Source organism: Streptomyces albus subsp. chlorinus (genome assembly GCF_013302895.1).
Lineage (GTDB): Bacteria > Actinomycetota > Actinomycetes > Streptomycetales > Streptomycetaceae > Streptomyces > Streptomyces chlorinus.
Genome location: NZ_VJOK01000001.1, coordinates 4401153 through 4458679, shown reverse-complemented (window position 1 = coordinate 4458679; position 57527 = coordinate 4401153). Strand labels below are relative to the sequence as shown.

The window sequence follows — 57527 nt, the reverse complement described above, 5'->3', positions numbered from 1 at the left end:
GCCCCCGTCCCAGGCGCCGCACCGTCTTCGGCCACCGAGCGGCGGGCGCCCCAACTCCCCTCGGCGGGGCGCCCGTTGCAGATCGTGCGGGAGACGGTGCGGCTGATCGCGGAGCACGGGTTCCACGCGGTGCGGGTGGCCGACATCGCGTCCGCCTGCGACACCAGTACCGCCGCCATCCACTACCACTTCCCCGGCCGGGCCGAGCTGCTGGAGGCGGCCGTGCGGTGGTGCATGGACGAGGACACCGCCAGCCGCGCGGCCCGGATCGCCGCGTCCGGGGCCCGGGACGCGGCGGCCGAGCTGCGGGAACTCCTCGCTCTGCAGACTCCGCGCACCGAGCAGCAGCGGCGTCAGTGGCTGGTGTGGCTCGACCTGTGGGCGGAGGCCGCGCGCTCGACCGCCATCGGCCGGCTGCACGTGGACTACTACCGGCAGTGGCGCACCACCGTCGCCGATGTCATCCGGCGCGGAATCGCTCAGGGTGTCTTCCGGGAGGTGGACCCGGAATCCAGCGCCCTGCGGCTGACCGCCCTGATCGACGGCCTGGCCTCCCAGGTACTGGCCGGCGCCGCCGAACGGGAGGGCACCGGCGGGACCGGAGACACCAGAGGAACCGGCGGGACCGGAGATACCGGCAGGACCGGAGGCACCGGTGCCGTCACCGGAAGCGGCACCAGCCCCGACGACATGTACGCCGCGCTGCTCGCCCATGTCCGCGCCGAGTTGCTCCCGCACAGCGAGGACTGACCCCGGGACGGTCAGGTCCGGCCGCCCGCCCAGGCCACTCTGCTCGGCCCCACCACCGCCGCGCTCCGTCACAGCCGTACCCCGTCACAGCCGCGCCCCGGCAGCTCCGAACCCCGTCACAACCGAACCCCGCCACAGCCGCCCCTACACCGTCCTCCCCTCACCCCCTCGTCATCGTCACCGTCCCCACGGAGGTTTCGCCATGCCCTTCAACGACAGCGTCATCATCACCTGCGCCCTCACGGGTGCGGGCGACACCGTCGGGCGCAGCCCGCACGTTCCCGTCACCCCGGCCCAGATAGCGGCCTCGGCCGTGGAGGCCGCGGAGGCGGGTGCGGCCGTCGTCCACATCCATGTGCGCGACCCGGAGACCGGCGCGCCCTCGCGCGACAGGCGGCTCTACCGCGAGGTCGTGGAGCGCGTCAAGGAGACCGGTACGGACGTCGTCATCAATCTGACCGCCGGCATGGGCGGCGACCTGGTGCTCGACGCCGACCAGCCGCTGGAGAAGGGTGCGCTGGAGGGCACCGACCTGGTGGGCGGTCTCGACCGGCTCCCGCACGTCGAGGACCTGCTCCCCGACATCTGCACACTGGACTGCGGCTCCCTCAACTTCGGCGACCAGCTCTACATCTCCACCACCGAGATGCTGCGCAAGGGCGCCCGGCGCATCCAGGAGCTGGGCGTCCGGCCCGAGCTGGAGATCTTCGACACCGGCCAGCTGTGGTTCGCCAAGCAGCTGCTGGACGAGGGCCTGCTCGACCAGCCGACCCTCTTCCAGCTGTGCATGGGCATCCCGTGGGGCGCGCCCGCCGACCCGGGCGTGCTCCAGTCGATGGTCAACTTCCTGCCGCAGGGCGCGCAGTGGGCGTCGTTCGCGCTGGGCCGGATGCAGATGCCGTGGGTGGCGCAGTCGATCCTGCTGGGCGGCAACGTGCGGGTCGGTCTGGAGGACAACCTGTATCTGAGCCGGGGAGTGAAGGCGACCAACGGCCAGCTCGTCGAGCGTGCCGTGCGGATCACCGAGGCCCTCGGGGCGTCCGTCGCCTCGCCCGACGAGGCCCGCGCCCGCCTCGGCCTCAAGCCCCGCGCGTAACCGTCGCCCTGTTCACCCGGACCCCCGGGAACCCCGGACCCATGGGAACACCCGGACCACCGGACGCCCGGAACCCAAGACCCTCCAGCCCCCGGAAACCCCCGGGAAGCCCCCGGGAATCCCCCGGATCTCCGGGGCCTCCGGACCCCGCCCCGGACACCATCACCCCGAGGAGCCCCCATGCCCACCACACCCCCTGTCTCCCCCACCGACGTCCGCCGCGTCACCTGCGTCGGCGCGGGCGTGATCGGCGGCGGCTGGGTCGCCCACTTCCTGGCGCGCGGTTACGACGTGACCGCCTGGGACCCGGCGCCCGACGCGGCCGACAAGCTGCGCCGCCTCGTGGACGCGGCCTGGCCCGCGCTCACCCGGCTCGGACTGGACGCCGCCGCCTCCCGCGACCGGCTCACCGTCGCGTCCACGCTCGAAGAGGCGTGCGCCACGGCGCAGTTCGTGCAGGAGAGCGCCCCCGAGAAGCTGGAACTCAAGCGGAGCCTGCTCGCCGAGCTGGACGCCGCGACCCCGGCCGGCGTCGTCATCGCGTCGTCCACGTCCGGCTACCCCATGACCGAGATGCAGACGGAGGCGGCCGATCCGGGCCGGCTGCTGGTGGGGCATCCGTTCAATCCGCCGTACCTGATTCCGCTGGTGGAGGTCGTGGGCGGTGAGCGCACCGACCGTCAGGCCGTGGAGTGGGCCTCGCGGTTCTACGAGGTGGCGGGCAAGTCGGTGATCACCATGGAGCGCGAGCTGCCGGGGTTCATCGCCAACCGCCTCCAGGAGGCGCTGTGGCGGGAGGCCCTGCACATGGTGGCCAACGGCGAGGCGACGGTGAAGGAGATCGACGACTCGATCACCGAGGGGCCGGGCCTGCGCTGGGCGTTCATGGGGCCGTGCCTGACGTTCGCGCTGGCGGGCGGCGAGGGCGGAATGGGCCACATGCTGGACCACTTCGGCCCCTCCCTGAAGTCCCCGTGGACCCGGCTGGAGGCCCCGGAGCTGGACGGGGCGCTGCGGGACGCCATGGTGGCCGGCTGCGACGAGGCGGCAGCGGGGCGCTCCCTCGCGGACCTGGTCGCCGAGCGGGACCAGGGCGTCATCGACGTCCTCCGCGCCACGGGCCGCCTGCCGAAGAGCGCGGCGACGTCGAAGAGCGCGGAGGCGCCGAAGAGTACGGGTGTGCCGAAGAGCGCCGAGGTGCCGAAGAGCGCCGGGCCGCAAAAGGCGAGGGGTGCCGGGCCGCAGGAGGCGATGGATGCCGGGCTGCCGAAGGACGCCGGGTTGCGGAAGGGCGCGGCGGAATGACGTCCGGCCCCGCTCCGCTGCCCCTCTTCCACGAGACGGTCCGCCGGGAGTGGATCGACTACAACGGCCATATGAGCGAGGCGTTCTACGTGCTCGTCTTCGGCTACGCGACGGACGCCATGATGGATGCCGTCGGACTGGACCCGGCGTACCGGGAGCGCACCGGCTGCTCCCTCTACACCGTGGAAGCGCATGTGCGGTACCTGCACGAGGTCTCCGAGGGCACCGCCCTGAGCGTCCGCACCCGCGTCCTCGGTGTGGACGCCAAAAAGTTGCGCTTCGCCCACGAGATGCGGGACGAGGACGGCCGTACGGTGGCCACCACCGAGCTGTTCGCGCTCCACGTCGGCGCGGACGGCAGCGCACCGTTCCCGGACGCGGTGCGCGGGCGCCTGGCCGGGCTCGTCGAGGAGCCGCCCGAGTGGGCGGGCCGCGCCATCGCACCGGTGCCCCGCCGATGACCGCCGACGCCGCCCCCGCCGGTGACCGCCGACGGCACCCCCGCCGGTGACCGGCGGAGGCGGCGTTGACGAGGTGGGGGCTCGAATCCCACAATGAGCCCCATGGTCGCGCACTCCACTTCTCCGCTCGGACGCCACGGCGTCCCCTGGCGGGGTGGGTGCGAGCGATCCGGTCTCTAGCTGTGTCCCCGGCTCCGTGAGCGCGAGCCGGATGTCCGGCTCCGCGAGGAAGCGAAGGAACGACACGGCCCGCCGCTCCGCAGGCGGTGTGGCTCCCGACCGGATTCCGCTGGAGGACCTACATGACCACCGTCACCCCCACCACATCCACCGCCCCTGCCTCCGCCCCCGTCACGCTCCGGGACGCCCGGGTGCCTCAGGGCGGCATCTACGAGGGCGTACGCGTGCTGCGCCCCTTCCCCGAGGGCTGGGAGGAGCGGCCGTACGAGCTGATCGAGGTGGTGCCGCAGACCCGGGTGATCGGCGCGGAGATCCGGGGCGCCGATCTGTCCCGGCCGCTGAGCCCCGCGCTGCGCGAGGAGCTGAACCGGGCGCTGCTGGAGTGGAAGGTGCTCTTCTTCCGGGGCGCGAACCTCACCCCCGAGCAGCAGGCCGCCTTCGCCCGCCACTGGGGCGAGCTGGAGACCAACCCGCTGCTGGCGCGCGGCTCCAGCGACGAGATCGTCCGCTTCGAGAAGGACACCCGCACCCGGCCCACGTATGAGAACGTCTGGCACACCGACGTCACCTTCCGCGAGCGCCCCGCCATGGGCGCGGTGCTCCAGCTGCGCGAGGTGCCGCCGGTCGGCGGGCACACCATGTGGGCGGACATGGCCGCCGCGTACGACAACCTGCCGCCCCGGGTGCGGGAGCGGATCGACGGCGCGGTGGCGGTGCACGACTTCATCCCGGGCTTCGCGCGCTTCACCCCGGCCGAGCGGCTGGCCGAGTTGCAGGAGGAGTTCCCGCCGGTCGAGCACCCGGTGGTGCGCACCCATCCGGAGACGGGCCGCAAGATGCTGTTCGTCAACACCTCCTTCACCACCCACATCGTGGGGATGGACCGCGACGAGAGCGACCGGCTGCTGGCCGAACTGGTGCGCCAGGCACACGTGCCGGAGTACCAGGTCCGCTTCGCCTGGCAGCCCGGTGACATCGCCTTCTGGGACAACCGCGCCACCCAGCACTACGCCCTGTTCGACTACGCCGGGCACCGCCGCGTGGCCGAGCGCGTCGCCATCGTCGGCGACCGCCCGTTCTGACGGGACGCGACCGCCCACGGCACCCGTCCACCGCGACCGCCCACGCCGGTCGCCCCAGGACCGGACCGCCCGCCCCTTTTCCCCCGGAGGGGCGGGCGGTCCCTTTTCCGCCGGTGCTCCCGCGCAGCGCGCGCTCCGTACGCGGCAGGTTCGCGCCGGGTTTCTGCGGGTTCGCGCCGGACTCGCGCCGGGTTCCCGCCGGATCCGCGCCGGATTTCCGCCAAGTTCCCGCCGGGACCGCCCCATGGCGCCAAGCACCACGCCGTCAGTACGGTCGTACGGTCGGCCGGACATCCGGCACCCCGGAGAGTCGGGAGAGGCGCATGGAGTCGTTCCGTACGTCCCGTCAGCAGCGCGGAAAGCGCCGCTTAGGGCCTCACTCAGGACAGCGCGGAAGGGGCGCGGTCGTCACGGCGCTGGCGACCGTGGCGGCGACCGCGCTGGCCGGCGGCGCACAGGCGCAGGCGGACGGCGGTGCCGCCGGGCCCGCCCCACGGCACGGTGACCGCCCCGGTTCCATCCTCCACGCGGAGCCGACCACCTTCCAGTACTGGCCGGGCGTCCCCGGCAACGCCTCGGCGTGGAAAATCACCTACCGCTCGACGGACGCCAGCGGGAGGCGGAACGCCGTCTCCGGCACCGTCCTCGTCCCGCGCGACGGCGGAAGCGGCCCGCGGCCCCTGATCACCTACGCGGTCGGCACCGTCGGCATGGGTGACCAGTGCGCGCCCTCGGCCGGTTTTCCCAGCGGGACGACGGCCGAGGCGCCGCTCATCAACGCGGCCCTGGTACGCGGCTGGGCGGTGGCGGTCACCGACTACGAGGGGCTGGGCACCCCCGGGGACCACACCTACACCGTCGCCCGCGCCGAGGGCACCGCCGTGCTGGACGCCGCCCGCGCCGCCCAACGGCTGCCCGGCGCGCGGAAACTGGGGGTGGGCCCGCGCTCGCCGGTCGGCGTCATGGGCTACTCGCAGGGCGGGCAGGCCAGTGCGGCGGCGGCCGAACTCGCCGCCTCCTACGCGCCGGAGCTGAGGGTGAAGGGCACGGCCAGCGGCGGCGTGCCCGCCGATCTGGCGGAGGTCGCCGAGGCCGACGACGGCGGCGACCACGCGGGCTTCGTCCTGATGGCGGCGATCGGACACGACGCGGCGTTCCCCGGGCTGCGGCTGGGCGCGTACCTCAACGCCGAGGGGCGTCGGCTCACCGAACTGGCCCGCGGCGCCTGCGTGGAGGACATCCTGGCGGCGGGGAAGGGCAAGAAGATCGCGGACCTGACCGTCACCGATCCGCTGGAGCGGCCCGACTGGCGGCGCAGAATCGCCGCCGACACCCTCGGCACCCGGGCCCCGTCGGCGCCCACGTTCGTCTACCACGGCGAGTCGGACGAGATCATTCCGTACGCGCAGGGGCAGGGGCTGCGCGCCGGCTGGTGCGCCAGGGGCAACGCCGTGCGGTTCCGGTCGTTCCCCGGCCTCGGCCACACCGGCACGGCCATCGCCGGCAACGGCCCGGCCCTGGCCTGGCTCGGCGACCGCTTCGCGGGCAAGCCGGCCCCCAACGACTGCGCGGGGTGAGCCGGTTCCGGACGACCGCGCGGGGTGAGCCGATTCCGGACGACCGCGCGAGGTCGGCCCGCTCAGAGGCTGGGCAGGCCGTGACGCGTCATCCGTGCGCCGGCGGGACGCACTCACCCCACCGCTCAACCCAACCCCGCCCACCCCACCCACGCACTCCACCCCACTCACCCCACCCGGCTCGCCCCACATCCCCCTCACCCCACCGTCAGCAGCGTCTTGCCCAGGACCTCGCGGGCCTCGATGGCCGCGTGGGCCCGTGCCGCGTCCTCCAGGGGGAAGGTCTGGCCGACGACCGGACGCAGCCGCTCCGCGGCGACCTCGAACAGCGCCCGGTCCAGCAGCGGTTTGGCCTCGGCGGGGGCGAACTGGACCTGTTCGATGCCGGCGAGGGTCACCCCGCGGGCGGCGGCGGCCCCGGGGTCCGGCTCGGCGAAGCCGCCACCGGGTGCGCCGTGGGCGGAGAACCGCCCGCCACGGGCGACCACTTCGAAGGCCGCGCGGCCGATGTCCCCGCCCGCACCGTCGAAGACCACATCGGCCCCGCGCTCGCCGACGGCCGCGCGCACCCGGTCGGTCCACCCCGGCTCCCCGTAGTCGACGACCGCGTCGGCACCCAGTTCCTCCCGTGCCAGCGTCAGCTTCCGCTCGCCGCGTGCCGCCGCGACGACGCGTGCCCCGGCCGCCTTCGCCAGCCGCACCAGCAGGGCGCCCAGCCCGCCGGCCGCCGCCAGGACGAGCACCCAGGCGCCGGGCCGGAGAGCGCCCGCGGTGACGGCGTTGTCGAAGAGCCGCATGGCGGTGGGTCCGTCGTGCGCCAGGGCGGTGGCCTCCCGCAGGCCGACCCCGTGGGGCAGGACGCTCACCGTCTCGACGGCCACCAGGGTGCGCCGCGCGTATCCGCCGCCCGCCGCCGCGCCGTCGGCGGGCACCGTCCTGGCGACGACCTGCCGGCCCCGCCACGCGGCGCCCACGCCGGGACCGACCGCGGCGATCCGCCCGCCGACGGCGCCGCCCGGGACGTACGGCAGCGGTGGGGTGAAGAATGCCTCGCCGCGGCGCACCTGGGTCTCCAGGAAGATCACGTCGGCGTACGCCACCTCGACGACGGCCTGACCGGGCCCGGGCACCGGTTCGGGCAACTCGACGGGCCGGAGGACCTCAGGACCGCCGAACCGCTCCATCTGGATTCCCTGCATCACGACCACTCCCCTTCGTCGGACGGGCGAACGGGAAGCAGTCTTCAACTTCAACCGAAGGTGAAGTCAATCGCCGGCCGGGGTGCGCACCTCGTCCCGGATGCCGTCCACCCGGTCCGCCCACTTCTGCAGGTCCACGTCCTCGGGGTCGACGAAGTAGGTGTCCCGGCTGTCGTTGGCCACGTAGGCGGCGGTGCCCGGGTCGCTCCACGCGCACACGGGGATCGTCAGCTTGCGGCCCTGCTGCGTCTTGACGAGCACCTCGCAGGTCAGCGGATCGCCGGAGCCTGTGGGGGTGATGTCGCGGCGCTTGACGGCCACGTCCATGGTCGGGCCGGACTCCATGCCGTTCATCATCTGGTTCTTCGACAGCTCCGGGTTGCCGTAGTCCTCACCGGTGGCCGAGCCGTAGAGGAGGCGTGAGGTGTCGGAGGAGTTGGAGTAGGAGCCGAGGTGCGCCTCCTCGCCGGGGTTGTGGGTGTCCACCGAGTCGCTCAGGTCGTTGCGCAGCCGGTAGGCGCCGTTCTCCAGCGTCTTGGGGAAGGCCAGCTCGTAGCGGGTCTCGGACGGGCTCGGGACGGGCGTCGGCTCCTCGTCGTCGGAGGGCTCGCCCGTGGGGTCGTCGGCGGGCTGCCCGGATTTCGACGGCTTCGCGGTGTCCTTCCCGTCCTTGTCGTCGTCCCCGCCCGAGACCGCTATCAGGATCCCGGCGACGGCCAGCGCCACGACCAGCACGGCGGCCACGACGATGCCGACGACCTTGTTGGTCCTGTTCGGCGGCGTGGGGGGCGGGCTTCCGTACGGGCCGGGGAAGCCGGGCTGCCCGAAGCCGCCGGGGCCGCCCGGCGCCCCGGGACCACCGGGCGCACCCGGTCCGCCGGGGCCGCCCGGTCCGCTCGCGGGCGGGCCGAAGCCGCCCGGCGGCTGTCCGAAGCCGCCGCCTCCGGGCGGTCCGAAACCGCCCCCGGACGGCGGCTGGTGCGGTGGCTGGCTGGGCGGCTGCTGCGGCGGCTGCGGGGGTGTCGTCATCCCGTGTCCTCCCGGCGCGAGGGAGGAGATGCCCGCCCCCGCCTCAATGTTCCCTGTGCTGCTCCAAGGCACGGTACCGCCCGCCCGGCCGCGGCAGGAGCGACGGGTTGCCCACGCACCCGCTCACGGGGCGTAGAGCCGGTCGATCTCGTCGGCGAAGTCCCGCACGATCGCGGCCCGGCGCAGCTTCAGCGACGGCGTCAGGTGCCCGTCCTCCTCGGTGAAGTCCCGGGGCAGCACGGTGAAGCGGCGGATGGACTCGGCCCGGGAGACCTGCGAGTTGGCCTCGTCCACGGCCTGCTGGAGGTTGCGCAGCAGGTCCGCGTCCTCGATCAGCTCGGCAGGGCCCAGGTGCTCCTTCTTGTGCATCCGCCGCCAGTGCGCGAGCCCGTCCGGTTCCAGCGTCACCAGGGCCGCCACGTACGGCCGGTTGTCGCCCACGACCAGGCACTGGCTGACCAGCGGGTGCGCGCGCAGCCAGTCCTCCAGGGGCGCGGGGGCCAGGTTCTTGCCCCCGGAGGTGATGATGAGGTCCTTCTTGCGGCCGGTGATGCTCAGATACCCCTCCGAGTCCAGGGCTCCCAGGTCCCCGGTGGGCATCCAGCCGTCGGCGTCCAGGTGCGGCACCGCGCGCTCGCTCCTCGCGTCCCAGTAGCCGCGGAAGACGTGCTCCCCCTTGATGAGGACCTCCCCGTCGTCCGCGATCCGCAGCGCGGTGCCCGGCACCGGCCAGCCCACGGTGCCCAGCCGGGGCTTGAGCGGCGGGGTGGCGGTCGTCGCCGCCGTGGTCTCGGTCAGCCCGTAGCCCTCGAAGACGGTGACGCCCGCGCCCTCGAAGAACGCCGCGAGCCGGTGCCCCAGCGGGGAGCCGCCGCAGATGACGTAACGGCACCGGCCGCCCAGCGCGGCCCGGATCCGCCGGTAGATCAGCGCGTCGTAGAGCCCGCGCGCCGCGCGCAGCCCGAGCCCCGGTCCGCCGCCGAACCCGTGCTCGGCCGCCTCGACGGCCTCCCCGTACCGCTGCGCGATCCGCGCGCCCCGGTCGAAGGACGCGGCCCGTCCCCTCCTCTCGGCCGTCGCCCGCCCGGTGTGGTAGATCTTCTCCAGCACGTACGGGATGCCCAGCAGGAACGTCGGCCGGAAGCCCGCCAGGTCGGCGAGCAGGTCCTCGGTCCTGACGCTCGGCGCGTGCCCCAGCCGGACCCGCGCCCGCAGGCAGCCGATCGCCACCATCCGGCCGAAGACGTGGGACAGCGGCAGGAACAGCAGCGTCGACGCCTCCTGGGACGTCTCCGACCGGAAGACCGGGTGCAGCAGTTCGATCGCGTTGTCCACCTCCGCGAAGAAGTTGCCGTGCGTGAGCACACAGCCCTTGGGCGGACCTGTGGTGCCCGAGGTGTAGATGAGGGTGGCGATCGTGTGCGGCCCCAGGTGTGCGCGGCGTTCGGCCACCAGTGCCGCCGGCAGCTCGCGGCCCGCGTCCACCACGTGGCCGACGGCACCGGTGGAGAACTGCCACAGGTGGTCGAGCGCGGGCAGGTTGCCGCGCTCCGCGCTGAGCATCCGCGACTGCTCGACGTCCTCGACGAAGCAGGCCCTGGCCCGCGAGTCCTGGAGGATGTGCCGGGCCTGCGAGGCGGACGAGGTCGGGTAGACCGGCACCGTGATCAGTCCGGCCGCCCACGCGGCGAAGTCCGTGAGGGTCCACTCGTAGGTCGTACGGGACATGATCGCGAGCCGGTCGCCCGGTCGCAGGCCCAGGGCGATCAGGCCCTTCGCCATCGCCAGCACCTCGGCGGCGAAGTCGCGTGCGGGCATGTCCCACCAGGTGCCGTCCGGGTTGCGGCGGCTGACGGCCGGCTCGTCGGGGGCCTGTTCGGCGTTGGTGAACGGGATGTCCGCGAGGGAGCCGCTGGTCACCCTGGGCGCCAGCGGCGGCACCGAGACCTCGCGGACCCGGCCGCCCTCCTCGGTGAGCAGGGGCGGCGTCAGGACGGGCGGGCTCGTGGACATGTGACGGCTCCTTCGTCGTACGGGGCGGGGACTCGTCGTACGGGACGGGGGGCGGGCGCGGGGCCGGGGGCGGTCTCGCGCGCCAGGCCGACGTCGCGGCTGTGCTGGAGGACGGCGCGCGCGACGAACCCGCCGACGGCGCCCGCTTCTTGGAGCCCGTGCCGGTCGACCAGGCCGTTGAGCGCGGCGGTCAGCCTCTCCTGGTCCGCGCGGGTCGCGTACGGGCCGTCCGCGCGGGCGAGGGGGACGCGGCCGCCACCGATGACGGCGACGCGGCGCGGGAACGGCACGGCGGGGCGCGCCGTGGCGGACGGTGAGCGGTCGGTGGGGCTGGGGCTCATCCTCGGCCAAACTCCTGACCCGAAAGTAACCTTACTCACAAGTAAATTTACGCGAGACGGAGGAGCAGGGGAATGGGCCGAGCGCTCTCTTCCGTGGACCCGCACGGCACCGGTACGCCTCCTCGCACGCCGGCCCGGCCTCCCCCGCCCCCGGGTGCCGGCACCGGGGCGCGCCCTCACCCGTTCGGAGCAGCCGGAGCGGCGGGTGCCCTCGCGCGGTGGTTGCGTGGCGGAAGGAGCTGTCCGCACGACGGCGGCTGTCCCTCAACGGCAGCCGAACGGAAGCCGTCCCTCAACGGCGGCAGTTCTTCACCGACGGCTGTCCCTCAACGGCGGCAGTCCTTCAACGATGGGAGCTGGTGGCATGGTCGTCGAGAAACTGCACGAGGCCGGACTGCGGAGCGAGCACGCCTACTGCGCCGCCGTCGCCTCGATCGGCATTTCCTTCCTGAGCTGGGCCGTCTCTGTCAAGGCGGAGTCGGCGGGCATGGACCGGGCCGACCGGTGGGGCATTTTCACCGGCGAGTGGGCGCCGACCTTCTTCGGGCTGGGCCTGGCTCTGGCCCAGTACGAGAACGGCGGCGGTGGCCGGAAGAAGTAGCGGTCAGGGCGAGGCCCCGGGCACCCAGCGCGCGCCCTTCATCAGGTTCTCCAGGCCCGCCCAGCAGAAGTTCATCAGCGTCGCCGCCGTCTCCCTCGCGGAGGGGGCGGCACCGGCCCGCGCGGCCTCGTGGGAGTTCGCCCACTCGGCCAGCGACTCGGCCGCGCCGACCAGCGCGTGGGCGAGTCCGGACACCTCCCGTTCGGCCGGCACGCCGGCGCACCCGGCGTCCTGGGCCGCCTGCGCCAGCAGCCCGGTCACCAGCGTGAGGATCTCCACGCGCATGGCGGCGACCTCCCGCGCGAAGGGCTCACCCTGGGTGCGGGCGCGGTGGAGGACGGCGACCCCGTCGGGGCGGTCGGCGGTGTGGGCGAAGAACGCGGTGAGCCCGTTCCACAGCTGCTGGTCGGCGGAGACCCCGCGCTCCCGGGTGCCCTCCCGGACGGCTGCGACCAGGGCGCCGATCTCCCGCCGCACGCAGGCCGTGAACAGCTCTTCCTTGGACTTCAGATACAGGTAGACGAGCGGCTTGGAGACTCCGGCCGCCTCGGCGATGTCGTCCATGGAGGCGGCCTGGTACCCATGCCGCGCGAACGCGGCGACGGCGGCGTCCAGCATCTGCCGCTCCCGCACCTGGCGCGGCATCCGCTTCTGGCCCACGCGTGTCAACCCTTCTTCCCCGTCACCCCGTTGGTTCCCCGTGCCCCCTGTGCGCCGGGGATCGCCGGAACCCCCGCCCGTCTCCCCCGGCCGACCCGCTCCCCCTCCGGCCCTCCGCAAGCGTACGCGCCCCCGGCCGTGGGGCCGGGGGCGCGCGGGGTGCGGGGGTGCTGCTCCGGTCAGCCGGCGGTGGCCGGTTCGCGGGTGGCCCGGGGGCCGGCGGGGGCCTCCGCGTCCGCCTCCTCGATGCTGAAGCTGCGGGCGTGGGCGAACGCCTCGCGATCCAGGATCTTCTCCTTGGCCGAGACCAGCACCGGGATGACGACCTGCCCCGCCACGTTCGTCGCCGTCCGCATCATGTCGAGGATCGGGTCGATGGCCAGCAGCAGGCCGACGCCCTCCAGGGGCAGGCCCAGGGTCGAGAGGGTGAGGGTGAGCATCACCGTCGCGCCGGTCAGGCCGGCCGTGGCCGCGGAGCCGATGACCGACACGAAGACGATCAGCAGGTACTCCTTGATGCCCATGTCCACGTGGAAGAACTCACCCACGAAGATGGCCGCGATCGCCGGGTAGATGGAGGCGCAGCCGTCCATCTTGGTCGTCGAGCCGAACGGCACCGCGAAGGACGCGTACTCCTTGGGCACCCCGAGCCGCTCGGTGACCTTCTGGGTCAGCGGCATGGTGCCCACCGACGAGCGGGAGACGAACGCCAGCTGGATCGCGGGCCAGGCACCCTTGAAGAACTGGAGCGGGTTGACCTTGGCGACGGTGGCCAGCAGCAGCGGGTAGACGCCGAAGAGGACCAGCGCGCAGCCGACGTAGATGTCGGCGGTGAAGGTCGCGTAGCTGCCGATCAGGTTCCAGCCGTAGTCCTTGATGGCGGTGCCGATCAGGCCGATGGTGCCGATCGGGGCCAGCCGGATGATCCACCACAGCGCCTTCTGGAGCAGCGCCAGGACGGACTCGCCCAGCTTGAGGATGGGCTCGGCCTTCTCGCCCAGCTTGAGCGCGGCGATGCCGACGACGACCGCCATGAAGACGATCTGGAGCACCTGCAACTCGGTGAACGGCGTGATGATGTCCTTCGGGATGATCCCGGTGAGGAAGTCCAGCCAGGAGCCCTGGGTGTCCGGCTTGGCGGCGTCCTTGGCCGACAGGCCGGTGCCCGAACCGGGGTCGGTGAGCAGGCCGATGACCAGGCCGAGCGCCACGGCGATCAGCGAGGTCGCCATGAACCACAGCAGGGTGCGGGTGGCGAGCCGCGCCGCGTTGTGCACGTTGCGCAGATTGGTGATCGAGATGGTGATCGCGAAGAAGACCAGCGGCGCGACGGCCAGCTTCAGCAGCTGGACGAAGATCTCGCCGATCTTGGTGAGCGTGGTGCCCAGCCAGGCGACGTCCCAGTTGCGGGCGGCCCAGCCGAGGACCACACCGAGGACGAGGCCGAGCAGGATCTGCGCCCAGAACGGGATCTTGGGTATGCGGAAGCCCCGCGCGGGCGTGGCTGTTTCGGACGAGGACGAGGACACGGACCTACTCCGGAGGCGTCGAAGGAAGCGGACTGCGGGGAACTGCGGGCAGAGGGTGTCGTCGCGAGCAGGGATCGCAGGACGGTGCGGTCGGTCGCGCCGGAGGGTAGTCCGGCCGCGCTGTCAGCGACAGGTCGCCGACATGCAGCGGCACAGGTCGACGTGCAGCCTGGCCACGAGCGCCAGGCCGGGACGACCGGATCGGCCCGCGTGCGCGTCGGAAGTGGTGGCTGCGTTCGTCATGGCCGTCACGCTAACACTCCGTCTTTGGCTTACCCAAAGCTTTCCTTTGGGGGACACTTACGGAAAAGCTCAACGCCCCAGCGGGAAAAGCACATTCCCACTGGGGCGCTACGAGAGGTGTGACGAGGGTTACACGTCCCGGGCGGAGGCGCTCAGGCCGAACCGGGCTTCGGCTCACTGCCGCTGGTGCTCCGCGGCTGCACCTCGTCCTCCTGCGCCTGGTTGGCGGCCAGCCGCTCCTTGGCCCGGCCCACGCCGTGCACGAGCTGCTCGGACATGGCGTCGCGCTGCTTGCGCAGCAGCACGAAGCTGAGGGGGGCCGAGAGAACGAGCGCGAGGAGCACCACCCAGATCGGGTTCGACTTGCCGATGCCCGACGGGATGACGCCGAACCGCGCCAGCAGCCCGACGACGACGAGGCAGCCGACGAAGATGCCAAGCCGCATGGTGGTGTAGCGGAGCGTCGCGTGCGACGTGCTGCTGCTCACGGTGTCTTCTCCATGCTTTTGGGCGTTTCGCGGGTCCTCACCAGTCAAGCACAGCCCGCACGGCGGCCGACGCCGCCCCCGCCCGACCGCCCCCGGCACCCGTCCGGACCCTGCCGCCCCCGCGCTCAGTCCAGCATCCGCGCCGCCACCCGCAGATCGGCCACGAGACCCGCGTACGCCTCGTCCCGGCTCCTCTCGTCCCCGGCCCGCAGGACCGCCGAGGGGTGGATGGTGGGCACGACCCGCTCGGTACGCCCGTGGACGTCACGCTCGGTGCAGGTGCCGCGCTCCTTGGTGACGCGGAACGAGGAGCCGAAGAGCGCCTTGCCGGCCGTGGCCCCGAGCACCACCAGGACCTCGGGCCGCGTCAGCGCCAGCTCGGCCGCCAGCCACGGGCCGCAGGCCGTCATCTCGCGCAGGGTCGGCGGCTTGTGGATGCGCCGCTTGCCGCGCCCTTCCTCGTGCGCCCACTTGAAGTGCTTGACGGCGTTGGTCACATACGTCTGCGCCGGGTCGATGCCCGCCTCCCCCAGCGCCCGGTCCAGCGTCCGGCCCGCCGGTCCGACGAAGGGTTCGCCGCGCCGGTCCTCCTGGTCGCCGGGCTGCTCCCCGACGAGAAAGACCCGCGCGTCCGCGTCGCCGCTGCCGAAGACGGTCTGCGTCGCCTCCCGGTGCAGCGGGCAGCCGCGGCAGCCGGCCGCCGCCTCGCACAGCGCCCGCAGTCCCGCGTCGCCGCGCCCGTGCCCGCCGGGGAGGAAGGGGGTCGCGTCGTAGGCGTCCTCCGGCCCGCCCGCGCCTCCGTCGCCCGCGCTCCCGCCGGCCGTGGTCCTCTTACCGCTCGGTGCCCTCTTCGCTGCCATACGGCTCGCGGTACCCCCGCCGAGGGGGGCTCTCACCGGCGCGGCGGGGCCTCCACCCGGGGGCCTTACACCCGCATGGGCTGCGGGGACTCGCGCCGCTCCGGGTCCGGGCCCTCGTAGGTGCGCAGCGCACCGTAGCGGGCGTCGCGCTCCACGGGGCGCAGGCCCGCGTCCCTGATGAGGTCCACCAGGTCCTCGCGGGTCAGCGCGGCCTCGTCCCGCTCGCCGTCCGGCTCCTGGCCGTCCTCCACCACCTGGCCGGCCATCTCGTCGGCCCCGTGCTGGAGCGCAAGCTGCGCCGTCTGGGCTCCGTGCAGCGCCCAGTCGACGGCCAGGTGCGGCACGTTGTCGAGCAGCAGGCGCGCGACCGCGAAGGTGGCGAGGACCTCGGCGCCGGTGGCTCCCCGGGCGCCGGGCCGGCGCAGCGGGAGGAGGATGCGGAACCCGCCGGTCTCGTCCTGGAGTTGCCGCAGCCGCAGCAGGTGGTCCACCCGGTCGGCGACGTCCTCGGTGTGCCCGTAGGGCAGGGTGCAGGAGGTGGTGAGGCCCTTGCGGTGCGCGAGCCGGTGCACCCGCGCCCAGTCCTCCCATCCGGCGCCCGGCCCATCCCCGTCCCCGGACTCCTCGGCGTCCTCGGCCAGGAGCGAGGCCGGACCGGCGGCGGCCAGCTCGTCCAGGATCTCGCTCTCATCCGTGCCGGCCAGGGCGGCGAGGCGGCGGACACCGGCCGCGGTGAACGCGTGCAGGGCGACCGCCTCGGGGAGCGCGGCCCGCAGCGTGCGCAGCGCCCGGACGCACTCTTCCCAGGGCAGCCCGGCGCCGAAGCGCAGGTGCAGCTCGGTGGCGCCGGCCGCGGCGCCGCGCGTGGCCCGCCCGACCGCCTCGTCGAGGGCGGAGGCGTCCGGGATCTCCACCCGCCGGCGGACGGCGAAGTGGGCGGCCTCGCCGTTCTTGAGCGTCCGCACCTCGTGCGCGAGTCCGCCCAGCCGGGCCAGGTCGTCGGACGCGTAGAGGGTCAGGCCGTCCTCGCGGCTCAGCCGCTCGCCGGAGCGCACCTTCTTCTCGACGTTCTCCATGCCTCGCGCCACCTGTCCCATTCGTCCGTTCCGCTCACTTCCGCGCGCTCGCGTCGAGACTACGCCAGCCCCGCCCGGCGCCTACTCCTCGGGCAGCTCCCCGACCCTGTTCTCCCACTTGGTGGACAGCACGATCGTCGTCCGCGTACGGGAGACGCCCTTGGTGCCCGACAGGCGGCGGATGGTGCGCTCCAGCCCGTCCACATCGCCGGCCCGCACCTTGAGCATGTACGAGTCGTCACCGGCGATGAACCAGCAGTCCTCGATCTCGTGCAGGTCCCGCAGCCGGGTGGCCACCTCCTCGTGGTCGGTGGCGTCGGAGAGCTGGATGCCGATGAGCGCCGTCACCCCCAGCCCGAGGGAGGGCGCGTCCACCGTGGCGCGGTACCCCGTGATCACCCCGGCGGCCTCCAGCCGGTTGATCCGGTCGGTGACGCTGGGGCCCGACAGCCCCACCAGCCGCCCCAGTTCGGCGTAGGAGGCTCTTCCGTTCTCCCGCAGCGCCTGGATGAGCTGCCTGTCCACCGCGTCCATGGATGCCGCCGCCTCCCTTGTCGAAGTCCGGGAACGAATCTAAGGCATGGGACCGACAGCGCCCCGCCCAAGCTCCCCCTCCCACCGCCGGTACAGCCCGTGCGGCACCCCGGCGGCGTCCAGCGCCCGCCCGGCCACGAAATCCACCAGGTCCTGGATGTGCCGGGCACCGGCGTAGAAGGCGGGCGAAGCGGGAAGGACGACCGCGCCCGCCTCGTCCAGCGTGACGAGGTGGCGCAGGGTCTGCCCGTTCAGCGGTGTCTCCCGCACGGCGACGACGAGCGGACGGCGCTCCTTCAGCGTCACACTCGCGGCACGCTGGAGCAGGTCCTTGGAGAGCCCCAGCGCGACCCCGGCGACGCACGCGGTGCTGGCGGGGACGATCAGCATGCCCTTGACCGGGTAGGAGCCGGAGGACGGTCCCGCGGCCAGGTCCCCCGGGGACCAGTGCCGCACCCGGGCCGGGTCCACGTCGAACGCGTCGGGGCTGCCGTCCGCGCCGCGGGCCAGCCAGCGGCGCAGATCCGCCTCCGCGTGGGCGTCCCGGAAGGGGTGGCCGGTCTCGTCGAGGAGGGTGAGCCGCGAGGCGCGGCTCACGATGAGGTCGATGTCCTCACCGGCGGCCAGCAGGGCGCGGATGACCGACGCCGCGTAGGGCGTCCCCGACGCTCCTGAGACCCCCACGACCCATGGGAGGCGTCCGTAACCGTTCACGCCTCGACCCTACGACGCGGCCGGGGCCCTCCCGCCGTACGGTGTGCCGGGAAACGGCACGGGGAGGGACGGCGGCCCGCCGGCCCACGTACCCTCGGGGTATGCGTGTCACCCGACCCCGAGCCCAACTCGCCTCCGTGGCGGGCGCGGCCGTCCTCGCCGTCGCCCTCACCGGCTGCTCCGCGACGGAGAAGCTGACCACGGGCCTCAAGGTGAAGCACGCGTTCGAGAAGCTCGGCGAGCAGCCGACCGCCTCCGTGCTGATGTCCGTGGACGGCAGCACGGGCGACGCCGAGAGGTTCCTGAGGGCGGCGGGCGCCGGCGACACCCGCGCCACCCGCCACGCCGCCAAGCTGCTGGCACGCGGCGAACTCACCCTCGCCGTCGGCTCCGACCGCGAGGAGACCCCCCTCAAGGAGCTGAGCCGCTCCGAGCGGCTGCGCTTCGCGGCGGGCCTCAACTTCGGCGGCCGGGACGTGCTGAACGTCAAGTCGGTGGAGGAGCGGCTCTACGCCCGCGTCAACCTGCGCTCCCTCGTCGCGCAGACGGACGGCTCGACGACGGACCGGCGCAGGGCCCGCAGAATCGTCTCTCTGGCGAAGGACCTGCCCACCACGCTGGGCTCGGCCAAGGACGCCCTCAAGGGCAAGTGGGTGGAGATCGACCCCGAGTCGTTCGACGACTTCGCGCGCGCCGCGCAGCAGATCGCCAAGGAGGAGAAGCGGGGCGAGTTCGGGCGGCACGGCGCGGCGGTGTCCGAGCAGAGCGACGCGACCAGCAAGCGGCTCGGCCGGGCGACGGCGGCGGGCCGGGCGCTCAACGGGGAGTCGGAGCGGGAGTTCCTGGAGGGCCTGGAGAAGACGCTCGGCAGGCACGCGGAGTTCACGAAGGCGGGCGAGTACGGCGGCGCCGAACACGTCACGGTCTCGATGCCCGCACGCCGGGCCGCACCCGACCTCTCCCGTGCCCTGGAGGCACTGGGCGCCCGGCTGGACCCGGACAAGGTCCCGGACCGGAAGGTCAGCGCGGACCTGCAGATCCGGCGCGGCCAGCTGACGGGCCTCACGCTGGATCTGGCGCAGTTCCTGAGCGGCGGGAAGGCCGAGAAGGCGCATCTGCCGCTGCGGATGGTCTTCGGCGGCGGCGACGCGGTCTCCGTCCGCGCCCCGGACGGGGTGCGCGAGCTGAAACCGCAGGACCTGCTGGCCGCTGTGGTCTACGGCGCCCTGGGCACGGGCGGCCTGTGAGGGCCATCCTGGTGAGCCGGCGCCCTCCCGCCAAGACCGGCCCGGCCCGGCCGGGGAACCGGGAAGGGCCCGGGTGCCGTTGTAGGGGGTGACGGGACCTGCGTCCCGGTGACGAGGGGGACTGCTCCTCCCGAGGAGGCGAGCATGGCGAACGGCGCGGGCGCATCGGGCGCGCGGGCGATGGCGGCCGGAAAGCTGATCGTGGGCTGGGTGGCCCTGCTGTGGGTGCTGGAGGCCGTCGACCAGGCCTCGGGCAACGCGCTGGACGGCTTCGGCATCGAGCCCCGCCGCCTCGGCGAGCTGGTGGATGTGATCCCCAGCTCCTTCATGCACTTCGGCTTCGGCCACTTGATCGCCAACACACTGCCGCTGCTGATCCTCGGCTTCCTGGCGGCCCTGCGCGGGGTGGCCAGATTCCTGGCCGTCGCCGCGACGATCATCGTGGTCAGCGGCCTCGGGGTATGGCTGATCGCACCGGCCGGCAGCAACACGGCGGGCGCGTCGGGCCTCATCTTCGGCCTCTTCGGCTATCTGGTGGCCCGCGGCTTCGTGGACCGCCGCATCACCGATGTCGCCCTCGGCACCGTCGTCGCCGTCTTCTACGGCTCCCTCCTGTGGGGCGTCCTGCCCACCGACTCCGGCATCTCCTGGCAGGGCCACCTCTTCGGCCTGATAGGCGGCATCCTCGCCGCCCGCCTCACCGCCGAGCGCCACCCCCTCGGCGAGGGCAGGCCCGCCTGGCACTGAGCGGCCGGGCCGGGCGGGGCTCCGGCGGCGGGGCGGGAGGGGGTCAGACCCCGAGGCCGCGCACCGCCAGGTCCAGCAGGGCGCACACGAACAGGGCGACCCCGATGAAGCTGTTGACCTGGAAAAAGGCCCGGTTGAGCCGGGAGAGGTCGTGGGGGCGGACGATGGTGTGCTCGTAGACGAAGGCCACGGCCACGATGGCGATGCCCAGCCAGTAGAAGAGACCCGCGTGGGTCAGGACGCCGAAGACGGCCAGCAGGGCCACCGTGACCAGGTGGGCGACGCGGGTGGCCCGGATGGCGTTGGCGGTGCCGAAGCGGGCCGGCACCGACCGCACGCCGCCCGCGCGGTCGGCCGCCACGTCCTGGCAGGCGTAGATCAGGTCGAAGCCGCCGATCCAGATGCCCACGGCCAGCCCCAGCACCACCGCGTGCCAGGACCAGGCGCCGGTGACGGCCAGCCACGCGCCGGTGGGGCCGATGGCCTGGGCGAGGCCGAGAAGGGCGTGCGGGAAGTCGGTGAAGCGCTTCCCGTACGGATAGACCACCATCGGGACGACGGCGACCGGTGCCAGCGCCAGACACAGCGGGTTGAGCAGGGCCGCCGCGCCCAGGAAGACCACGAGGGCGACCGCGGCCCCCGTCCAGGCGGTGCGGACGGACACCGCGCCGGTGACCAGCTCACGCCCGGCGGTGCGCGGGTTGCGGGCGTCGATCTCCCGGTCGATGATGCGGTTCGCCGCCATCGCGAACGTCCGCATCCCCACCATGGCGACCGTCACCAGGAACAGCTGCCACCAGTGGACGCTGCGGCTCTCCCGGAACATCGCGGTGAGCGCCGCGATGTAGGCGAACGGCAGCGCGAAGACCGAGTGCTCGATGACCACGAGCCGCAGAAAGGCCCGCACCCGCCCGACATCGGCACCGGGGCCGGGCCCCAGCACCCCTTCGGCCGTGCTGCTCACAGCCCGTACTCCTTCCAGCGGCGCTCCACCAACTCGGCCACCCGGGGATCCGACTCGATCATCCGAGGCCAGCCGCCGTCGCGCGTGTACCCCTCCTCGGGCAGCTTGCGCGTGGCGTCGATCCCCGCCTTGCCGCCCCAGAACTGCTGGTAGGAGGCGTGGTCGAGATGGTCGACGGGGCCTTCGACCACCGTCAGGTCGCGTGCGTAGTCCACATTGCCCAGCGCCCGCCAGGACACCTCGTGCATGTTCCGCACGTCGCAGTCCTTGTCCACGACGACGATGAGCTTCGTCAGCGACATCATGTGCGCGCCCCAGATGGCGTGCATGACCTTCTGCGCGTGCTTGGGGTACTTCTTGTCGATGGCGACGATCGCGCAGTTGTGGAAGCCGCCCGACTCGGGCAGGTGGTAGTCCACGATGTCCGGCACGACGATCTTGAGCAGCGGCAGGAAGAACCGCTCGGTGGCCCGGCCCAGCGGCCCGTCCTCGGTCGGCGGACGGCCGACCACGATCGACTGGAGCAGCGGACGCCGCCGCGCCGTCACGCAGTCGATGCGCAGCGCGGGGAAGGGCTCCTGCGGGGTGTAGAAGCCGGTGTGGTCGCCGAACGGGCCCTCCGGCAGCGTCTCGCCGGGCTCCAGCCAGCCCTCCAGGACCACCTCGGCGTTGGCCGGCACCTGGAGCGGGACCGTCTTGCAGTCCACCATCTCCACCCGCTTGCCCTGGAGGAAGCCGGCCAGCAGGTACTCGTCGATGTCGCCGGGCAGCGGTGCCGTGGAAGCGTAGGTGACGGCGGGCGGGCAGCCGAAGGCGATGGCGACCGGAAGCTTCTCGCCGCGCCGGGCCGCGACCTGGTAGTGGTTGCGGCTGTCCTTGTGGATCTGCCAGTGCATGCCGATGGTGCGGCGGTCGTGCCGCTGGAGCCGGTAGAGGCCCAGGTTCCGCACACCGGTCTCGGGGTCCTTGGTGTGGGTGAGGCCCAGATTGAAGAAGGAGCCGCCGTCGCCCGGCCAGGTGAACAGCGCCGGCAGCCGCTCCAGGTCCACCTCGTCGCCCTGCTGGACGACCTGCTGGACGGGCGCCTCCTTGACCTTCTTCGGCGGCACGTGCGCCATGGCGCCCAGCTTGCCGAACGCCTCCCGGAAGCCGACGAAGCCCTGCGGCAGCTCGGGCTTGAGCAGGCCGCCGATCTTCTGGCTGATCTCGTCGTAGGAGGAGAGGCCCAGTGCCTTCAGCAGCCGGCGGTCGGTGCCGTAGACGTTCATGGCGAGCGGCAGGTCCGAGCCCTTGACGTTCTCGAACAGGAGCGCGGGGCCGCCCGCCTTGTTCACCCGGTCGACGAGCTCCCCGACCTCCAGATACGGGTCGACCTCGGCCTTGACCCGCACGAGGTCGCGGTCACGCTCCAGCGCCCGCAGGAGCGAGCGGAGATCGTCGTATGCCATACGCCTCAGTATCCTCCCTGGGGCCCGCGCCCTGAGCGCCGGGGCCTGTGCCCGGCCCATTACCCTGGCCCTGTGCGCACCCGCGAGGCGGGTACCCGCACCGCATCCGTCCGGCGGCATCTCGCACCCAGGGGGCGTTCCGCGTGTTCCTCAGGCTCCTGCCCTTCCTCCTCGTCCTCGCCCTGTGGATCTACGCGTTCATCGACTGCCTGAACACGCCCGAGAACGAGGTGCGGAAGCTGCCCAAGGTGCTGTGGGTCATCATCATCCTGCTGTTCGGGCAGGTACTGCTGGGGCCCATCGCCTGGTTCGTCGTCGGCCGGCCCCGCCGCAACGCGCCCTACGGCGCGGTGCGCCCCCAGGAGCGCCGCTGGGTCGCCCCGGACGACAACCCGGACTTCCTCAAGTCCCTGGACGACAGGACCAAGCCCGAGGAGAGGCCGGAGAGGGAGGACTGAGCCGGACCCCGTCGGCCTCCGGCCAGACCCCCGCCCCGGCCAGACTCCGCCCCGAGGGGCCTGGACCCGCTCCGAGGGGCCTGGACCCGCTCCGAGGGGCCTGGACCCGCTCCGAGGGGACCTAGGCCGCCGATCCCGTGCTGCCGCTGCCGCTGCCGTCGCCGCCGGGCGTTGTCGCGGTCGCGGCGAAGAGGGCCTGGTACTCCGTGCGCAGGGCGCGGAACCGCTCGGGGGTCCAGGCCGGCCAGTCCGCGGGACGGCCGCACAGCTCCTCGGCAAGCAGCTCGAAGTGCTGGTGCCAGCTCGCGAGGGCGTCGAGCACCTGCGCCGGGTCGCCGGTGAAGTCGTTGCGGAAGCGGACCCGGGTGTGCGCGTCGTCGGCCGAGCCCCGCAGGGTGAAGCCGAAGGAGCCCCGCGTGTCGACCGTGTACTCGGCCAGTCGCCGCCGCGACCAGGCGGTGATCCGCCCCTCAGCCGCGGCCACCCCCCGCTGCCCGTCCAGCCGGCGCAGCGTCACCGCTCCGCCGGGGCCGGGCTCGAAGGGGTCGGCCTCGGCCAGCCAGCCGCGCAGTCCGGCGGGGGTGGCGACCGCGGCCCAGACGCTCTCCAGCGGGTGCGGGTACGACAGCTCGAAGCCGATCGTGTGTGCCGCACCGTCGGCGCTGCTGCGCGCCGAACCGTACGGGATCTCGGTGCTCATGGGGTCGTCCACCTTCGTCCCGCCCCTCGGGGAGCGGGCCCTCAGATTCCCGCGTAGGAGTGCTTGCCGTTGAAGAAGATGTTGACGCCGTAGTAGTTGAACAGATAGCAGGCGAAGGCGAGGATCGCCAGGTACGCGGCCTTGCGGCCCTTCCAGCCCGCGGTGGCGCGTGCGTGCAGGTAGCAAGCGTAGGCGACCCAGGTGATGAAGGACCAGACCTCCTTCGGGTCCCAGCCCCAGTAGCGGCCCCAGGCGTCGCCGGCCCAGATGGCGCCCGCCACGATGGTGAAGGTCCAGAAGGGGAAGACGGTCGCGTTGATCCGGTAGGCGAACTTGTCCAGCGAGCCGGCCGAGGGCAGCCGCTCCATGATCGAGGTGCGCACCCGGCCGGGCTTGCGGCCGGCCAGCAGGTGCGTCTCGTAGGCGTCGCGGAACAGGTAGAGCACGGAGCCGACGAAGCCGAGGTAGAGCAGCGCGCCGCAGATGATGGCCAGCGAGACGTGGATCCACAGCCAGTAGGAGTGCAGCGCGGGCACCAGCTGGTCGCTGTCGGTGTAGAGCACGGTGACGGCCAGGCCCAGGTCCAGCAGCACCGCGGTGACCAGCGGGAGCCCGATCCAGCGGACGTTCTTCCGCGCCAGCAGGAAGCCGAGGAAGGCGGCGACGGCCACCATCGAGAAGGCGGTCGAGAACTCGTACATGTTGCCCCAGGGGGCGCGCCGCACCGACAGGGAGCGGGTCAGCACCCCGCCGAAGTGCAGCAGGAAGGACAGCACCGTCAGCGAGACGGCGATGCGCCCGTACATGTCGCCCTGTTCGTCCCCGGCGGCGGCACCGGGCCCGTCGGGCAGGTCACCGCGCTTGCCGGTACCCGAACGGGTGACGATCTTGGGCGTGGCCGTCGCCGGCTTGTCCAGCACGGCGGTGCCGCCCTGGGAGGACTTCACCCGCACGGAGATCTCGGCGCCCTGCGCGGGGACGGCCGTCTCACCGGACTTGCCGGTGAGTGCCGCCGCCGTGCGGGCCACCTTGCTGCGCGAACCGAAGGTCCACTCGGCGCAGTAGGCGACAAAGGCCAGCACGTAGACGGCCATCGCCGAATAGATCAGATAGTTGCTGATCTGGGCGAGCTGCTCGTTGGGTTCGGCTGCGAGGAGGTTCACTTGCCTGCTCCTTCGGTGGCGTCAGCAGGATCGACGGTGTCCGCAGGGGCGGCGGGTGCCGCGTCCTGCATGTCGGTGGCGAGGGAGGCGAGTTCGTCGGGCAGGCGCGCGGACTCGCTGCGCCCGAGGCCGGCCATCTCGACGACGGTGCGCCCGTCGTCGCCCCGGGTGGCCCGTACCCACACCCGGCGGCGCTGGATGAACAGGGAGCCGGCGAGCCCCGCGATGGCCGTGAGCGCGCCGCCGAGGGCCCAGCCGTTGCCGACCTGGTGGGAGACCTGGAAGTTCGCCCACTTCTTGACGCCCTCGAACGTCAGGGAGCCCGCGCCCTTCGGCAGCGTCATCGTGTCGCCCGGGGTGAGCTTCTTCGCGAAGGGCGAGCCGTCCTTCTTGGTGAACTTCGTCATGTTGTCGGTGTCGAGCTGGTACACGTTCTGCGCGGGCCCGCCGTCGACGCCGAGGTTGCCGTGGTAGGCGGTCAGGAACAGCGCCGGGTTCTTCAGCATGGGCGACTGGGAGAACATGGTGCCGCTGCCCGGCTGGAAGTCGGGCACGAAGAAGCCCTGGAAGCCGAGCTGGTCCTTGCGTCCCCTGGCGTCGAGGTAGTCGGTGACCTTCACGACGCCGCTGGAGGTCTGGTTGTTGTCCTGCTGGAGGAAGGGCACCGGTCCGCGGTAGGCGACGTTCTCCTTGCCGTCCTTGACGCTGACCACGGGCGCGTAGCCGTTGGCGATCAGGTAGACCTTGGACGAGCCGACCTTCAGCGGATGGTTCACCTTGATGGTGGTGTCGGTCTCCTTGCCGCCGCTGCCCTTGGTGTAGGCGATGTCCGCCCGGTAGTCCCGCGCCGTGCCCTTGTTGGGGCCGCTCTCCTCGTAGGTGGCGTGGAAGTCCTTCAGCCGGAAGGTGAACGGGTCGAGCATGTCGGCGGTGAAGAGCGAACCGGACTGGAAGTCGTCGTACTGGGTCAGCACGTTGGAGAACCCGTCGCCCTGCACGATCAGCTTGCGGCCCTCCGACTTGAACAGCTGACCGGAGGCGAAGGCCAGCAGCAGGACGATCAGCGCGATGTGGAAGGCGAGGTTGCCCGCCTCGCGCAGATAGCCCTTCTCCGAGGCGACGGCGTCGCCCTCCAGGTGCGTACGGAACCCGCGGCGGCCCAGCAGCGTCCGTGCGGCGTCCAGCACCTTCTGCGGCTCGGCCCCGGTGCGCCAGGTCGTATGGACGGGCATCCGGTCCAGCCGGCGCGGGGCACGCGGCGGGCGGGCGCGCAACTGGCCGACGAACTGCCAGGTGCGCGGGATGATGCAGCCGATCAGCGAGACGAACAGCAGGATGTAGATCGCCGAGAACCACACCGACGTGTAGACGTCGAACAGCTGGAGCTTGTCGTAGAGCGGCGCCAGGGTGGTGTGCTTCTCGCGGAACTGCTCGACCTTCAGCGCGTCCACCGGGGTCTGCGGAATGACCGAGCCGGGAATGGCGCCCAGGGACAGCAGGAAGAGCAGGATCAGCGCCACCCGCATCGAGGTCAGCTGCCGCCAGAACCAGCGGACCCACCCCAGCGGGCCGAGCGAGGGGAGGTTCAGCTTCTCCTCGCTGGGGGCCGTGGAGAGCTGGGCGGTGGCCGCGCGCTCCCCGGCGGCCTCCTCCCCGGCCGCCGCCTCGCTGCCGGCGGCCGCGGCCTCCTCGGCGGCACCGGCCTCGCCGGCGGCGCCGTCCTTGCCGGTACGGGTCGTGCTCATGGATCAGATCCCCACCGTGAAGTCGGACGACCAGACCGTGATCTCGTAGACGATCCGGTCCCAGATGCCTGTGACGAGCAGGACACCGACGGCGACGAGCATGCCGCCACCGATCCGCATGACCCACGCGTAGTGCCGCTTCACCCAGCCGAAGGCGCCGAGCGCACGGCGGAAGGCGAGGGCGGCGAGGACGAACGGGACACCCAGCCCCAGACAGTAGGCCACCGTCAGCAGTGCGCCGCGGCCCGCACTCCCCTGGTCCGAGGAGAGTGTGAGGACCGCGGCGAGCGTGGGCCCGATGCAGGGTGTCCAGCCGATCCCGAAGAGCACCCCGAGCATCGGCGCGCCCGCCAGCCCTATCGCGGGCCGCTTGTGGATGCGCAGCTCCCGCTGGGTGAACCGGGCCAGCGGCCCGAGGGCGCCCATGAAGGCGAGCCCCAGCAGGATCGTCAGCCCGCCCAGCACCTTGGAGATGACGGCACGGTGCTCCTGGAGGGTGGCGCCGAAGCCGCCGAAGAGGGCGCCCCCTGAGACGAAGACGGCGGTGAACCCGAGCACGAACAGCCCCGCGCCCAGGAACATCCGCCCGCGCCGTGCGTCGGCCAGATCGGTGCCGCTGACCCCGGTGACGTAGGAGAGGTAGCCGGGCACCAGCGGCAGCACGCACGGCGAGAAGAAGGAGACCAGTCCGCCGAGGAGGGCGATGGGCAGGGCGAGCAGCAGAGCACCGTTGAGGACGGTGTCGTTCATGCCCGGGGCGGCGAGAAAGGTCATGGGGCGGTCACTTCGCGCCGATCAGGGGGTCGAGCGCCGAGCGCAGCTCCTTCTCGCTCAGCTCCTTGAGCGCCCGCACCGCGACCCTGCCGTGCTTGTCGAGGATCAGGGTGGAGGGGATCGCCTGCGGCGAGAGGGTGTTCTTGGGGAACTCGAGGATGAGCTTGCCACTGGGATCGTAGAAGCTCGGGTAGTCGATCTCGTAGTTCCGCTCGAACGCCCGGGCGTTGGCCTTGTCCAGGTCACGGGTGTTGATCCCGACGAACTGGACGCCCTTGTCCTCGGTGTCCCGGGCGACCTTGGCGAGGTTGGGCGCCTCCGCGCGGCAGGGGCTGCACCACGAGCCCCACACGTTCAGGACGACGACCTTGCCCTTGTAGTCCGAGAGCTTCAGCTTCTTCCCGTCCACCGAGGTGCCCGCCAGGTCCGGCACCCGGGAACGCCTGCCCTCGGCCACCTTGGTGATCTCGCCCGTGCCCTTGACGAACTTGGTGTCGCCGGACGACGAGCCGGTCTTCTCGCCGCCGCAGGCCGACAGCAGCAGGGCTGAGGCGGTGACGCCGGCGGCCAGCAGGGTGGCGCGGCGGCGGGAGGCGCGGGTCTGGCTCATGTGAAAAGTTTCGCATGCGCCCCTTGCGGATCTTCCACACCCCCCTTTCGAGGGAACACCCGGCCCCACGCCGCGTGGAACGCCGTGCCGCGCCGCGCGGACACCGCCTCGTGCCGCGCGGACACCGCCTCGCGCGGAACGCCGCACCGCCCACCGGCGACGCCGTGCCGCCCCACCGGCGGGGAAGTCCTCAGGCGCCGGCGCCCCGCTGCTGGGCGCCCGCGCCGCGCCGCCGCTTCGCTCCCGCCCGAAGGTGCGCGGGCACCAGGTCACGCGCCGGCTCGCTGTAGCCGACGGAGACGATGCGGTCGCCGAGGAAGGTGAAGCTCGTCAGCGAGGCCAGCGTGCACTGGCGGCGGCGCGGGTCGTGCCAGAGCCTGCGGTGCTCGACGAAGCTGCGCAGGATCCAGATGGGCAGCTGGTGGCTGACGCACACGGCCTCGTGCCCGCGGGCGGCGTCCTTGGCGGATTCGATCGCCCCGCGCATCCGTACGACCTGCTCGATGTACGGCTCGCCCCAGGAGGGCCGGAAGGGGTTGCGCAGGTGGCGCCAGTTGTCGGGGTGGCGCAGCGCGCCGTCTCCGACGCCGAAGGTCTTGCCCTGGAAGACGTTCCCGGCCTCGATCAGCCGGGCGTCGGTGGCGATGTCGAGGCCGTGCGTCTTGGCGATGGGCGCGGCGGTCTCCTGGGCCCGTTCCAAGGGGGAGGCGATCACCTGGGTGATGTCCCTGTCCTCCAGGTACTCCGCGACGCGGTCGGCCATGCGCCGGCCGAGGTCGGAGAGGTGGTAGCCGGGCAGCCGCCCGTAGAGGATGCCCTCGGGGTTGTCGACCTCGCCGTGCCGCATCACATGGACGACGGTGACCGTCTTCCCGTCGCCCTTGTCCCCACTCTTGTCCCCGGCCTTGTCGTCGCGCCCGGTCCGCGTCTCCTCGCTCATGCCGGCACCGCCTCGGCCGCGGCGCGGGCCGCGGCGGGGAGCGCGTCGGCGATGCGCTCGACGGCGCGCTCGTCGTGCGCGGCGGAGACGAACCAGACCTCGTAGCCGGAGGGCGGCAGGTAGACGCCCTGGGAGAGCATCGAGTGGAAGAACGCGGTGAAGCGGAAGGACTCCTGCCGCTTGGCGGTCTCGTAGTCGGGGACCCCGGCGGAGCCGAAGTCGCCGAAGAAGACGGAGAACATGGTGCCCGCCGTCTGCACGGTGTGCGCCACACCCGCCTTGGTCAGCGCCTCGGTGACCAGCTCGCGCACCTGGCGGGCGGCGGCGTCCACCACGGCGTGCGCGGCGAAGTCGTCGCGGGCCAGCACCCGCAGCTGGGCGAGGCCGGCCGCGGTGGCAACCGGGTTCCCCGACAGGGTGCCCGCCTGGTAGACGGGGCCGGCCGGGGCGAGGTGGTCCATGACGTCCTTGCGGCCGCCGAACGCCGCCGTCGGGAAGCCGCCGCCCATCACCTTGCCGAAGGTCATCAGATCGGGGGCCACCCCGTCGATGCCGTACCAGCCGCGCGGGCCCGCGCGGAAGCCCGTCATCACCTCGTCGGAGATGTAGAGCGCGCCGTCGGCCCGGCACAGGTCCTTCAGCGCCTGGTTGAAGCCGTCGCGGGGCGGGACGATGCCCATGTTGCCCGGGGACGCCTCGGTGATCACGCAGGCGATCTGGCGGGGGTGCGCGGCGAACGCCTCGCGGACCGCGTCCAGATCGTTATACGGCAGCACGATCGTGTCGCCCGCCTGCGCCCCGGTGACCCCCGGGGTGTCCGGCAGGCCGAACGTGGCGACACCGGATCCGGCCGACGCGAGCAGCGCGTCGACGTGCCCGTGGTAGCAGCCGGCGAACTTGATCACCTTGGCGCGGCCGGTGAATCCCCGCGCCAGCCGGATCGCCGACATGGTCGCCTCGGTACCGGAGGAGACGAGTCGTACCTGCTCAACGGGGTCGATGCGGGCCACGATCTCCTCGGCGAGCGCCACCTCGTCCTCCACAGGGGTGCCGAAGGACGTGCCGCGCTCGACGGCCTGCCGCACGGCCGCCGTCACCTCGGGATGCCCGTGACCGAGGACCATGGGCCCCCAGGAGCAGACGAGGTCGACGTACTCCCTGCCGTCCGCGTCCGTGAGGTAGGGGCCGGAACCGGACACCATGAAACGGGGCGTTCCGCCCACCGCGCCGAAGGCACGGACCGGTGAGTTCACGCCGCCCGGCGTCACGGCGGCGGCGCGGTCGAAGAGCGACTGCGATACTGGTGCGCTGTACGAGTAAGTCACGAAAGCCATGGTGTCAGAGGCCCGTGTGCGGGGCCTCGGGGGCGTTTCACGCTCCGTGGGGCGGGGAGGTCTCTGACACGATGATCGGGCCGCACCGGGACGGCAGTGCGGCTCGGATGAGCAGTCGGGTGGTGACATGCATCGCGGTGGCGGACTGGGGGAGGGGCCCGGCCCCTCGGAGACTGGCCCGGAGCGTGCGCAGGGGCGCCACAGGCGCACCGCGGCCGGACCCGGGGACGGCACCGCGGCGGGCAGCACCCACAGCGGTACGGGGCCGGGCGGTACGACGGCGGACAGCGGGACCACGAGCGGCAGCGGCATCGTGCGGGGCGGCGGCCTCGTCGAGGGCGGTGGCCTCGCGGGCATCGGGAGCAGGGCGAGGACCAGGAGCGGCAGGGGTGGCGGCCGAGTGGGGGTGACCTACAAGTACTTCGGGGCGCCGGACGGCGCCACGGCCGCGCGCGTCCCGATCTCGATGCGCCCGGAGGAGCTGGGCGGGGACGAGCTGGGCCAGGGCATGTTCACCAAGATCAAGCCCGAGACGATGGCGGCGATGGTGCTGACGGGGATCGAGGGGATACCTCTGCACCGGGTCCCGCCGCTCGAACTCGTCGTCCTGCACCCGGACTACGCCGTGGTGAAGCTCCCGATGACCGTCGTCGACCCGCTGCGCGGCGTCGGGGACGAGACGGTGGGCGCCGCGGCCTTCATCTGGTCCACGGTCCCCGACCGCGCCGGGCCCCAGGACGCCTTCAACGTCTACCAACTCCTGCACCGCTGGCAGGACTTCTCCGACCGCCTGCACGAGGCGGGCCACCAGGCGTACTGCCTGGTGTGGCCGTGACCCGGCCGGCGGCCGGGCGGCCGTAGCCTCTCCGCCGGCCGCCGCGGCGGCTACGCTGTCGCGCCATGCTGCACCTGCGGATCATCACACCCGCCGACCGCACCGCCCAGGTCACCGCCCTGCTGGAGGAGACGGTCGGCGCGACCCATCTCGTGGTGCTGGACGGTGCCGCCCGCGACCCGGCCGGCGACGTCGTGACGTGCGACGTCGCCCGCGAGGCGGGGGACGAACTGCTGGCCGGGCTACGGAAGCTGGGCCTGGCCGAGCACGGGTCCATCGCGGTGGAGAACATCGACCTGTCGCTGTCGGCCCGCGCCGAGACCGCCGAGGCCGAGGCGCCGGGCGAGGGCGTGGACGCCGTGCTGTGGGAGTCGCTGACCGAGGCCACCCACGAGGAGTCGCGGCTGACGCTGACGTATCTGACGTTCCTGACCGTCGCCACGATGCTGGCGGCCTGCGGCGTGCAGACGGACAGCGCCATCCTGATCGTCGGGGCGATGGTCGTCGGGCCCGAGTTCGGCCCGCTCGCCGGGGTGTGCACGGGCATCGTGCGACGGGCGCCCCGGCTGCTGTGGCGGTCCCTGACGGCCGTGCTGGTGGGCTTCCCGCTGGCGATGCTGCTCACCGGGGGCTTCGCCGTCCTGATGGACACGCTGGGGCTGTTCACGCACGCGGACTTCGTCAAGCCGCACCCGATGACCGACTTCATCTGGAAGCCCGACCCGATGTCGTTCGTGGTCGCGCTGCTGGCGGGCGTGGCCGGGATCGTCTCGCTGACCTCCGCCAAGTCCGGTGCGCTGGTGGGCGTCGCCATCTCGGTGACGACGGTGCCGGCCGCGGCCAACGCGGCGGTCGCGCTCAGCTACGGGAACCTGGGCGAGACGGGCGGCTCGTTCCTCCAGCTCCTGGTGAACCTCGCGGGCATCGTGCTGGCGGGGACGCTCACCCTTCTGGGCCAGAAGCTGTTCTGGTCCTGCCAGCGCCGCCGGGCGACGACGGCCTGAGGGCGCCCCGCCCCCGGCGACGGCTCTCCCTCCCCGCGCCTCCCGTACGAGAACGGGTGTCCCGCCACCGCGATGCGGTGGCGGGACACCCGTCGCCCTGCGGCCGGGCCGGCCTCTCAGGGCCGGCGCCGCCCAGAACCGGCGCCTCTCCGGGCCGGTGCCTCTCCGGACCAGCGCCTCAGCTCGTGCCCTTGCCGTCCTCCGGCTCGCCCCGGTCCTGCTCGGAGCCGGGCTGGGACTGCTCGGCCGCCACGACCGCGTCGCTGACGGCCTGGGCGACCTCCGCGTCCAGCACCTCGGCGTCCAGCTTGGGCGCGTCGGGGTTCACCGGCTGGATCTGGAACTCGAACTCGCCGCCGTACTGCTCGTGCGCGGCGACGACCGCGCTGCCCACCGCCTCCTCGCCCCGTTCGGCGCGGATGATCAGCGGGTCCCTGCGCAGGTCCTTGGTGAGCGCGAAACACAAGCCGATCATCACGACGGTGAACGGGACGGCCACCAGGATCGTGAGGTTCTTCAGCCCGGTGAGCGCTTCGTCCCCACCACCGCCGATCATCAGCATGACCGCGCCGACGGCACCGGTGAGCACACCCCAGACGATGACGACGCCGCGGGTGGGCTCCAGCGTGCCCTTCTGCGAGAGCGTGCCCATCACAATGGAGGCCGCGTCGGCACCGGAGACGAAGAAGATGCCGACCAGGATCATCACGATGAGGCCGGTGACGCTGGCGATCGGGTACTCGTTCAGCACGTTGAACAGCTGCGACTCCTGGGTGTCGCCCAGGTTGACGCCGTCGCTCTGCAGCTTCATCGACGTACCGCCGAAGATCGCGAACCAGATGAGGCTCACGACGCTCGGGACCAGGATCACGCCGCCGACGAACTGGCGGATGGTGCGGCCCCGGCTGATGCGGGCGATGAACATGCCGACGAACGGCGTCCAGGAGATCCACCACGCCCAGTAGAAGACGGTCCAGCTGGACAGCCAGTCGGCGACGCCCTTGCCGGCCGCGGAGTCGGTGCGCCCGATCATCTGGGGCAGATCACCGAGGAAGCTCCCGACCGAGGTGGGCACCATGTTGAGCATCAGGATCGTCGGGCCCGCGATGAAGAGGAAGACCACCAGGAGCCCGGCCAGCACCATGTTGATGTTGGACAGCCACTGGACGCCCTTCTCCACACCGGAGACGGCCGAGGCCACGAAGGCCGCGGTGAGCACGATGATGATGGCGACCAGCACCCCGGTGCTGACCTTGCTCGCCCAGCCCGCCTCCTCTATGCCGCTGCCGATCTGGAGGGCACCCAGGCCCAGCGAGGCGGCGGAGCCGAACAGCGTGGCGAAGATCGCCAGGATGTCGATGACCTTGCCGACGCCGCCGTTGGCCGCCTTCTCGCCGATCAGCGGGGTGAAGACCGCGCTGATCGTCTGCCGCCGGCCGCGGCGGAAGCAGCTGTAGGCGATGGCCAGGCCGACCACCGCGTAGATCGCCCACGGGTGGAGCGTCCAGTGGAAGAGCGTGGTGGCCAGCGAGGTCTCCATGCGCTCCGCGTCGCTGCCCGGGTTCGTGCCGGGCGGAGGGTCCTGGAAGTGGCTCAGCGGCTCGCTGACGCCGTAGAACATCAGCCCGATGCCCATGCCGGCGCTGAACATCATGGCGATCCAGGACACGGTCCTGAACTCCGGCTCCTCCCCCTCCTTACCGAGGGTGATCTTGCCGTAGCGGCTGAAGGCCAGCCACAGCGAGAAGACGACGAAACCGGTGGCCGCGAGCACGAAGGCCCAGCCGCCGTTGTGCATCGTCCAGCTCAGCATTTCCGAGGAGACATCGGCCAGGGAGTCCGTGGCGACCGCGCCCCACACCACGAAGGCGAGCGTGAGCAGCGCCGTGACGCCGAACACGAGGCGGTCTGTCTGCGGGCCCCTGGTCCGTCCCCCGCTGGAGGCGAACGCCTCCTCTGTCTCAGATTTCACGTTTGTCTGTTGTCCTTCCTCCGGAGGACATGCGGTCCTCTCACGCGCGCGGATACCTGCCATGGATTCGGGTGGCCGCTACCCGGCTTCGAAAAAAGTAATCCGACCGCGACGGCGCCTCCCTCGACACGTTCTTCTCGTCCAACCGTCCTGCTGAGCAGCAGGGTTGACGGCGCATCAGCTCCCGATGCCACGGTGAGTGACCAGCAGAACCCGGTAAGCCTAGGGCCAGGGGCCCCCGGGGGGAGCCCCTCGGAACGGCCAACCGGGGGGTCGTTGCCAATCCGGAACGTTGCTGATCCGGAAACCCGCGGACAGGAAGGCACCCGTGGGCGAAGGAGCGGCGAAAAGGAAAAGACTGACTTTGCGCAACATAGCCGCCGTCCGACCGGACGCCTGAGCGGCGTGTGCGGTAGACATGGTCCCGTCGCCCCGTCGGCGGAACGCTCTGCGGGCGTACGCCGGCCGCGAGGCGCCGTACGACGATCCGAGCGAGGAGGCAGCCGTGCCGCGGAGGGCAAGAAAGTACGCCGTACGCACGACGTACGCGACCAACGCCGCACTGGCCCTCGTTCTCGCGGGCGCCCTGACCGCCTGCACCGGCTCCTCCGGCTCCGACGGCGGTGAGGACGGCAAGGCGGGCGACTCCTCCGCCTCGCCGACCGCGGCCGAGCCGGGCAAGTACCGCACCCTGCCCAAACCGTGCGACGTGGTGAGCGTCGGCACGCTCCGCGAGATGCTCCCCGGCGCGGCGGCCGAGGACGACGGCACGGCCGCCCCCAGCGCCGGCGCGAGCCCCTACGAGGGCGAGCCGACCGCGACCTACGACACGGACCGGCGCGTGGGCTGCCGCTGGAAGAACGCGACCTCCCTCAGCACCCGCCACCTCAACATCGACTTCGAGCGGGTCGTCTCCTACGACCCGGCCGTCAGCGACGACGAGCAGGCCGAGCGGCTCTACGCCAAGAAGGCCCGCAAGGCGGGGATCCCGCTCGATCCGGACGACACCTCCCCCGACGCCGACTCCGAGCCGGACCCCGGCTCCGAGCCGGACTCCGGCTCCAAGTCCTCCGGCTCCCCGAAAACGGACTCCTCCAAGAAGGACGGGGAGAAAGGTTCCGGTCACAAGGGCGGGACGTCCCCCGACGGGCACACCTCCCCCTCCGGCGCCCCGGACGCGTCTTCCTCCCCCGAGGACGACGTCACGGACAGCCCCTCCGCCACCCCCGGCGAGGACCTGGCACCACGCTCCCTGGACGACCTCGGGGACGCCGCCTACATCGACGACGAACTGCACACCGCCGACTCCGGGCTGCACCGGGACATCACGCTGGTCTTCCGTACGGCCAATGTGATCGCCACCGTCGAGTACGAGCAGTGGGTGACCGACAAGCACCGCATCCCTGACAGCCAGGAGCTGCAGGAGCGGGCCCGCGAGCTGGCCGCGCAACTCGCCGAGCAGTTCGAGGACTGACGGGCGCCCGCCGCACTGTGACCGGCGCCACCTTGTGGGCAGCGCCACCCTGTGGGCAGTCCCACGCTGTGGAAGGTGCCACGAAACGCCCACACCGCCCCATGGGTTGCGTACCGTTCCGTCAGCACCGCTGGCCGCCGGCCGGCCCGGCTCAACTGGTGAAGACCCCGGAAGCGAAGGAACCATGCACCGAAACGCCCCGCGCAACGCCCCTCGACGGAGCAAGACCGTCAGGAACACGCTCGCCTGTGCGGCAGTGGCGCTCCCCGTCCTGCTGGTCGCCGGCTGCTCCTCGGACTCGGACCAGGGCAAGGAGTCCGACAAGCCCTCGGCCTCCGTGAGCAAGTCCCCCACGGTGGCGCCCGCGAAGTTCAAGCGGCTGCCCGACTCCTGCAAGAGCATCGGCAAGGGCACCGTCAAGGACGTGGTGCCCGGGACGGACGACACGGGCGGCAAGCCCGTCGGCTCCGGTGACACCGACGACTCCAACAGCTGCCTGTGGAGCGGTCTGGACAAGTACGACTACCGGCAGCTGACGCTCTCCCTCAAGCGCTTCGACTCCGACCCGGCCATCGGCTCCGGCGACAAGCGCGCCGCGGACTACAGCAAGCAGCAGATCGCGGAGAAGAACGGCAACAAGGACAACCGGGACCTCAAGGAGTCCCAGGTCCCCGGCCTGGGCGACGAGGCCACCGCCCTCGCCTACGAGACCAGGAAGCAGGACACCAAGGGCAAGTCCGAGGAGTACCGCGCCGAGCGCCTGGTCACCCGGGTCGCCAACGTCGTGGTCACCGTGGACTACGAGGGCGCCGGCTTCGAGGACGCCAAGAAGCCGGACGCCGGCGAGGTGAAGAAGAACGCCGAGAAGGCGGCCAAGGAAGCGGTCAAGAGCATCAAGTGACCACCCGGTCACCGACCGCGCACCACGGAGCCCGGCCCGCCCGCAGGGGGCCGGGCTCCGCGCATGCGCACCCGCCCGGATGTGCCAGGCTTGGCGCGCCAGTTTCCGAGGGTGCCGAGGGTGGGGGACGACTCCAGTGCAGGGCGTACAACTGAGCCGAATACACCGCGTACTCGTCGGCGTCGTGGTCGCCGGCGCCATGGTGATCGCGGCGATCGGTTTCGCGGGCTCCTACGCGGCGGTCCGCGAGCTGGCCGAACGCAAGGGCTTCGGGGCGTTCTCGCCGTTCTTCCCGATCGGCGTGGACGCGGGCATCGTCGTCCTGCTCGCCCTCGACCTGCTGCTGACCTGGATCCGCATCCCCTTCCCCCTGCTCCGCCAGACGGCGTGGCTCCTGACGGCCGCCACGATCGCCTTCAACGGCGCCGCGGCCTGGCCGGACCCGCTCGGGGTGGGCATGCACGCGGTGATCCCGGTGCTCTTCGTCGTCACCGTCGAGGCGGCACGCCACGCCACCGGCCGGGTGGCGGCCATCACGGCGGACAAGCACATGGAGGGCGTCCGCCTCTCCCGCTGGCTGCTCGCCTTCCCCTCCACCTTCCGCCTGTGGCGGCGGATGAAGCTGTGGGAGCTGCGCAGCTACGAGGAGGTGATCCGGATGGAGCAGGACCGGCTCGTCTACGAGACCCGGCTGCGCGCCCGGTACGGGCGTTCCTGGCGGCGCCGGGCACCCGTGGAGGCCCTGATGCCGCTCAAGCTCGCCCGCTACGGGGTGCCGCTGCGCCAGACGGCACCCGAGGCGACCAGGCTGACCGAGCCGCCGGCCCTGACGGAACCGGCCCCGGAGCAGCAGCCAGCGCCCGATGCCTCGGCGCCGCTCCCCCAGCACGAGACGGCCTTCCTCACCGCCGGCCCCACGGAACAGGCCCACCCCCACGAGGCCCCGTCACACGAAGCCTCTTCACGCGACGCCCCTTCGCACGAAGCCTCTTCGCACCAAGCCCCGTCCCACGAAGTCCCTTCTTCCGGCACCCCTTCCGGCGAGGCGGGGCCGTCGGGGGTGGAACAGCCCGCGCCGGAGCCCCTCCCGGAGGGCGAGCCGGTCGCGGAGCCCGCGCCGGAGGCCGCCGTCCGCTCCCGGGCCCCGTACACGCCGGCGCGTACGGAGGAGCTGTTCATCGAGCCGAGGCCACCCGAACGGGACCCGGAGGAGCTGCCGGAGGACCCGGAGGACGGGGAGACGGACGGGGACGGGTACGACCCGTACGGGTACGCCGGTGACGAACCCGTCGGCATACCGGACGGCGTGCCGCGCGAGGAGGTCTACTTCGAGGCGTACCGGCAGTACGTGGCCACGCACAGCGCCTTCCCCGGCTCCGCCGAACTCGCCCGCACCCTCCGGGAGCGCATGGGGGTGGCCACCGCCGACGGGACCCCGCTGAGCGAGGCCTACCTCGACACCTACATGCGGGAGTTCAGGGACCGCTACAACATCGAGATGGGCCTGGCGGGCTGACGCCGCCCGGCGCGGGGTCAGCCGCCCAGCAGCTTGCGGACCCGCTCGGCGCCCACCGCGAGCAGCAGCGTGGGCAGCCGGGGGCCCGTCTCGCGGCTGACGAGGAGGCGGTAGAGCAGGGCGAAGAAGCCGCGCTGGGCGACCTTCAGCTCGGGCGTCGGCTTCGCGTCGGGGTCCAGCCCCGCCTGCACCTTCGGCACGCCGTACACCAGAGACGTCAGGCCCTCCAGCGACCAGTTGTCCTCCAGCCCTTCCAGCAGCAGCCGCAGCGACTCGCGCTGGGTGTCGTCGAGCGAGGCCAGCAGCTCGGTGTCGGGCTCCTCCCGCACCCGCGTGCGCTGGTCGGCGGGGACCTGGGTGGTGATCCAGCGGTGGGCGCGGTCGAGCCGGGGCCGGACCTCGTCCAGGGAGTGCACCGGGTGCGCGGGGTCCAGCTCGCTGAGGATGCGCAGCGTCTGCTCCTCGTGGCCGCCCGTGATGTCGGTGACGGAGGCGAGGGTGCGGTAGGGCAGCGGGCGCCGTGTGATCGTCAGCGGGCCCAGCGCGGTGGTCGCGGCGCGGGTGTGCGCCGCGATGTCGGCGGGCTGCGCGGTGCCCTCGGAGATCTTGCGGGTGAGGGCGTCCCACTCGTCGTAGGTGCGCTGGATCTCCTGGTCGAAGGCGACCTTGAAGGACTGGTTGGGCTTGCGCCGCGCGTACAGCCAGCGCAGCAGCGGGGCCTCCATGATCTGGAGGGCGTCGGCCGGGGTGGGCACGCCGCCCTTGGAGGAGGACATCTTCGCCATGCCGCTGATGCCGACGAAGGCGTACATCGGGCCGATGGGCTGCTCGCCGCCGAAGATCTCCTTCACCAGCTGGCCGCCGACCACGAACGAGGAGCCGGGCGACTGGTGGTCCACACCGGACGGCTCGAAGACCACGCCCTCGTAGGCCCAGCGCATCGGCCAGTCCACCTTCCACACCAGCTTGCCGTGGTGGAAGGAGCGCAGCTCGACCGTCTCGCCGTGACCGCACTGGCAGCTGTAGGTCAGCTCGGTGGTCTCGTCGTCGTAGGCGGTGACCGTCGTCAGGTCGCGTCCGCAGACGGTGCAGTAGGGCTTGTACGGGTAGTACGCGGAGCCCGCGCCGGCGCCCGAGCCGTCGTCCTCGGCGGCGGCGCCCGAGCCCTCGGCCGCCCGCACCTCCGCGGCGTCCACGGGGGCGCCCTGCTTCTGCTGCTTGCCCTGCTTCTGGGCGTTCTTCGCGCCCTTCTCCAGCGTCCGGTAGCGGTCCAGCACGGCGTCGATGCGCTCGCGCTCCCGCATCGCGAACAGGATCTGCTCGGTGTAGGCGCCCGAGGTGTACTGGGCGGTCTGGCTGATGCCGCGGTACCGCACGCCCAGCTCCAGCAGGGACGCCTCCATGGCGGCCTTGAAGTGCTCGGCCCAGTTCGCGTACAGGCTGCCGGCCGGCGCGGGGACGGACGTCAGGGGGCGGCCGATGTGCTCGTTCCAGGACTCGTCCACGCCCTCGACACCGGCCGGCACCTTGCGGAAGCGGTCGTAGTCGTCCCAGGAGAGGATGTGCTCGCACTCCACGCCGCGCCGCTTGATCTCGTCGGCGACCAGGTGCGGCACCATCACCTCGCGCAGGTTGCCCAGGTGGATGGGGCCCGAGGGGCTCAGCCCGGACGCGCAGACCACGGTTTTACGGCCGCGGCGCTCCGCTTCGGCGATGACCTCATCGGCGATACGGGAGACCCAGTCGGCCTCGTGAGTGGTCCCAGCCACGTCCGGCACTTCCTTCTCGTCGCGCTCTTTCGAACCTGCGCCGCCCATTGTCCCACCCCGTAACGCGGCGGCGCCCCCCAGTGCGTCCGTGGGATACTGGGCTGCGAAATCCCAGCCTCCGACGGAACGGTCAGCACTCCATGGCTACGGTCCCCTCTCTCGCCGTTACGGTCCGCCAGCGCGTCTCGGACGCCCTCTCGGCCGCTGTGCCGGAGGCCGCCTCCGCCGACCCGCTGCTGCGACGTAGCGACCGGGCGGACTTCCAGGCCAACGGCATGCTGGCGCTGGCCAAGCGGCTGGGGGGCAACCCCCGCGAGCTGGCCGCCAGGGTCACCGAGGCGCTGCCGGACAACGACGAGATCGCCGGCATCGAGGTGTCGGGGCCCGGCTTCCTGAACATCACCGTCGCCGACAAGGCCCTGGTGGGCAACCTGGCCGCCCGCTGGCAGGACCCGCGGCTCGGCGTGCCGTACGCGGAGAACCCGGGCACCACGGTGATCGACTACTCGCAGCCGAACGTCGCCAAGGAGATGCACGTGGGGCACCTGCGCTCCACGGTGATCGGCGACGCGGTCGTGAACCTGCTGGAGCACCGGGGCGAGAAGGTGATCCGCCGCCACCACATCGGCGACTGGGGCACCAACTTCGGCATGCTCATCCAGTACCTGATCGAGCACCCGACCGAGCTGGACCACGAGTCCGACTCGGCGGACGCCAAGGACGCGGGCGAGGCCGCGATGGCCCGGCTCAACCGGCTCTACAGGTCCTCGCGCGCCGTCTTCGACTCCGACGAGGGCTTCAAGGCCCGCGCCCGCGACCGGGTGCCCGCCCTGCAGAGCGGCGACCCGGAGACGCTGGCCCTCTGGCACAAGATCGTGGACGAGTCGAAGACGTACTTCCAGGGCGTCTACGAGGAGCTGGACGTCGAGATCCGCGACGCGGACATCGTCGGAGAGAGCGCGTACAACGACGACCTCCAGCAGGTGGTCAAGGACCTGGAGGAGTCCGGTGTCGCGGTCCGCTCCGAGGGCGCGCTGTGCGTGTTCTTCGAGGACATCAAGGGCCCGGACGGCACGCCCACACCGCTGATCGTGCAGAAGTCCAACGGCGGTTTCGGCTACGCCGCCACCGACCTGGCCGCCATCCGCAACCGGATCGGCGAGCTGAAGGCGGACACCCTGCTGTACGTGGTGGACGCCCGGCAGGCGCTGCACTTCCGCATGGTGTTCGAGACGGCGCAGCGCGCCGGCTGGCTGCCCGAGGGCGCCGCCAGGCAGCTGGCGTTCGGCACGGTGCTGGGCAAGGACGGCAAGCCGTTCAAGACCCGTGAGGGCGAGACGGTGCGGCTGGTGGACCTGCTGGACGAGGCGGTCGAGCGGGCGGCGGCCGTCGTCCGCGAGAAGGCCGACGAGGGGGTGCCCGAGGAGGAGATCCAGCGGCGCGCCCAGCAGGTGGGCATCGGCGCGGTCAAGTACGCGGACCTGTCGAACTCGATGACGCGCGACTACGTCTTCGACCTGGACCGCATGGTCTCCCTCCAGGGCGACACCAGCGTCTACCTCCAGTACGCCTACGCGCGCGTGCGCTCGATCTTCCGGCGCGCGGGCGAGCTGAAGCCGGTGCCGCACCCTGGGCTGGAGCTGGCCGCGGCCGAGCGGGCGCTGGCGCTGCACCTGGACGGTTTCGCGGACACCCTGGTGGCGGCCGCCGACGAGTACGCGCCGCACAAGGTGACGGCCTACCTGTACGAACTGGCCACGCTCTACAGCCGGTTCTTCGAGAACTGCCCGGTGCTCAAGGCCGACACCACCGAGCAGGCGGAGAACCGCCTGTTCCTGTGCGACCTGACCGCCAAGGTCCTCCACCAGGGCTTGGCCCTGCTCGGCATCCGTACGCCCGAGCGGCTGTAGTCCCCGCCTGACGCACGTGTAAGGGGCGCCCTCCCAAGGAGGGCGCCCCTTACACGTTGTCCGTCCGTGCGCGGACCGCGGCTCAGATCCGGTCGCGCAGCAGCCGTGCGGCCTCCGTCGCCCAGTAGGTGAGGATCATGCTCGCGCCGGCCCGGGTGAAGCTGGTGAGCGTCTCCAGGATGGCCGCCTCGCGGTCGATCCAGCCCCTCTCCGCCGCCGCCTCGACCATGGCGTACTCACCGGAGATCTGGTAGACGCCGACCGGCACCTCGGCCCGCTCGGCGAAGTCCCGCAGGATGTCCAGGTACGGCAGGCCCGGCTTGACCATCACCATGTCCGCGCCCTCGGCCAGGTCGAGCGACAGCTCGCGCAGCGCCTCGCGGGCGTTGGCCGGGTCCTGCTGGTAGGTCTTGCGGTCGCCTTTGAGCGAGGAGCCCACGGCCTCCCGGAAGGGACCGTAGAAGGCCGAGGAGTACTTCGCGGTGTAGGCGAAGAGGGCCACGTCCTGGTGCCCGGCCTTCTCCAGCGCCGCGCGGACGTACCCGATCTGGCCGTCCATCATGCCGCTGGGGCCCAGCACATGGGCCCCGGCGTCGGCCTGGACGCGGGCCATCTCGGCGTACCGCTCCAGCGTCGCGTCGTTGTCGACCCTCCCGTCGGCGGTGAGCACGCCGCAGTGGCCGTGGTCGGTGTACTCGTCCAGGCACAGGTCGGACATGAGGACCAGCGCGTCGCCGACCTCGGCCCGCACGTCCCGCAGCGCCACCTGGAGGATGCCCTCGGGATCGGTGCCCGCCGTACCGGCCGCGTCCTTCTTGGCCTCCTCCGGCACCCCGTAGAGCATCAGCCCGCCGACACCGGCCTCCACCGCCTCCACGGCGGCCTTCCGCAGGGTGTCCCGGGTGTGCTGGACCACGCCGGGCATGGCGCCCACCGGCACCGGCTCGCTGATCCCCTCCCGCACGAAGGCGGGCAGGATCAGGTCCGCCGGCCGCGTCTGGTGCTCGGCGACCAGACGCCGCATGGCGGGGGTGGTGCGCAGCCGCCGCGGCCGGGCCGCGGGGAAGCCGCCGTACGTGCTCATGATGTGCGTGCCCTCCTCCTGGCCGGGCGCTTCTCGCTCGGCCGCTTCACCGGTTCACCGGCCTCGACGGCCGCGGCGCGGCGCCGCGCGCCGAAGTCGGCCAGCGCCTCGGCCAGCTTGTGCACGGACGGCTCGGGAGCCATGACGTCCACCCGCAGCCCGTGCTCCTCCGCCGTCTTGGCGGTGGCCGGGCCGATACAGGCGATGACGGTGACGTTGTGCGGCTTGCCCGCGATGCCGACCAGGTTCCGCACGGTGGACGACGAGGTGAACAGCACCGCGTCGAACCCCCCGCCCTTGATGGCCTCCCGGGTCTCGGCGGGCGGCGGCGAGGCGCGCACGGTGCGGTACGCCGTCACGTCGTCCACCTCCCAGCCCAGCTCGATCAGACCGGCCACCAGCGTCTCGGTGGCGATGTCGGCGCGCGGCAGGAAGACCCGGTCGATCGGGTCGAAGACCGGGTCGTAGGGCGGCCAGTCCTCCAGCAGCCCCGCCGCCGACTGCTCCCCGCTGGGCACCAGGTCCGGCTTCACACCGAACTCCACCAGCGCCCTGGCGGTCTGCTCGCCCACCGCCGCGACCTTGATCCCGGCGAAGGCCCGCGCGTCGAGCCCGTACTCCTCGAACTTCTCGCGCACCGCCTTGACGGCGTTGACGGAGGTGAACGCGATCCACTCGTAGCGGCCCGTGACCAGGCCCTTGACCGCGCGCTCCATCTGCTGCGGGGTGCGCGGCGGCTCCACGGCGATCGTCGGCACCTCGGCCGGTACGGCGCCGTAGGAGCGGAGCTGGTCGGAGAGGGAGGCCGCCTGCTCCTTGGTGCGCGGCACCAGGACCTGCCAGCCGAAGAGCGGCTTGGACTCGAACCAGGCCAGCTGGTCGCGCTGGGCCGCGGCGCTGCGCTCGCCGACCACGGCTATGACGGACTGCCCGCCGTCCGGCGAGGGCAGCACCTTCGCCTGCTTGAGGGTCTGGTTGATCCCGCCGAGCGTCGAGGTGAAGGTGCGCTGCCGGGTGGTCGTCCCGGCGAGCGTGACGGTCAGCGGGGTGTCCGGCTTGCGGCCCGCGGCCACCAGCTCGCCCGCGGCGGCGCCCACCCCGTCCAGGGTGGTGGAGACCACGACGGTGGCGTCGCTGACGCCCAGCTCCGTCCAGCACCGGTCACCGGCCGTGGCGGCGTCCACGAACCGCACGTCGGTGCCCTGCGCGTCCCGCAGCGGCACCCCCGCGTAGGCGGGCACGCCGACGGCGGCCGCGATGCCCGGCACGACCTCGAACGGGATGCCCTCGGCGGCCAGCGCGAGCATCTCGCGGGCCGCGTCCGAGTCCAGTCCCGGGTCACCCGCGACCGCACGCACGACCCGCTTGCCGGCGCGCGCGGCGGCTATGGCAGACTCGCCGGGGTCGAGAGCTGCATCGTCCGCCGGTGCGGAGGCAGTTGACGCCTCGTCAGCCACCGGCTGAAGCGGCGTGTCCACCCCTGGGCGGGTGTGGGCGCGTACGACGTCATGCACGCGGGGGTCGGCGACAAGCACGTCGGCCTGCCCCAACGCCTCGACGGCGCGCAACGTCAGCAGCCCCGGGTCTCCCGGCCCGGCACCCAGGAAGGTGACGTGACCGTGTGCACCGTGCAGGTGCTGTCTCGCGACTGCCGTCTTCTGTGCGGTGCTCGACTTGTCGGCGCGCGACTTGTCGGCGGCGGTGGGGCTCAAAGTGCTCGCTCCCCCATCAGACCGGCCGCACCCTTGGCGAGCATCTCGTCGGCTAGCTCCCTGCCCATGCGCACGAAGGGCGCGAGGCCGGCGGAACCGCCGTCGGACGCCGGTACGGGACCGGTGGTGGACAACTGCACCAGCGTGCGCCCGTCGGTGGTGCCGACGACGCCGCGCAGGCGCATTTCGGTGACAACCTGCCCCTCGACAAGCAGGTCGGCCAGCGCACCCACGGGTGCGCTGCAGCCGGCCTCCAAGGCGGCGAGCAGGGTTCGCTCGGCGGTGACGGCCGCCCGCGTGTGCGGGTCGTCCAGCTCCGCGAGCTGTGCGGCCAGATGCGCGTGGGACGCCGCGCACTCGACGGCCAGTGCCCCCTGTCCGGGGGCGGGAAGTACCTGGTCCGGGCTGATCAGTTCGGTGGCCTCCGCCTCGAGGCGTCCGATGCGCGTCAGCCCGGCGGCGGCGAGCACGACCGCGTCGAGCTCGCCGGAGCGCACGTACCCGATACGCGTGTCGATATTCCCCCGGATCGGGACGGTCTCGATCTCGGCACCGAGCGAGCGCGCCCAGGCGTGCAGCTGCGCCATCCGGCGGGGCGAGCCCGTGCCGATCCGCGCCGTGCCCGGCGCGGCGGCCCGGATCAGCTCCTCGAAGCCCAGTCCGTCGCTGCCGACCAGGACGTCCCTGGCGTCGGCACGCCGGGGCACGGCCGCCAGCGCGAACTGCTCGGGCTGCGTGGTCGGCAGGTCCTTCAGCGAGTGCACGGCGAAGTCGATCTCACCGTTCAGCAGCGCGTCCCGCAGCGCGTTGACGAACACCCCGGTGCCGCCGATCTGCGCGAGCTGCTCCCTGCTGACGTCGCCGTACGTGGTGATCTCCACCAGCTCCACGGGGCGCCCGGTGACCCGGCGCACCTCCTCGGCGACCAGCCCGGACTGTGCCATCGCGAGCTTGCTGCGCCGGGTGCCCAGCCGTAGTGGTGTGGTGGCTGTGGCATCGGACTTCATTGCCGCTCCTGTTCCGGATTGCTGACAGCGGCGACCGCCTGCGGGTCGAGGTCGAAGAGTTCACGCAACGCGTCGGCGTACCCGGCACCGCCGGGCTCGCCCGCGAGCTGCTTGACCCGCACCGTCGGCGCGTGCAGCAGCTTGTCGACGACTCGGCGCACGGTCTGCGTGACCTCCGCGCGCAGTTTGTCGTCCATCCCGTGCAGCCGCCCCTCCAGGCGGGCCAGCTCGCTGGAGACCACGTCGGCGGCCATGGTCCGCAGTGCCACCACGGTCGGAGTGATGGTCGCGGCCCGCTGCGCGGCACCGAACGCGGCGACCTCCTCCGCCACAATGCCACGGACGGCCTCCACATCCCCAGCCATCGGGGCGTCGGCCTCGGCGTCGGCCAGCGACTCGATGTCCACCAGCCGCACCCCGTCGATCCGGTGCACGGCCACATCGACGTCGCGGGGCATGGCCAGGTCGAGCACCGACAGCGCCGCTGCCGCACCCAGGTCCCGGCCGCGGAGGGCGCCCTCGATGTCGGTGGCGGTCAGGACGAGCCCGGTCGCGCCGGTGCAGGAGACGACGACGTCGGCGGCGGCCAGCTCCTCGGCCACGGCCCCCATCGGCCGGGCACGGGCGCCCAGGCTCTCCGCCAGCCGCTCCGCCCTCTCCAGCGTCCGGTTGACGATCACCAGTTCGCCCACACCGGCCCGCGCCAGCGTCACCGCGGCGAGCGAGGACATGGACCCGGCGCCGATCACCAGCGCGCGGCGCCCCCGCGCCCACTCCTCCACGGGCGCGCCGGCCGCGAGCTGCTCCAGCCCGAAGGTGACCAGGGACTGCCCGGCCTTGTCGATGCCCGTCTCGGAATGGGCCCGCTTGCCCACCCGCAGCGCCTGCTGGAACAGGTCGTTCAGCAGCCGGCCCGCGGTGTGCTGCTCCTGCGCGACGGCCAGCGCGTCCTTGATCTGCCCGAGGATCTGCCCCTCGCCGACGACCATCGAGTCCAGCCCGCACGCCACCGAGAACAGGTGGTGCACGGCACGGTCCTCGTAGTGCACGTACAGATAGGGGGTCAGCTCGTCCAGCGTGACGCCGCTGTGCTGTGCCAGCAGGGTGGACAGCTCGGCGACACCGGCGTGGAACTTGTCGACGTCCGCGTACAGTTCGATCCGGTTGCAGGTGGAGAGCACCGCGGCCTCGGCGGCGGGCTCGGCGCCCACGGCGTCCTGGAGCAGCTTGCCCCGCGCCTGGGGCGGCAGAGCGGCACGCTCCAGCACGCTGACCGGCGCGCTGCGATGGCTCAGGCCGACGACGAGCAGGCTCATGCCGGCATCACGGCGGGCAGGTCCCCGTCAGGTCCGGACTCGGGGGGCCGCTTGGTCACGGCCACGGCGGGGGGCGCGGCGGGCGGCGCGGTGTCCACGTCCGGCGCGGCAGCCTCCCCGGGCCGCCGGCCGGAGGACGCCCCCGGTTCCTCGCCCGCCTTGCGCTGCTCGTGGAAGGCGAGAATCTGCAGCTCTATGGAGAGGTCGACCTTGCGCACGTCCACCCCCTCGGGGACGGAGAGCACGGTCGGCGCGAAGTTGAGGATCGAGGTGATCCCGGCGGCCACCAGGCGGTCGCACACCTGCTGGGCGGCGCCCGCGGGGGTGGCGATCACGCCGATGGACACCCCGTTGTCGGAGATGATCTTCTCCAGCTCGTCCGTGTGCTGGACGGGGATGCCCGCCACGGGCTTGCCGGCCAGTTGCGGGTCGGCGTCGATCAGCGCCGCGACCCGGAAGCCGCGCGAGGCGAAACCGCCGTAATTGGCGAGGGCGGCGCCGAGGTTGCCGATACCGACGATCACCACGGGCCAGTCCTGGGTGAGACCCAGTTCGCGTGAGATCTGGTAGACGAGGTACTCGACGTCGTAGCCGACGCCCCGCGTGCCGTAGGAGCCGAGGTAGGAGAAGTCCTTGCGGAGCTTGGCCGAATTCACGCCGGCCGCCGAGGCCAGCTCCTCCGAGGAGACCGTCGGCACCGAGCGCTCGGACAGAGCGGTGAGTGCCCGCAGATACAGCGGAAGCCGGGCGACGGTCGCCTCGGGGATTCCTCGGCTCCGACTCGTCGCCGGACGGTGGTTTCGGCCAGTTGCCACGGTGCTCCTGCCGGTTGCGCGAAGCGGTGAGCGGTCGAACGTGAGGCACCCTCCCGGACCGCTCCGTCGCGCCCAGGCTATGCCTTTGTGAACGCGTGCACAAAGATGGTGTCCGCTTTGTCCGGTCAACGTGACCGGCGCCACAGGTATCAACGGGGACACCCGGTCACACTCCTCACGTATACGCCCCCGCACGGCAAAACGCCCTCGATACTAATCGAAATATGCTCGAACTCTGACCACTTTCCCGCTCGACAAGCCCGCTTTCGGCGGTCTTTGAACGGAAAACGGCTCGGGGCGCACAGCCGGCCTCAACGGCGGGAGGCGACGGCCGGTCGCGGCCGTCAGCGCTGCGTCACGACGTGAGCGCGCCGCGGAGCCGCTCCGGGTCCACGCGCCAGAAGTCGTGCTGCTCGCCGTCCACCAGCACGACCGGGATCTGCTCCCAGTACGTGCGGTACAGCTCCTGGTCCTGGTTGATGTCCTTCTCCTCCCAGGCGGCGCCCACTTCGGCGCACACCCGCACGATCACGTCCCGCGCCACGTCACACAGATGGCACCCGGGCTTCCCGATGAGGGTCACAGTCTTCATACGTCCATTCTCGACCCCCGAAGGACACCCCGGCCCCCACGGCCACCCCGGACCCCACTCCCGGCCCGACACCCCCACGCAACGGACCCACCTCACACACCACCCCCCGGGGAGCAACCCCCGGACCCCCGGCCGGACACCCGCGCGTAACGGACCCACCGAACAAACTGGCTATGCTCGCGGGCATGGCCCTTCCCGCATGGCTCACCTCTCGCAAGCGCTTCGCGACCGCGCGCAGCGTGCTCGCCGGCGAGGCCGCCGCGGAGGCGGCGCGCAAGCAGGAGCGGGAGCTGGCGGCGGAAGCGGCCGAGGCCGCCCGGCGCGGTGAGGGGGAAGGGGCCGAGGAGGCGGAGTTCCCCGTCTCCGGGGACGTGCGCGCCGCCGCGTTCTTCGATCTGGACAACACGGTGATGCAGGGCGCGGCGCTCTTCCACTTCGGCCGCGGCCTGTACAAGCGGAAGTTCTTCCGCAAGCGCGAACTGGCCCGGTTCGCCTGGCAGCAGGCGTACTTCCGCCTGGCGGGCGCCGAGAACGCCGACCACATGCAGGAAGCCCGCGAGAGCGCGCTGTCGATCGTCAAGGGCCACCGGGTCTCGGAGCTGATGGCGATCGGCGAGGAGATCTACGACGAGTACATGGCGGGCCGCATCTGGCCGGGCACCCGCGCGCTGGCGCAGGCGCACCTGGACGCGGGGCAGAAGGTGTGGCTGGTGACGGCGGCTCCGGTGGAGACGGCCACGATCATCGCGCGCCGCCTCGGGCTGACCGGCGCGCTGGGCACGGTCGCCGAGTCGGTGGGCGGCGTCTACACCGGCCGGCTGGTCGGCGAACCGCTGCACGGACCGGCCAAGGCGGAGGCGGTGCGGGCGCTGGCCGCCGCGGAGGGGCTGGACCTCGACAGGTGCGCCGCGTACAGCGATTCGGCGAACGACATTCCGATGCTGTCCCTCGTCGGTCATCCGTATGCGATCAATCCTGACAGCCGTCTTCGGGCGCACGCTCGTGAAATGGGCTGGCGACTGCGCGACTACCGCACGGGCCGGAAGGCGGCCAAGGTCGGCATCCCGGCGGCGGCCGGAGTCGGCGCGCTGGCGGGTGGCGCGGCCGCCGCCGTCGCGGTCCAGCGCCGCCGCCGCTAGGCCCCTCACAGGGGCTCATGGGGGGTAGGAAACCAGCCGTCCCGGTGCGTCCCGGTGCACGGCACGCGCGTGCGCGCCCCCAGGGGCGGCCCATCCAGCAGTGTTACCCGGTGCTTTCACAGGCCAGTCCCACCCGAACCGGTCGACCAGAAGAGGTCACCGACGGGTCGGTTTCGGTCAGCGAAATGATCAATTCCCGCACGGTATACGCGCTCAAATGCGGTCCCATTGCGTAACAGACCGAACCGAATCGGTGATTTTGGCAACTACGTGTAGTGCCGCCTGTACGAAGCGTTATTCTCCTCAGACGCAATTCGGTACCCATCCGTCCCTACGCCGGGTGAATGGTCCCGCACTGCACGTGATGGAAGCTCTGCCTCTGGGAGTCCCGTGTACCCACACGTCGGGGTTGACGCCTCGGGCCTGGCTACGCTGCGCACGACAGTCATCGACCAACTGCGTGCGATCGTCCCCACCGCGTACGCCGTCCCTGCCCTTGCCGCAACAGCCGCATCTGTCCCCGCAGGAGCCGCACCTGTCCCCGCGGGCCCCTGCCACGCGCTCGCGCACCGCGCCGCCGGCGCCACGACCCGAACCACCACCGCCGCCGGTGGCCGGCGCGCCCGCGGCGCCGGTACGACCGCCCGGCGTCCCGCCGCCTCGGACACCGACAGCCGCCGCATGATGGACCTGGTCGAACGGGCCCAGAGCGGGGAGGCCGAGGCGTTCGGCCGGCTCTACGACCAGTACAGCGACACCGTCTACCGCTACATCTACTACCGGGTCGGCGGCCGGGCCACCGCCGAGGACCTGACCAGTGAGACCTTCCTGCGCGCCCTCCGTCGTATCGGAACCTTCACCTGGCAGGGCCGCGACTTCGGGGCGTGGCTGGTGACCATCGCCCGGAACCTCGTCGCCGACCACTTCAAGTCGAGCCGCTTCCGCCTCGAAGTGACCACCGGCGAGATGCTCGACGCCAACGAGGTGGAACGCTCCCCGGAGGAGTCGGTCCTCGAGTCCCTCTCCAACGCCGCCCTGCTGGAGGCCGTACGTAAGCTCAACCCCCAACAGCAGGAGTGCGTAACGCTCCGATTTCTCCAGGGGCTCTCCGTGGCCGAGACCGCGCGGGTCATGGGCAAGAACGAGGGGGCCATCAAGACCCTCCAGTACCGCGCCGTCCGCACGCTCGCCAGGCTCCTCCCCGAGGACGCGCGCTGAGGCTCCGGGGCCGCCGGCGCCCCGGCCCCGAAGGCGGCGACACGCCGTGCCCCGGGGCACAACACGCCGGTCACGCGGTGATACACGTCCGGAGGACACGGGACGGGGGTTCCGCCGGGCCGGTCACATCATCGTGACATCGGACTCCGTAACCCGAGTGGCTTGCGCTCGTTGTGTGCGGTGCAGACTCCCCCCAGCCGTGGCTGCGCCGGGGCCCGCTCGTCCTTGAGCGGACACGGTCGGCCACGCACTCCTTCCTGTGCGGAGGGGAGTCGACCGTGCTGACGAGAGGAGGTGCCGCCGGTGATCGGATCCGTGCCGACGAGCCGACGGGCCATCGCCTTCGCCCAGGCCCTGGACGAGCAGGAGCGCGACGCGGGCGCGGCGGCCGATACAGGTCCCGAGGGCTCCGCGGACTCCGGGAGAAGCGGCGGGGCACCACCGGGAGCGTCCCCACGCGGGCGGGGACGGCACGCGCCGTCCAGGTCAGCGACCGCTCCCCCGTCCTCAGCGTCGAACGCCGCACCGGCGCCGTCCCGGCCCCCGCACAGCCACCGGGCCGACGGCCTGGACCGCTCGCTGGTCCCGCTGGCCGGCAAGCTCTCGGCGCTGCCCCGGCCGGAGCTGGACCCGGAGGTCAAGACGGTGCAGCGCGCGCAGCTGATCGCCGCCATGGAGGCGGCGTTCGCCGAGGGCGAGTCGGCGGCGCCGGACCCGCTGCTGCCCGAGCAGCGTGACGGGCGCGCGGCCTCCCGCTCCGGGCGCGGCGGTGCCCACCGGGCGCCGGGCCTGGGCCCGCTGAGCAGGCTGCGCCCTACCTCGCGGCTCGGCAAGGGGCTCGCGGCCGGCGGCCTGAGCGTCGGCGTCGCCGCGGGCGCCCTGGGCGGAGCCGCCGCGGCCAGCACCGACGCCCTCCCGGGTGACTCGCTCTACGGGCTCAAGCGCGGCATGGAGGACCTCCAGCTCGACCTGGCCGGTGACGACGCCGACCGCGGCAGCCTCCTCCTCGACCACGCCTCCACCCGCATGCAGGAGGCCCACCGCCTCATGGAGCGGGACCGCGCCGGCGCGCTGGACCACGAGGCGCTGGCCGAGGTCCGCAAGGCGCTCTCCGGGATGCGGCAGGACGCCTCGGAGGGGCACCGCCTGCTCAGCACGGCCTACCGGCAGGACGGCGACCTCGCCCCCATCCGGTCCCTGTCCCGGTTCACCAAGAAGCACCGCGCGGGCTGGACCCGGCTGCGGGACCGGCTTCCGGTGCAACTGCGCGACGTGAGCGACGAGGTCACCTCGGTCTTCGACGCCATAGACCAGGACGTGACCCCCCTGCGGGCGCTGCTCCCCCAGGACCCCGCTCGGACGCCGCAGGAGCGGGAGCGCGGCACCAGCGACCGTACCGGGGAGGAGTCCCCCTCCACGGAGCCGAGCACCCCCTCCTCGGACGGGACGAAGGGTCAGCGCGAGCGGGAGTCCGACGAGCCGGCGCCGTCCGACTCCCAGCGCCAGGGCGAGGGGCTCCTCGGCGGAGATCTGCTCCGGCCCTCCGAGAAGCCCGACCGCACCGGGCCCTCGGACTCCCGCTCGGGCAGCGGCTCGGGCCTCACCACCCCGGGCGGCGAGCCGGAGATCACCCTCCCGCCGATCGTCCCGGACGTGCTGCCCCGGCTGGGCCTGGACGGCGACACATAGCGGCCACCCCGCCGTCCGGCGACGCACGCGGGGCCCCGACCACGGTCGGGGCCCCGCTCGGAACTGTGGCTGTCAGCCCTCTTCCCAGCTCACACTTCCGGCTCCGGTGCTCAGCTCACCGCACTCGAACCCGGACGACCCGCTGGCGCCGGGGTTGAGGGTGACCCATTCGCCGCTGCCGTCGAAGCCGACCCCGCACACCACGGTGACGCGGAAGGCAACGGCCTGGTCGGTGTTGTTGGTGCAGTGGGCCCAGCCCTGCTTGCCGATGGCCTCGGTCCGGCAGTTGAGCACGTTCTGGGCCCGCGGCCCGTCCGCTGCCGCCGCCGTACCGGCGAGCGGGGCCACCGTCGCCGCCCCGGCCAGCAGGATCGCCGCGCCGACTCGCTTCATCTTTCGCTCCCCCTTGCGAGCTTGTTGCTGTTCGACGCCGCCCAGGTAACCAGCCGGCGAGGTGCGGCGACACCTGTCACCTGTCAGGGTGGCGATCTTCGCCGGGGAGCCGCCGGCGCGGCTCAGAAGAAGACCGAACGGCGCCGCACCAGCAGCTTGTAGAGGGCGTGCTGAATCGTTTCCCGTACCTGGTCGGTCAGGTTGAACATCAGCATCGGGTCCTCCGCTGCCTCCGGTGGATAGCCGTCGGTGGGCAGCGGCTCGCCGAACTGGATGGTCCACTTCGTGGGCAGCGGCAGCGCGCCCAGCGGGCCGAGCCAGGGGAAGGTGGGCGTGATCGGGAAGTACGGGAAGCCGAACAGCCGCGCGAGCGTCCGCGAGTTGCCGAGCATCGGGTAGATCTCCTCGGCCCCCACGATCGAGCACGGCACGATGGGCGCCCCCGCCCGCAGGGCCGTCGAGACGAAACCGCCCCTGCCGAACCGCTGGAGCTTGTAGCGGTCGGCGAAGGGCTTGCCCAGCCCCTTGAAGCCCTCCGGCATCACGCCGACGACCTCGCCGCGCTCCAGCAGCGTCTGCGCGTCCTCCGCGCAGGCGAGCGTGTGCCCGGCCTTGCGCGCCAGCTCGTTGACGACGGGCAGCAGGAACACCAGATCGGCGCCGAGCAGCCGCAGGTGGCGGTCGGCGGGGTGGTGATCGTGGACGGCGACCTGGAGCATCAGCCCGTCCAGCGGCAGCGTCCCGGAGTGGTTCGCGACCACGAGGGCCGCCCCGTCCGCCGGTATGTTCTCGATGCCCCGCACCTCGACGCGGAAGTACTTCTCGTAGACCGGGCGCAGCAGCGACATCAGGACCTGGTCGGTCAGCTCCTGGTCGTAGCCGAAGTCGTCGACCTCGTACTCGCCGGTGATCCGGCGCCGCAGGAACGCGAGCCCCCGGGCCGCCCGCGCCCCCCAGTCGGGGCCCAGCACCCTGGCGAGCAGCGCGCCCTCCCGCTCGTCCTCACGCCCCGTCCCCGGCTCCTGGACGTCCTCCTGCGCGCCGTCGGCGGAGAACGGCCCGCCGTCCCCGGGGAGCGGCTCCTGCGGGGCGTCGGCGGAGTCCGCGGAGTCCACGGGCTTCCCCGACTCGGTGCGGCCCACCCGGGCCGAGCCGTCCATCCAGTCCGCCCGGTCCGGCCCGCCCGCCCGCTCCGGCCCGTCCGCCCGGTCCGGTCCGCCCGGCCCCGGCGTCCTCCCGGTCCCGTCCGCCTCCGGACCCCGCCGACCCAGTACGGATGTGAGCGGCGGGCGGTGTCCCGGGGAGCCGCCCGCGCTGCGGGGGCGCCGCTCGCCGCGAGAGCCCTCCTCCGGCCCGTCCGAGGACTGCCGGGCACCGGTGTTCCGCGTGGCGGGAGACCGGGGCGTCAGGGGCGAACGGCCGCCTTCCCGGGCGGACCGGCCCGCCCCCCGCGCCGTGGAACCGCCGGTGCCGCGCCCCCGGCCCCTGTCGTCGTCGAAGGGTATGACCTTCGCGTCATCCATCCTGGCGCACCTCCTCCCGCCCCGCCGCGGCGGCGTTCACCGCGGCGCCCGGCTTCCCCGGCAGCAGCGCCGTGAACCTGTCCACCGCCCCGGCGAGCTTCCCGGGCGGCAGCAGCCCCGGCCCGAGGCCCTCGGCGAAGGCCGCCAGGGTCTGCTCGGTCGTGTAGCGCGGGGTGAAGCCCAGTACCTCACGCGCGTGCCCCGTCCTCACGACCCGCCCGTGGGTCAGCAGCCGCAACTGCTCGGGGGAGAAGTCCGTGGCACCCACCGAGCGCAGCACACTGCGGCTCCAGCGGATCGCGGGCAGCAGCATCGGCACCGTCGGCCGCCCCAGCCGCCGCGCGCACTGGGACAGCAGCAGCACACCGTCCCCCGCGATGTTGAACGTCCCGGCGGTGAGCGTGCCCTTCCGCGGCTCCCCCGCCGCCAGCCGCAGCACCTCGATCACGTCGTCGTCGTGGACGAACTGCAGCCTCGGGTCGTAGCCCAGGACGGTCGGCAGGACAGGCAGCGCGAAGTAGGCGGCGAGCGGCGACTCCGCGGCCGGGCCGAGGATGTGCGCGAAGCGCAGGACGGTCACCGCCACATCGGGCCGCCGCCGCGCGAACCCCCGCACATACCCCTCGACCTCGACCGCGTCCTTGGCGAAGCCGCCGCTGGGCAGCGCCCGCGCGGGCGTCGTCTCGTCGAAGACCGCCGGATCGCGCGGCGCCGAACCGTACACGCTCGTCGTCGACTTGATCACCAGCCGGTTCACGGAGGGCGCCTTCTGGCAGGCGCCGAGCAGCTGCATGGCGCCTATGACGTTGGTCTCCTTGACCGTGCCGCGCCCGCTGCCGCCGGGGGAGAGCGGTGTGCCGTGGAGGTCCATGTGCACGACGGTGTCCACCGCGTACTCGGCCAGCACCTTGCCGATGGCCGGCTGCCGGATGTCGGCCTGTACGAACTCCGCGTCGCCCAGGTCGTGCGCGGGCGGGTGGAGGTCCACACCGACGACCCGGCTCACCTCGGGCTCGCCTTGGATACGGCGGACGAATCGGCCGCCGAGCGGTCTGGCCACACCGGTCACGAGCACGACCCTGCCCACGATCCCTCCCTCTCCCCGGCCCATAGCAGAACCGCCGCCCTCCTCCCCGGACAGGGGAGAAAGGCGGCGGTCAGTGGCGTGCGGTGTGCTCGCTCACTTCTTGTTGCGACGCTGCACACGCGTCCGCTTCAGCAGCTTGCGGTGCTTCTTCTTCGCCATGCGCTTACGCCGCTTTTTGATGACAGAGCCCACGACTACCCTCGCTCACGAATCATCCCCGCACAGTGCGGGGCGAACTCACTTCGATACTCGGTGCGGGGCGTCCGAGCCCACACGACCTACATGGAGCCAGCCTACCCGCCACCGGTGGGTGGTCGTGAATCGAGGGGTGCCCCAGGGACACCGTCCGCGGTGACCGGCCCGGTGACCGGCCACCCCGCTGCCGGCCTAGGCGCTCTCCACCCCCACGTAGGACTCCTCGAGATACTCGTGGACGGCCTTTTCCGGCACCCGGAAGGACCTGCCCACCCGGATCGCCGGCAGATGGCCGCTGTGCACCAGGCGGTACACAGTCATCTTGGAGACTCGCATCACCGAGGCGACTTCCGCCACGGTCAAGAACACGACCTCGTTCAGCGGCCGTTCGTCAGCAGCCATGTCACACCTGAACCTTCCGCACATGTCGGGCACCGGCTTCCCCTCCGGTGACTCCTGCTCGCATGTGCGCTCTACCCCGGATCAGGGGCGCGTGATGCAAGTGATGAAGAGGAGTAGGGACCGTCCGCCTACCGTGACAGACACGCTCGATTGAGTACATAGCGAGTAAGCGCGCGGTAGTAATCAGACTGCGCACCGTCACGCGGAAGACCTCTCAGGCGCCCTCACTCCCCTGCGTCCCGCACGCCACCCCGCCGCCTGCCGCACCCGGCGTCCGGTCCGCCACCACTCCTCTTCCAACGGCCCTGACCTGCGCCGACGAAGCAATCACCGTCCCCGCAGGGGATATTGGGGCAGCCTGCGGCAACGACTCGGCGCCACTCGGTGCGACCGCTCACCCAAGGGGGGCGCGCGTACATGCGCCCCGCGTACGGCCCTTGGCGCGCGCGCTGGATTCGCAAAGCGACGCGACTCCCCATACGTAGGAGAGACCGCACTGACGTACCCGGAATCGCATCGCTATGTCGATACGTCTCCCCCGCGTCGGTGCTAGGCCGGGGCCTCACCGCGCCGACAGGGATGGGGCCAATGTGACGTAGTTGACCAGGAGTCTGCCAGGGGACAGCGGCGTGGCCCACGAGGACGCGGAGCTGCCATGCATCGGAAACGGCCTGCGGCGGCCTGTCGGCACCCCCGAACCGCTCCGGAAAGTGCCGATACCCCGCGCACCCCCTCGGGCAACCCGCCCCGTTCGGTCATGATTCCGCCGGAATCGCTCGGACTCGGACACCACACGTACGCGTCCCGCCACCGGACTCCCCACCCGCGGCCCCACGCCCTCCGGTGGCCGTGCCCCCACCACCGCCACTGCTACGGCAGCAGACCGTGTGCGGGGAAGACCGCACGACGCGTCGCCCGGACCGCCTGGTCCAGCCGGTCGGCCGGGTCGTACCCCGACTCCTCCCACCCTCGCCAGCGCGGCTCCAGTCCGTCCGTCATCCGCTGCGGCGCACCTCCGCCGGCGGTACGGGCGTACACCTCCTGCCGCCACTCGTCGGGGACTTCGGTCTCCCTCGGCACCGGCGCCCCCGCCGCGATCGCCACCAGGTGCGTCCACGTACGCGGCACCACGTCCACCACGGCGTAACCGCCGCCGCCCAACGCCAGCCAACGCCCGTCGGCATAGGAGTGCGCCCACGCGTGCGCCGCCTCGGCCGCCATCCGCTGGGCGTCCACACTCACCGCCAGGTGCGCCAGCGGATCCTCGATGTGTGTGTCCGCACCGTGCTGCGTAACCAGCATCTGCGGCTCGAACGCCGCCAGCAGCTCGGGCACCACCGCGTGCACCGCCCGCAGCCACCCCTCGTCGGCCGTCCCCGGCGGCAACGCCACGTTCACCGCGCTGCCCTCGGCCCCCGGCCCTCCGCACTCCTCCGGCCACCCGGTACCGGGAAAGAGCGTGCCAGGATGCTCGTGCAGGGAGATCGTCAGCACCCGCGGATCGTCCCAGAAGACCGTCTGTACACCGTCCCCGTGATGGACGTCCAGGTCGACGTACGCCACCCGTTCGACGCCCAGTTCCAACAGCCGCGCGATGGCCAGAGCCGGATCGTTGTAGACGCAGAATCCCGACGCGCTGTGCGGCATCGCATGATGCAGCCCGCCGGCGAAGTTCACCGCATGCAGGGCCTTCCCCCGCCACACGGCCTCGGCCCCGCCCACCGACTGCCCCGCGATGAGCGCGGACACCTCGTGCATGCCCGCGAACGCGGGATCGTCCAGGGTGCCGAGCCCGTAACGCTGGTCGGCGGACGCGGGATCGAGCGAGGCACGGCGTACGGCGTCGATGTAATCGGGCCGGTGCACGAGCCGCAGCGTCGACTCCCCGACCGGCTTCGCCGCGACAACGCTCAACTCCGGGCTCCGCTCCACCCCCAGCGCCTCGATCAGGCGCTTCGTGAGCGCGAGCCGCACCGGGTCCATCGGATGGCCACGGCCGAAGTCGTAGCCCGTGACACCCTCATCCCACATCAACTGCGCGTGGCCGCTCATGCCCGCCACCGTATCGGTCGGAAAGAGGGCATGAAAAAGGCCTTGTTGGCGGTG

At 72.3% G+C, this 57527-nt stretch carries 52 protein-coding genes and 1 pseudogene (1 of these 53 only partly in view); 19 read left to right on the top strand and 34 right to left on the bottom strand.

Going from position 1 to position 57527, the window contains the following annotated elements; genetic code table 11:
• From FM076_RS19420 to FM076_RS19395, 6 genes are all read left to right on the top strand, one after another.
• Positions 1-750 carry the 3' portion of a TetR/AcrR family transcriptional regulator gene (locus FM076_RS19420; protein ID WP_173872279.1) on the top strand. 273 nt of this gene lie to the left of the window's left edge, so 750 of the gene's 1023 nt are visible here — the last part of the coding sequence; the start codon falls outside the window, past its left edge; it ends in the stop codon at positions 748-750.
• 202 nt (positions 751-952) lie between these two features.
• Positions 953-1846, top strand: coding sequence for a 3-keto-5-aminohexanoate cleavage protein (locus FM076_RS19415; protein ID WP_173872278.1), 894 nt, complete (start codon positions 953-955; stop codon positions 1844-1846).
• 180 nt (positions 1847-2026) lie between these two features.
• Positions 2027-3151 carry a 3-hydroxyacyl-CoA dehydrogenase NAD-binding domain-containing protein gene (locus tag FM076_RS19410; RefSeq protein ID WP_243274571.1) on the top strand — a complete coding sequence of 375 codons (1125 nt, stop codon included), beginning with the start codon at positions 2027-2029 and terminating at the stop codon, positions 3149-3151.
• Entirely contained in the window at positions 3148-3612 is a 465-nt protein-coding gene (locus tag FM076_RS19405) for a thioesterase family protein (protein WP_173872277.1), read from the top strand. The genes FM076_RS19410 and FM076_RS19405 overlap by 4 nt, the downstream gene beginning before the upstream one ends.
• Before the next feature lie 302 nt (positions 3613-3914).
• Entirely contained in the window at positions 3915-4874 is a 960-nt protein-coding gene (locus FM076_RS19400) for a TauD/TfdA dioxygenase family protein (RefSeq protein ID WP_173872276.1), read from the top strand.
• Positions 4875-5197: 323 nt separating this feature from the next.
• Positions 5198-6451, top strand: a complete 1254-nt coding sequence (locus FM076_RS19395; protein WP_173872275.1) for a lipase family protein — start codon at positions 5198-5200, stop codon at positions 6449-6451.
• 197 nt (positions 6452-6648) lie between these two features.
• Here FM076_RS19395 and FM076_RS19390 read toward each other — a convergent pair whose 3' ends face one another.
• The 4 genes and pseudogenes from FM076_RS19390 to FM076_RS19375 all read right to left on the bottom strand — a co-directional run.
• The gene (locus tag FM076_RS19390) at positions 6649-7650 is read right to left on the bottom strand and encodes a zinc-binding dehydrogenase (RefSeq protein WP_173874865.1); all 1002 of its coding nucleotides are present in this window, start codon (positions 7648-7650) and stop codon (positions 6649-6651) included.
• 66 nt (positions 7651-7716) lie between these two features.
• Positions 7717-8679 (bottom strand): hypothetical protein, encoded by a 963-nt coding sequence (locus FM076_RS19385; protein WP_173872274.1) that lies wholly within the window; start codon positions 8677-8679, stop codon positions 7717-7719.
• A gap of 123 nt (positions 8680-8802) precedes the next feature.
• Positions 8803-10692 (bottom strand): AMP-dependent synthetase/ligase, encoded by a 1890-nt coding sequence (locus tag FM076_RS19380; RefSeq protein ID WP_173872273.1) that lies wholly within the window; start codon positions 10690-10692, stop codon positions 8803-8805.
• 44 nt (positions 10693-10736) lie between these two features.
• A pseudogene (locus FM076_RS19375) lies at positions 10737-11033 on the bottom strand (acetyl-CoA C-acetyltransferase); the annotation flags it as partial.
• Between the two features lie 364 nt (positions 11034-11397).
• Here FM076_RS19375 and FM076_RS19370 point away from each other — a divergent pair.
• Positions 11398-11634 carry a hypothetical protein gene (locus FM076_RS19370; RefSeq protein ID WP_173872272.1) on the top strand — a complete coding sequence of 79 codons (237 nt, stop codon included), beginning with the start codon at positions 11398-11400 and terminating at the stop codon, positions 11632-11634.
• Positions 11635-11637: 3 nt separating this feature from the next.
• Here FM076_RS19370 and FM076_RS19365 read toward each other — a convergent pair whose 3' ends face one another.
• The 7 genes from FM076_RS19365 to FM076_RS19335 form a co-directional block, all read right to left on the bottom strand.
• Positions 11638-12294 (bottom strand): TetR/AcrR family transcriptional regulator, encoded by a 657-nt coding sequence (locus FM076_RS19365; RefSeq protein WP_345945107.1) that lies wholly within the window; start codon positions 12292-12294, stop codon positions 11638-11640.
• A 179-nt stretch (positions 12295-12473) separates the two neighbouring features.
• Positions 12474-13823 (bottom strand): cation:dicarboxylate symporter family transporter, encoded by a 1350-nt coding sequence (locus tag FM076_RS19360; RefSeq protein WP_173872271.1) that lies wholly within the window; start codon positions 13821-13823, stop codon positions 12474-12476.
• A 395-nt stretch (positions 13824-14218) separates the two neighbouring features.
• Positions 14219-14554 (bottom strand): DUF4229 domain-containing protein, encoded by a 336-nt coding sequence (locus FM076_RS19355; protein WP_173872270.1) that lies wholly within the window; start codon positions 14552-14554, stop codon positions 14219-14221.
• A 125-nt stretch (positions 14555-14679) separates the two neighbouring features.
• Positions 14680-15414, bottom strand: coding sequence for a UdgX family uracil-DNA binding protein (locus FM076_RS19350; RefSeq protein WP_173872269.1), 735 nt, complete (start codon positions 15412-15414; stop codon positions 14680-14682).
• 65 nt (positions 15415-15479) lie between these two features.
• The gene (locus FM076_RS19345; protein ID WP_428814927.1) at positions 15480-16490 is read right to left on the bottom strand and encodes a hypothetical protein; all 1011 of its coding nucleotides are present in this window, start codon (positions 16488-16490) and stop codon (positions 15480-15482) included.
• An 81-nt stretch (positions 16491-16571) separates the two neighbouring features.
• Positions 16572-17024, bottom strand: coding sequence for an Lrp/AsnC family transcriptional regulator (locus FM076_RS19340; protein ID WP_173872268.1), 453 nt, complete (start codon positions 17022-17024; stop codon positions 16572-16574).
• Positions 17025-17063: 39 nt separating this feature from the next.
• The gene (locus tag FM076_RS19335; RefSeq protein ID WP_173872267.1) at positions 17064-17738 is read right to left on the bottom strand and encodes a UbiX family flavin prenyltransferase; all 675 of its coding nucleotides are present in this window, start codon (positions 17736-17738) and stop codon (positions 17064-17066) included.
• Positions 17739-17839: 101 nt separating this feature from the next.
• Between FM076_RS19335 and FM076_RS19330 the strand changes: the two genes are divergently transcribed.
• Together FM076_RS19330 and FM076_RS19325 are read left to right on the top strand one after the other, a co-directional pair.
• Positions 17840-18985, top strand: a complete 1146-nt coding sequence (locus FM076_RS19330; protein WP_173872266.1) for a hypothetical protein — start codon at positions 17840-17842, stop codon at positions 18983-18985.
• A gap of 144 nt (positions 18986-19129) precedes the next feature.
• Positions 19130-19732 carry a rhomboid family intramembrane serine protease gene (locus FM076_RS19325; RefSeq protein WP_173872265.1) on the top strand — a complete coding sequence of 201 codons (603 nt, stop codon included), beginning with the start codon at positions 19130-19132 and terminating at the stop codon, positions 19730-19732.
• Between the two features lie 43 nt (positions 19733-19775).
• Here the strand turns inward: FM076_RS19325 and mqnP are convergent, their stop codons facing one another.
• A complete protein-coding gene (gene mqnP / locus FM076_RS19320; protein ID WP_173872264.1) occupies positions 19776-20696 on the bottom strand; it encodes a menaquinone biosynthesis prenyltransferase MqnP in 921 nt (306 codons plus the stop codon).
• Positions 20693-22144 (bottom strand): menaquinone biosynthesis decarboxylase, encoded by a 1452-nt coding sequence (locus tag FM076_RS19315; RefSeq protein WP_173872263.1) that lies wholly within the window; start codon positions 22142-22144, stop codon positions 20693-20695. The genes mqnP and FM076_RS19315 overlap by 4 nt, the downstream gene beginning before the upstream one ends.
• A 143-nt stretch (positions 22145-22287) precedes the next feature.
• Here FM076_RS19315 and FM076_RS19310 point away from each other — a divergent pair, with 143 nt between their 5' ends.
• Entirely contained in the window at positions 22288-22602 is a 315-nt protein-coding gene (locus FM076_RS19310) for a PLDc N-terminal domain-containing protein (protein ID WP_173872262.1), read from the top strand.
• Positions 22603-22723: 121 nt separating this feature from the next.
• Here the strand turns inward: FM076_RS19310 and FM076_RS19305 are convergent, their stop codons facing one another.
• The 7 genes from FM076_RS19305 to hemL all read right to left on the bottom strand — a co-directional run bounded on the left by FM076_RS19305 (position 22724) and on the right by hemL (position 29868).
• Positions 22724-23302: an SRPBCC domain-containing protein gene (locus FM076_RS19305; RefSeq protein WP_173872261.1), complete on the bottom strand. Its 579-nt coding sequence runs from the start codon at positions 23300-23302 to the stop codon at positions 22724-22726.
• A gap of 41 nt (positions 23303-23343) precedes the next feature.
• Complete coding sequence (gene ccsB, locus FM076_RS19300) at positions 23344-24465, bottom strand: c-type cytochrome biogenesis protein CcsB (RefSeq protein WP_173872260.1); 1122 nt, start codon at positions 24463-24465, stop codon at positions 23344-23346.
• The gene (gene resB, locus FM076_RS19295; protein ID WP_173872259.1) at positions 24462-26210 is read right to left on the bottom strand and encodes a cytochrome c biogenesis protein ResB; all 1749 of its coding nucleotides are present in this window, start codon (positions 26208-26210) and stop codon (positions 24462-24464) included. Before resB ends, ccsB begins: the two co-directional genes overlap by 4 nt.
• 3 nt (positions 26211-26213) lie before the next feature.
• Positions 26214-26984, bottom strand: a complete 771-nt coding sequence (locus FM076_RS19290; protein ID WP_173872258.1) for a cytochrome c biogenesis CcdA family protein — start codon at positions 26982-26984, stop codon at positions 26214-26216.
• Positions 26985-26991: 7 nt separating this feature from the next.
• The gene (locus FM076_RS19285; protein ID WP_173872257.1) at positions 26992-27594 is read right to left on the bottom strand and encodes a TlpA family protein disulfide reductase; all 603 of its coding nucleotides are present in this window, start codon (positions 27592-27594) and stop codon (positions 26992-26994) included.
• 190 nt (positions 27595-27784) lie between these two features.
• Complete coding sequence (locus FM076_RS19280; protein WP_243275005.1) at positions 27785-28441, bottom strand: histidine phosphatase family protein; 657 nt, start codon at positions 28439-28441, stop codon at positions 27785-27787.
• Positions 28442-28530: 89 nt separating this feature from the next.
• Positions 28531-29868, bottom strand: coding sequence for a glutamate-1-semialdehyde 2,1-aminomutase (gene hemL, locus FM076_RS19275; RefSeq protein ID WP_173872255.1), 1338 nt, complete (start codon positions 29866-29868; stop codon positions 28531-28533).
• Positions 29869-29995: 127 nt separating this feature from the next.
• Here hemL and FM076_RS32980 point away from each other — a divergent pair, with 127 nt between their 5' ends.
• The gene (locus FM076_RS32980; RefSeq protein WP_180217810.1) at positions 29996-30703 is read left to right on the top strand and encodes a hypothetical protein; all 708 of its coding nucleotides are present in this window, start codon (positions 29996-29998) and stop codon (positions 30701-30703) included.
• Positions 30704-30768: 65 nt separating this feature from the next.
• Complete coding sequence (locus tag FM076_RS19265; RefSeq protein ID WP_173872254.1) at positions 30769-31707, top strand: DUF389 domain-containing protein; 939 nt, start codon at positions 30769-30771, stop codon at positions 31705-31707.
• Between the two features lie 178 nt (positions 31708-31885).
• On the opposite strand, the gene FM076_RS19260 is transcribed toward FM076_RS19265, so the two are convergent.
• Positions 31886-33679: a BCCT family transporter gene (locus tag FM076_RS19260; RefSeq protein ID WP_345945106.1), complete on the bottom strand. Its 1794-nt coding sequence runs from the start codon at positions 33677-33679 to the stop codon at positions 31886-31888.
• Between the two features lie 505 nt (positions 33680-34184).
• On the opposite strand from FM076_RS19260, the gene FM076_RS19255 reads away from it, so the two are divergent.
• The 3 genes from FM076_RS19255 (at position 34185) to FM076_RS19245 (ending at position 37570) form a co-directional block, all read left to right on the top strand.
• Positions 34185-35153, top strand: coding sequence for a hypothetical protein (locus tag FM076_RS19255; protein WP_173872253.1), 969 nt, complete (start codon positions 34185-34187; stop codon positions 35151-35153).
• A 184-nt stretch (positions 35154-35337) separates the two neighbouring features.
• Complete coding sequence (locus tag FM076_RS19250; protein ID WP_173872252.1) at positions 35338-36054, top strand: DUF3558 domain-containing protein; 717 nt, start codon at positions 35338-35340, stop codon at positions 36052-36054.
• Positions 36055-36190: 136 nt separating this feature from the next.
• Positions 36191-37570, top strand: a complete 1380-nt coding sequence (locus FM076_RS19245) for a DUF2637 domain-containing protein (protein ID WP_345945105.1) — start codon at positions 36191-36193, stop codon at positions 37568-37570.
• A 17-nt stretch (positions 37571-37587) separates the two neighbouring features.
• On the opposite strand, the gene lysS is transcribed toward FM076_RS19245, so the two are convergent.
• Positions 37588-39339, bottom strand: coding sequence for a lysine--tRNA ligase (lysS, locus tag FM076_RS19240; protein ID WP_173872250.1), 1752 nt, complete (start codon positions 39337-39339; stop codon positions 37588-37590).
• A 140-nt stretch (positions 39340-39479) separates the two neighbouring features.
• On the opposite strand from lysS, the gene argS reads away from it, so the two are divergent.
• A complete protein-coding gene (gene argS, locus FM076_RS19235; protein ID WP_173872249.1) occupies positions 39480-41249 on the top strand; it encodes an arginine--tRNA ligase in 1770 nt (589 codons plus the stop codon).
• An 82-nt stretch (positions 41250-41331) separates the two neighbouring features.
• Here argS and hemB read toward each other — a convergent pair whose 3' ends face one another.
• The 6 genes from hemB to FM076_RS19205 all read right to left on the bottom strand — a co-directional run bounded on the left by hemB (position 41332) and on the right by FM076_RS19205 (position 47775).
• Entirely contained in the window at positions 41332-42333 is a 1002-nt protein-coding gene (hemB, locus tag FM076_RS19230) for a porphobilinogen synthase (protein ID WP_173872248.1), read from the bottom strand.
• Entirely contained in the window at positions 42330-43967 is a 1638-nt protein-coding gene (locus FM076_RS19225) for a uroporphyrinogen-III synthase (RefSeq protein WP_173874862.1), read from the bottom strand. The genes hemB and FM076_RS19225 overlap by 4 nt, the downstream gene beginning before the upstream one ends.
• 74 nt (positions 43968-44041) lie before the next feature.
• Complete coding sequence (gene hemC, locus FM076_RS19220; protein ID WP_173872247.1) at positions 44042-45052, bottom strand: hydroxymethylbilane synthase; 1011 nt, start codon at positions 45050-45052, stop codon at positions 44042-44044.
• Complete coding sequence (locus FM076_RS19215; RefSeq protein ID WP_173872246.1) at positions 45049-46368, bottom strand: glutamyl-tRNA reductase; 1320 nt, start codon at positions 46366-46368, stop codon at positions 45049-45051. The genes hemC and FM076_RS19215 overlap by 4 nt, the downstream gene beginning before the upstream one ends.
• A complete protein-coding gene (locus FM076_RS19210; protein ID WP_173872245.1) occupies positions 46365-47183 on the bottom strand; it encodes a redox-sensing transcriptional repressor Rex in 819 nt (272 codons plus the stop codon). Before FM076_RS19210 ends, FM076_RS19215 begins: the two co-directional genes overlap by 4 nt.
• A gap of 355 nt (positions 47184-47538) precedes the next feature.
• Positions 47539-47775, bottom strand: coding sequence for a glutaredoxin family protein (locus tag FM076_RS19205; RefSeq protein ID WP_173872244.1), 237 nt, complete (start codon positions 47773-47775; stop codon positions 47539-47541).
• A 185-nt stretch (positions 47776-47960) separates the two neighbouring features.
• Here FM076_RS19205 and FM076_RS19200 point away from each other — a divergent pair, with 185 nt between their 5' ends.
• The 3 genes from FM076_RS19200 to FM076_RS19190 all read left to right on the top strand — a co-directional run bounded on the left by FM076_RS19200 (position 47961) and on the right by FM076_RS19190 (position 51821).
• Entirely contained in the window at positions 47961-48914 is a 954-nt protein-coding gene (locus tag FM076_RS19200) for an HAD family hydrolase (RefSeq protein ID WP_173872243.1), read from the top strand.
• 390 nt (positions 48915-49304) lie between these two features.
• Positions 49305-50132, top strand: coding sequence for an ECF subfamily RNA polymerase sigma factor, BldN family (locus FM076_RS19195; RefSeq protein ID WP_345945104.1), 828 nt, complete (start codon positions 49305-49307; stop codon positions 50130-50132).
• Positions 50133-50435: 303 nt separating this feature from the next.
• Positions 50436-51821, top strand: coding sequence for a DUF5667 domain-containing protein (locus tag FM076_RS19190; RefSeq protein ID WP_173872242.1), 1386 nt, complete (start codon positions 50436-50438; stop codon positions 51819-51821).
• 72 nt (positions 51822-51893) lie between these two features.
• Here the strand turns inward: FM076_RS19190 and FM076_RS19185 are convergent, their stop codons facing one another.
• The 6 genes from FM076_RS19185 to FM076_RS19160 form a co-directional block, all read right to left on the bottom strand.
• Positions 51894-52214 carry a hypothetical protein gene (locus FM076_RS19185; protein ID WP_173872241.1) on the bottom strand — a complete coding sequence of 107 codons (321 nt, stop codon included), beginning with the start codon at positions 52212-52214 and terminating at the stop codon, positions 51894-51896.
• A gap of 122 nt (positions 52215-52336) precedes the next feature.
• Positions 52337-53374 (bottom strand): lysophospholipid acyltransferase family protein, encoded by a 1038-nt coding sequence (locus FM076_RS19180; RefSeq protein WP_243274570.1) that lies wholly within the window; start codon positions 53372-53374, stop codon positions 52337-52339.
• A gap of 355 nt (positions 53375-53729) precedes the next feature.
• A complete protein-coding gene (locus FM076_RS19175; protein WP_173872240.1) occupies positions 53730-54824 on the bottom strand; it encodes an NAD-dependent epimerase/dehydratase family protein in 1095 nt (364 codons plus the stop codon).
• Positions 54825-54917: 93 nt separating this feature from the next.
• Positions 54918-55016 (bottom strand): 30S ribosomal protein bS22, encoded by a 99-nt coding sequence (locus FM076_RS19170; protein WP_003948845.1) that lies wholly within the window; start codon positions 55014-55016, stop codon positions 54918-54920.
• Positions 55017-55211: 195 nt separating this feature from the next.
• Positions 55212-55421, bottom strand: a complete 210-nt coding sequence (locus FM076_RS19165; RefSeq protein ID WP_173872239.1) for a helix-turn-helix domain-containing protein — start codon at positions 55419-55421, stop codon at positions 55212-55214.
• Between the two features lie 870 nt (positions 55422-56291).
• On the bottom strand, positions 56292-57473 hold the full coding sequence (locus FM076_RS19160) for an acetoin utilization protein AcuC (RefSeq protein ID WP_173872238.1): 1182 nt from the start codon (positions 57471-57473) through the stop codon (positions 56292-56294).
• Between the last annotated feature and the right edge of the window lie 54 nt (positions 57474-57527).

Coding starts and splice junctions, on each gene's coding strand:
- FM076_RS19415 (WP_173872278.1), top strand. CDS start 953: ATGCCCTTCAACGACAGCGTCATCATCACCTGCGCCCTCACGGGTGCG.
- FM076_RS19410 (WP_243274571.1), top strand. CDS start 2,027: ATGCCCACCACACCCCCTGTCTCCCCCACCGACGTCCGCCGCGTCACC.
- FM076_RS19405 (WP_173872277.1), top strand. CDS start 3,148: ATGACGTCCGGCCCCGCTCCGCTGCCCCTCTTCCACGAGACGGTCCGC.
- FM076_RS19400 (WP_173872276.1), top strand. CDS start 3,915: ATGACCACCGTCACCCCCACCACATCCACCGCCCCTGCCTCCGCCCCC.
- FM076_RS19395 (WP_173872275.1), top strand. CDS start 5,198: ATGGAGTCGTTCCGTACGTCCCGTCAGCAGCGCGGAAAGCGCCGCTTA.
- FM076_RS19390 (WP_173874865.1), bottom strand. CDS start 7,650: ATGCAGGGAATCCAGATGGAGCGGTTCGGCGGTCCTGAGGTCCTCCGG.
- FM076_RS19385 (WP_173872274.1), bottom strand. CDS start 8,679: ATGACGACACCCCCGCAGCCGCCGCAGCAGCCGCCCAGCCAGCCACCG.
- FM076_RS19380 (WP_173872273.1), bottom strand. CDS start 10,692: ATGTCCACGAGCCCGCCCGTCCTGACGCCGCCCCTGCTCACCGAGGAG.
- FM076_RS19370 (WP_173872272.1), top strand. CDS start 11,398: ATGGTCGTCGAGAAACTGCACGAGGCCGGACTGCGGAGCGAGCACGCC.
- FM076_RS19350 (WP_173872269.1), bottom strand. CDS start 15,414: ATGGCAGCGAAGAGGGCACCGAGCGGTAAGAGGACCACGGCCGGCGGG.
- FM076_RS19345 (WP_428814927.1), bottom strand. CDS start 16,490: ATGGAGAACGTCGAGAAGAAGGTGCGCTCCGGCGAGCGGCTGAGCCGC.
- FM076_RS19340 (WP_173872268.1), bottom strand. CDS start 17,024: ATGGACGCGGTGGACAGGCAGCTCATCCAGGCGCTGCGGGAGAACGGA.
- FM076_RS19330 (WP_173872266.1), top strand. CDS start 17,840: ATGCGTGTCACCCGACCCCGAGCCCAACTCGCCTCCGTGGCGGGCGCG.
- FM076_RS19325 (WP_173872265.1), top strand. CDS start 19,130: ATGGCGAACGGCGCGGGCGCATCGGGCGCGCGGGCGATGGCGGCCGGA.
- FM076_RS19315 (WP_173872263.1), bottom strand. CDS start 22,144: ATGGCATACGACGATCTCCGCTCGCTCCTGCGGGCGCTGGAGCGTGAC.
- FM076_RS19305 (WP_173872261.1), bottom strand. CDS start 23,302: ATGAGCACCGAGATCCCGTACGGTTCGGCGCGCAGCAGCGCCGACGGT.
- resB (WP_173872259.1), bottom strand. CDS start 26,210: ATGAGCACGACCCGTACCGGCAAGGACGGCGCCGCCGGCGAGGCCGGT.
- FM076_RS19290 (WP_173872258.1), bottom strand. CDS start 26,984: ATGACCTTTCTCGCCGCCCCGGGCATGAACGACACCGTCCTCAACGGT.
- FM076_RS19285 (WP_173872257.1), bottom strand. CDS start 27,594: ATGAGCCAGACCCGCGCCTCCCGCCGCCGCGCCACCCTGCTGGCCGCC.
- FM076_RS19280 (WP_243275005.1), bottom strand. CDS start 28,441: ATGCGGCACGGCGAGGTCGACAACCCCGAGGGCATCCTCTACGGGCGG.
- hemL (WP_173872255.1), bottom strand. CDS start 29,868: ATGGCTTTCGTGACTTACTCGTACAGCGCACCAGTATCGCAGTCGCTC.
- FM076_RS32980 (WP_180217810.1), top strand. CDS start 29,996: ATGCATCGCGGTGGCGGACTGGGGGAGGGGCCCGGCCCCTCGGAGACT.
- FM076_RS19265 (WP_173872254.1), top strand. CDS start 30,769: ATGCTGCACCTGCGGATCATCACACCCGCCGACCGCACCGCCCAGGTC.
- FM076_RS19250 (WP_173872252.1), top strand. CDS start 35,338: ATGCACCGAAACGCCCCGCGCAACGCCCCTCGACGGAGCAAGACCGTC.
- argS (WP_173872249.1), top strand. CDS start 39,480: ATGGCTACGGTCCCCTCTCTCGCCGTTACGGTCCGCCAGCGCGTCTCG.
- hemB (WP_173872248.1), bottom strand. CDS start 42,333: ATGAGCACGTACGGCGGCTTCCCCGCGGCCCGGCCGCGGCGGCTGCGC.
- hemC (WP_173872247.1), bottom strand. CDS start 45,052: ATGAAGTCCGATGCCACAGCCACCACACCACTACGGCTGGGCACCCGG.
- FM076_RS19215 (WP_173872246.1), bottom strand. CDS start 46,368: ATGAGCCTGCTCGTCGTCGGCCTGAGCCATCGCAGCGCGCCGGTCAGC.
- FM076_RS19205 (WP_173872244.1), bottom strand. CDS start 47,775: ATGAAGACTGTGACCCTCATCGGGAAGCCCGGGTGCCATCTGTGTGAC.
- FM076_RS19200 (WP_173872243.1), top strand. CDS start 47,961: ATGGCCCTTCCCGCATGGCTCACCTCTCGCAAGCGCTTCGCGACCGCG.
- FM076_RS19185 (WP_173872241.1), bottom strand. CDS start 52,214: ATGAAGCGAGTCGGCGCGGCGATCCTGCTGGCCGGGGCGGCGACGGTG.
- FM076_RS19180 (WP_243274570.1), bottom strand. CDS start 53,374: ATGGACGGCTCGGCCCGGGTGGGCCGCACCGAGTCGGGGAAGCCCGTG.
- FM076_RS19165 (WP_173872239.1), bottom strand. CDS start 55,421: ATGGCTGCTGACGAACGGCCGCTGAACGAGGTCGTGTTCTTGACCGTG.
- FM076_RS19160 (WP_173872238.1), bottom strand. CDS start 57,473: ATGAGCGGCCACGCGCAGTTGATGTGGGATGAGGGTGTCACGGGCTAC.